Annotated in this window: 50 protein-coding genes (2 of these 50 running past the window's edge); 24 read left to right on the top strand and 26 right to left on the bottom strand. The window is 71.5% G+C overall.

Annotated features, from left to right (window positions below):
- The 4 genes in view from mgt to ACFU8W_RS17275 are tightly spaced (at most 54 nt apart) and all read right to left on the bottom strand, a layout consistent with a single transcriptional unit that may run on beyond the window.
- Positions 1-1,067, bottom strand: the 5' portion of a protein-coding gene (mgt, locus tag ACFU8W_RS17290; protein ID WP_384037481.1) for a macrolide-inactivating glycosyltransferase. 124 nt of this gene lie to the left of the window's left edge; the window shows 1,067 of its 1,191 coding nt (coding positions 1-1,067); the start codon lies at positions 1,065-1,067; its stop codon lies off the left edge, out of view.
- Positions 1,068-1,121: 54 nt separating this feature from the next.
- Entirely contained in the window at positions 1,122-2,429 is a 1,308-nt protein-coding gene (locus ACFU8W_RS17285) for an ABC transporter substrate-binding protein (protein ID WP_384037478.1), read from the bottom strand.
- Positions 2,429-3,268, bottom strand: coding sequence for a carbohydrate ABC transporter permease (locus tag ACFU8W_RS17280; RefSeq protein ID WP_384037475.1), 840 nt, complete (start codon positions 3,266-3,268; stop codon positions 2,429-2,431). The genes ACFU8W_RS17285 and ACFU8W_RS17280 overlap by 1 nt, the downstream gene beginning before the upstream one ends.
- Positions 3,265-4,224, bottom strand: coding sequence for a carbohydrate ABC transporter permease (locus tag ACFU8W_RS17275; RefSeq protein ID WP_384037473.1), 960 nt, complete (start codon positions 4,222-4,224; stop codon positions 3,265-3,267). Before ACFU8W_RS17275 ends, ACFU8W_RS17280 begins: the two co-directional genes overlap by 4 nt.
- Before the next feature lie 126 nt (positions 4,225-4,350).
- Here ACFU8W_RS17275 and ACFU8W_RS17270 point away from each other — a divergent pair, with 126 nt between their 5' ends.
- From ACFU8W_RS17270 to ACFU8W_RS17255, 4 genes are all read left to right on the top strand, one after another.
- Positions 4,351-5,217 (top strand): phosphotransferase enzyme family protein, encoded by an 867-nt coding sequence (locus tag ACFU8W_RS17270; protein WP_384037470.1) that lies wholly within the window; start codon positions 4,351-4,353, stop codon positions 5,215-5,217.
- 258 nt (positions 5,218-5,475) lie between these two features.
- Entirely contained in the window at positions 5,476-5,733 is a 258-nt protein-coding gene (locus ACFU8W_RS17265; protein WP_384037467.1) for a hypothetical protein, read from the top strand.
- 153 nt (positions 5,734-5,886) lie between these two features.
- On the top strand, positions 5,887-8,181 hold the full coding sequence (locus tag ACFU8W_RS17260) for an Ig-like domain-containing protein (RefSeq protein ID WP_384037464.1): 2,295 nt from the start codon (positions 5,887-5,889) through the stop codon (positions 8,179-8,181).
- A gap of 1 nt (position 8,182) precedes the next feature.
- Positions 8,183-8,632 carry a hypothetical protein gene (locus ACFU8W_RS17255; protein WP_384037460.1) on the top strand — a complete coding sequence of 150 codons (450 nt, stop codon included), beginning with the start codon at positions 8,183-8,185 and terminating at the stop codon, positions 8,630-8,632.
- A 411-nt stretch (positions 8,633-9,043) separates the two neighbouring features.
- On the opposite strand, the gene ACFU8W_RS17250 is transcribed toward ACFU8W_RS17255, so the two are convergent.
- Entirely contained in the window at positions 9,044-9,772 is a 729-nt protein-coding gene (locus tag ACFU8W_RS17250; RefSeq protein WP_345514028.1) for a 3'-5' exonuclease, read from the bottom strand.
- Positions 9,773-9,877: 105 nt separating this feature from the next.
- Positions 9,878-11,110 carry an SAV2148 family HEPN domain-containing protein gene (locus tag ACFU8W_RS17245; protein WP_345514030.1) on the bottom strand — a complete coding sequence of 411 codons (1,233 nt, stop codon included), beginning with the start codon at positions 11,108-11,110 and terminating at the stop codon, positions 9,878-9,880.
- A 540-nt stretch (positions 11,111-11,650) separates the two neighbouring features.
- Between ACFU8W_RS17245 and glgX the strand changes: the two genes are divergently transcribed.
- Positions 11,651-13,804 carry a glycogen debranching protein GlgX gene (gene glgX / locus ACFU8W_RS17240; protein WP_384037456.1) on the top strand — a complete coding sequence of 718 codons (2,154 nt, stop codon included), beginning with the start codon at positions 11,651-11,653 and terminating at the stop codon, positions 13,802-13,804.
- Positions 13,805-13,901: 97 nt separating this feature from the next.
- Positions 13,902-16,277, top strand: coding sequence for a malto-oligosyltrehalose synthase (treY, locus tag ACFU8W_RS17235; protein ID WP_384037453.1), 2,376 nt, complete (start codon positions 13,902-13,904; stop codon positions 16,275-16,277).
- A gap of 39 nt (positions 16,278-16,316) precedes the next feature.
- On the opposite strand, the gene ACFU8W_RS17230 is transcribed toward treY, so the two are convergent.
- On the bottom strand, positions 16,317-17,366 hold the full coding sequence (locus ACFU8W_RS17230) for a cytochrome P450 (RefSeq protein ID WP_384037451.1): 1,050 nt from the start codon (positions 17,364-17,366) through the stop codon (positions 16,317-16,319).
- Positions 17,367-17,555: 189 nt separating this feature from the next.
- Entirely contained in the window at positions 17,556-18,149 is a 594-nt protein-coding gene (locus ACFU8W_RS17225) for a DUF1707 and FHA domain-containing protein (protein WP_384037448.1), read from the bottom strand.
- 182 nt (positions 18,150-18,331) lie between these two features.
- On the opposite strand from ACFU8W_RS17225, the gene ACFU8W_RS17220 reads away from it, so the two are divergent.
- Positions 18,332-19,285, top strand: coding sequence for a GNAT family N-acetyltransferase (locus tag ACFU8W_RS17220; protein ID WP_384037445.1), 954 nt, complete (start codon positions 18,332-18,334; stop codon positions 19,283-19,285).
- Positions 19,286-19,499: 214 nt separating this feature from the next.
- Positions 19,500-20,411, top strand: a complete 912-nt coding sequence (locus ACFU8W_RS17215) for a GNAT family N-acetyltransferase (protein ID WP_384037443.1) — start codon at positions 19,500-19,502, stop codon at positions 20,409-20,411.
- Here the strand turns inward: ACFU8W_RS17215 and ACFU8W_RS17210 are convergent.
- Positions 20,383-21,513 carry an alpha-L-fucosidase gene (locus ACFU8W_RS17210; RefSeq protein ID WP_384037441.1) on the bottom strand — a complete coding sequence of 377 codons (1,131 nt, stop codon included), beginning with the start codon at positions 21,511-21,513 and terminating at the stop codon, positions 20,383-20,385. The two genes, ACFU8W_RS17215 and ACFU8W_RS17210, sit on opposite strands and share 29 nt — an antisense overlap.
- Positions 21,514-21,622: 109 nt before the next feature.
- Between ACFU8W_RS17210 and ACFU8W_RS17205 the strand changes: the two genes are divergently transcribed.
- Positions 21,623-22,849 carry an MFS transporter gene (locus ACFU8W_RS17205; RefSeq protein ID WP_384037438.1) on the top strand — a complete coding sequence of 409 codons (1,227 nt, stop codon included), beginning with the start codon at positions 21,623-21,625 and terminating at the stop codon, positions 22,847-22,849.
- A gap of 5 nt (positions 22,850-22,854) precedes the next feature.
- Here the strand turns inward: ACFU8W_RS17205 and ACFU8W_RS17200 are convergent, their stop codons facing one another.
- Positions 22,855-24,225, bottom strand: a complete 1,371-nt coding sequence (locus tag ACFU8W_RS17200; protein WP_384037434.1) for a GH1 family beta-glucosidase — start codon at positions 24,223-24,225, stop codon at positions 22,855-22,857.
- 157 nt (positions 24,226-24,382) lie between these two features.
- Between ACFU8W_RS17200 and treZ the strand changes: the two genes are divergently transcribed.
- Positions 24,383-26,143 carry a malto-oligosyltrehalose trehalohydrolase gene (gene treZ / locus ACFU8W_RS17195; RefSeq protein ID WP_384037431.1) on the top strand — a complete coding sequence of 587 codons (1,761 nt, stop codon included), beginning with the start codon at positions 24,383-24,385 and terminating at the stop codon, positions 26,141-26,143.
- 123 nt (positions 26,144-26,266) lie between these two features.
- On the opposite strand, the gene ACFU8W_RS17190 is transcribed toward treZ, so the two are convergent.
- Together ACFU8W_RS17190 and ACFU8W_RS17185 are read right to left on the bottom strand one after the other, a co-directional pair.
- On the bottom strand, positions 26,267-27,394 hold the full coding sequence (locus ACFU8W_RS17190) for a M24 family metallopeptidase (RefSeq protein ID WP_384037428.1): 1,128 nt from the start codon (positions 27,392-27,394) through the stop codon (positions 26,267-26,269).
- A gap of 72 nt (positions 27,395-27,466) precedes the next feature.
- Complete coding sequence (locus ACFU8W_RS17185) at positions 27,467-28,102, bottom strand: nucleoside/nucleotide kinase family protein (RefSeq protein WP_384037425.1); 636 nt, start codon at positions 28,100-28,102, stop codon at positions 27,467-27,469.
- A gap of 91 nt (positions 28,103-28,193) precedes the next feature.
- Here ACFU8W_RS17185 and ACFU8W_RS17180 point away from each other — a divergent pair, with 91 nt between their 5' ends.
- Entirely contained in the window at positions 28,194-28,583 is a 390-nt protein-coding gene (locus ACFU8W_RS17180; protein WP_345514044.1) for a VOC family protein, read from the top strand.
- A gap of 31 nt (positions 28,584-28,614) precedes the next feature.
- On the opposite strand, the gene ACFU8W_RS17175 is transcribed toward ACFU8W_RS17180, so the two are convergent.
- The 3 genes from ACFU8W_RS17175 to ACFU8W_RS17165 form a co-directional block, all read right to left on the bottom strand.
- A complete protein-coding gene (locus ACFU8W_RS17175) occupies positions 28,615-29,193 on the bottom strand; it encodes a hypothetical protein (RefSeq protein WP_384037422.1) in 579 nt (192 codons plus the stop codon).
- Between the two features lie 116 nt (positions 29,194-29,309).
- Entirely contained in the window at positions 29,310-29,969 is a 660-nt protein-coding gene (locus tag ACFU8W_RS17170) for a LuxR C-terminal-related transcriptional regulator (RefSeq protein ID WP_384037419.1), read from the bottom strand.
- Positions 29,957-31,186, bottom strand: a complete 1,230-nt coding sequence (locus tag ACFU8W_RS17165) for a sensor histidine kinase (protein WP_384037416.1) — start codon at positions 31,184-31,186, stop codon at positions 29,957-29,959. Before ACFU8W_RS17165 ends, ACFU8W_RS17170 begins: the two co-directional genes overlap by 13 nt.
- Before the next feature lie 191 nt (positions 31,187-31,377).
- Here ACFU8W_RS17165 and ACFU8W_RS17160 point away from each other — a divergent pair, with 191 nt between their 5' ends.
- The gene (locus ACFU8W_RS17160) at positions 31,378-32,070 is read left to right on the top strand and encodes an ABC transporter ATP-binding protein (RefSeq protein ID WP_384037819.1); all 693 of its coding nucleotides are present in this window, start codon (positions 31,378-31,380) and stop codon (positions 32,068-32,070) included.
- The gene (locus tag ACFU8W_RS17155; protein ID WP_384037413.1) at positions 32,067-34,661 is read left to right on the top strand and encodes an FtsX-like permease family protein; all 2,595 of its coding nucleotides are present in this window, start codon (positions 32,067-32,069) and stop codon (positions 34,659-34,661) included. Before ACFU8W_RS17160 ends, ACFU8W_RS17155 begins: the two co-directional genes overlap by 4 nt.
- Before the next feature lie 60 nt (positions 34,662-34,721).
- On the opposite strand, the gene ACFU8W_RS17150 is transcribed toward ACFU8W_RS17155, so the two are convergent.
- From ACFU8W_RS17150 to ACFU8W_RS17130, 5 genes are all read right to left on the bottom strand, one after another.
- Positions 34,722-35,630, bottom strand: a complete 909-nt coding sequence (locus ACFU8W_RS17150) for a LysR family transcriptional regulator (protein ID WP_384037410.1) — start codon at positions 35,628-35,630, stop codon at positions 34,722-34,724.
- Positions 35,631-35,691: 61 nt separating this feature from the next.
- Positions 35,692-36,885: a glycine C-acetyltransferase gene (locus ACFU8W_RS17145; RefSeq protein WP_358856443.1), complete on the bottom strand. Its 1,194-nt coding sequence runs from the start codon at positions 36,883-36,885 to the stop codon at positions 35,692-35,694.
- A gap of 41 nt (positions 36,886-36,926) precedes the next feature.
- Positions 36,927-37,955, bottom strand: coding sequence for an L-threonine 3-dehydrogenase (tdh, locus tag ACFU8W_RS17140; protein ID WP_384037406.1), 1,029 nt, complete (start codon positions 37,953-37,955; stop codon positions 36,927-36,929).
- Between the two features lie 280 nt (positions 37,956-38,235).
- Positions 38,236-39,108 carry an alpha/beta fold hydrolase gene (locus ACFU8W_RS17135; RefSeq protein ID WP_384037403.1) on the bottom strand — a complete coding sequence of 291 codons (873 nt, stop codon included), beginning with the start codon at positions 39,106-39,108 and terminating at the stop codon, positions 38,236-38,238.
- A 260-nt stretch (positions 39,109-39,368) separates the two neighbouring features.
- Positions 39,369-39,833, bottom strand: coding sequence for an ATP-binding protein (locus tag ACFU8W_RS17130; protein WP_384037401.1), 465 nt, complete (start codon positions 39,831-39,833; stop codon positions 39,369-39,371).
- A 150-nt stretch (positions 39,834-39,983) separates the two neighbouring features.
- Here ACFU8W_RS17130 and ACFU8W_RS17125 point away from each other — a divergent pair, with 150 nt between their 5' ends.
- From ACFU8W_RS17125 to ACFU8W_RS17095, 7 genes are all read left to right on the top strand, one after another.
- On the top strand, positions 39,984-40,838 hold the full coding sequence (locus tag ACFU8W_RS17125) for a helix-turn-helix transcriptional regulator (protein ID WP_345514054.1): 855 nt from the start codon (positions 39,984-39,986) through the stop codon (positions 40,836-40,838).
- Positions 40,835-41,020 carry a DUF397 domain-containing protein gene (locus ACFU8W_RS17120; protein WP_345514056.1) on the top strand — a complete coding sequence of 62 codons (186 nt, stop codon included), beginning with the start codon at positions 40,835-40,837 and terminating at the stop codon, positions 41,018-41,020. Before ACFU8W_RS17125 ends, ACFU8W_RS17120 begins: the two co-directional genes overlap by 4 nt.
- A gap of 266 nt (positions 41,021-41,286) precedes the next feature.
- The gene (locus tag ACFU8W_RS17115; RefSeq protein ID WP_384037816.1) at positions 41,287-43,704 is read left to right on the top strand and encodes a GTPase-associated protein 1-related protein; all 2,418 of its coding nucleotides are present in this window, start codon (positions 41,287-41,289) and stop codon (positions 43,702-43,704) included.
- A 321-nt stretch (positions 43,705-44,025) separates the two neighbouring features.
- Positions 44,026-44,793 carry an SDR family NAD(P)-dependent oxidoreductase gene (locus ACFU8W_RS17110; RefSeq protein ID WP_384037396.1) on the top strand — a complete coding sequence of 256 codons (768 nt, stop codon included), beginning with the start codon at positions 44,026-44,028 and terminating at the stop codon, positions 44,791-44,793.
- Positions 44,794-45,256: 463 nt separating this feature from the next.
- Positions 45,257-45,718, top strand: a complete 462-nt coding sequence (locus ACFU8W_RS17105) for a hypothetical protein (protein ID WP_384037393.1) — start codon at positions 45,257-45,259, stop codon at positions 45,716-45,718.
- A gap of 279 nt (positions 45,719-45,997) precedes the next feature.
- Positions 45,998-46,405: a YciI family protein gene (locus ACFU8W_RS17100; RefSeq protein WP_384037390.1), complete on the top strand. Its 408-nt coding sequence runs from the start codon at positions 45,998-46,000 to the stop codon at positions 46,403-46,405.
- Between the two features lie 8 nt (positions 46,406-46,413).
- Positions 46,414-47,559, top strand: coding sequence for an RNA polymerase sigma factor (locus tag ACFU8W_RS17095; RefSeq protein WP_384037813.1), 1,146 nt, complete (start codon positions 46,414-46,416; stop codon positions 47,557-47,559).
- 265 nt (positions 47,560-47,824) lie between these two features.
- On the opposite strand, the gene msrB is transcribed toward ACFU8W_RS17095, so the two are convergent.
- The 4 genes from msrB to ACFU8W_RS17075 all read right to left on the bottom strand — a co-directional run bounded on the left by msrB (position 47,825) and on the right by ACFU8W_RS17075 (position 51,045).
- On the bottom strand, positions 47,825-48,232 hold the full coding sequence (gene msrB, locus ACFU8W_RS17090; RefSeq protein ID WP_266980215.1) for a peptide-methionine (R)-S-oxide reductase MsrB: 408 nt from the start codon (positions 48,230-48,232) through the stop codon (positions 47,825-47,827).
- A 10-nt stretch (positions 48,233-48,242) separates the two neighbouring features.
- Positions 48,243-49,637 (bottom strand): UDP-N-acetylmuramate--L-alanine ligase, encoded by a 1,395-nt coding sequence (murC, locus tag ACFU8W_RS17085; protein WP_384037386.1) that lies wholly within the window; start codon positions 49,635-49,637, stop codon positions 48,243-48,245.
- 41 nt (positions 49,638-49,678) lie between these two features.
- Positions 49,679-50,131 carry an indole-3-glycerol phosphate synthase gene (locus ACFU8W_RS17080; RefSeq protein WP_384037383.1) on the bottom strand — a complete coding sequence of 151 codons (453 nt, stop codon included), beginning with the start codon at positions 50,129-50,131 and terminating at the stop codon, positions 49,679-49,681.
- Between the two features lie 149 nt (positions 50,132-50,280).
- Positions 50,281-51,045: a pyrimidine reductase family protein gene (locus ACFU8W_RS17075; protein WP_345514062.1), complete on the bottom strand. Its 765-nt coding sequence runs from the start codon at positions 51,043-51,045 to the stop codon at positions 50,281-50,283.
- A gap of 36 nt (positions 51,046-51,081) precedes the next feature.
- Between ACFU8W_RS17075 and zapE the strand changes: the two genes are divergently transcribed.
- From zapE to ACFU8W_RS17060, 3 genes are all read left to right on the top strand, one after another.
- Complete coding sequence (zapE, locus tag ACFU8W_RS17070) at positions 51,082-52,206, top strand: cell division protein ZapE (RefSeq protein ID WP_384037379.1); 1,125 nt, start codon at positions 51,082-51,084, stop codon at positions 52,204-52,206.
- Between the two features lie 40 nt (positions 52,207-52,246).
- Complete coding sequence (locus ACFU8W_RS17065; RefSeq protein ID WP_384037376.1) at positions 52,247-52,672, top strand: OsmC family protein; 426 nt, start codon at positions 52,247-52,249, stop codon at positions 52,670-52,672.
- Positions 52,673-52,821: 149 nt separating this feature from the next.
- Complete coding sequence (locus tag ACFU8W_RS17060) at positions 52,822-54,201, top strand: alkaline phosphatase PhoX (protein ID WP_384037373.1); 1,380 nt, start codon at positions 52,822-52,824, stop codon at positions 54,199-54,201.
- Positions 54,202-54,671: 470 nt separating this feature from the next.
- Here ACFU8W_RS17060 and ACFU8W_RS17055 read toward each other — a convergent pair whose 3' ends face one another.
- Positions 54,672-54,863, bottom strand: a complete 192-nt coding sequence (locus tag ACFU8W_RS17055; RefSeq protein ID WP_376335767.1) for a hypothetical protein — start codon at positions 54,861-54,863, stop codon at positions 54,672-54,674.
- A gap of 157 nt (positions 54,864-55,020) precedes the next feature.
- On the bottom strand, positions 55,021-55,698 hold the full coding sequence (locus ACFU8W_RS17050; protein WP_326792857.1) for an AIM24 family protein: 678 nt from the start codon (positions 55,696-55,698) through the stop codon (positions 55,021-55,023).
- A gap of 72 nt (positions 55,699-55,770) precedes the next feature.
- Here ACFU8W_RS17050 and ACFU8W_RS17045 point away from each other — a divergent pair, with 72 nt between their 5' ends.
- Positions 55,771-56,430 carry the 5' portion of a peptidyl-tRNA hydrolase gene (locus tag ACFU8W_RS17045; RefSeq protein WP_384037369.1) on the top strand. 90 nt of this gene lie beyond the right edge of the window, so 660 of the gene's 750 nt are visible here — the first part of the coding sequence; the start codon lies at positions 55,771-55,773; its stop codon lies beyond the right edge, outside the window.

The following is a 56,430-nucleotide window of genomic DNA, read 5'->3' as shown; positions in this document are numbered from 1 at the left end:
GCGGTGCGCAGCGCCTGCGGCGTCACCTCGTCCCTCGGCAGATGACGGGCGACGCCCAGCGCCTGCAGCATGTCGGCGTTGCCGAACTGATCGACCGCCTGCGGGACGGCGACCATCGGGGTGCCGGTGGCGAGCCCCTCCTGACTGCCGCCCGCACCCGCGTGGGTGATGAAGGCGTCCGCCTGCTTGAGCACGGAGAGCTGCGGCACCCAGGAGCGCACCTCCACATTCGCGGGTACGTCCCCGAGTTCGGCGACGTCGACGAACGCACCGATCTGGAGCACGACATGCCAGCCGGGCAGGTCACCGAACGCCTCGATGCAGTCGCGGTAGAAGCTGGGCTGCTGGGTGAAGGCCGAGCCGAGCGACACCAGCAGCACCTTCTCGGCATCCGCGGGCCGCTGCCACTCCCCCTGGTCGGCGCGGTCGCCCAGGCAGGCACCGACGAAGGTGTGGACCTCGCGGTCCACCCTGTCCGCGTTCGGCTGGAGCACCTCGGGGATCAGGACGACCGAGCGGCGCGGTCGGCCGACGAACGGATCGGGATGCTGGTCGATGCCGTTTTCCGCAAGCCAGTCCGCGAACCGCTTGCGGTACGCCCGCCCGCGTTTACTGCGCATCAGTTCGGCGGTCATCGGCTCGCCGACCTCCTCCTCGTATCCGTCCCAGGCGACCAGGTTGGGCGAGAGGGAGACCGCGGGCACGCCCCAGCGGTGGGCGAGGACGCGGGCCGGGTAGGAGGTGATGTCGTGCAGGACGAGGTCCGGCTCGTCCCCGTCGAAGGCCTTGACGAGTTGGGGCAGCGCCTGGACGGCGTCGTCGAGGAACGGCTCCAGGTGGTCGATCGGCTCGGTGCCCCAGTCCTCCGGTGAGGTGGGCAGGACCGAGGTGTAGAGCACCGGTTCGGCTCCGGTGGCGGCGACCTTCTCGGCGAAGGACGGCGGGATGGCATAACTGACGCGGTGCCCACGGCCGACGAGTTCCCGGATGACTTCGAGGCTCGGGTTCACGTGTCCGTGGGCGGCGATGGAGAACATGGCGATGTGGGCACGCCGGATATCCGTCATACCCACACCATAGACGAGACGAGACGTCTCGTGCAGCCAGGATTTCTTTTCCTGTCAGCGCTGATAGCGCGCCAGGACCCGGTTCCCGTCGTCGACCAGACGTTTCCTCAGTTCGTCCCGTCCGATCGCCCCGCTGTAGTACTCCTGGAGTGCGGGCGTGGCGACCTTGTCCTTCCACTCGGGGTAGCCGCGCACCGACTGGGCGGGCGCCGGACGCAGCCCCTTCGCGAGTGCGGCGCCGGTCGCCCAGCCGTTCTCGGCCGTGTGCAGAGCCGGGTCCGCGAGCGCCGCCGTGCCGGTCGGGAGCATCCAGTCCCCCTGCGCCAGGCGCACCATGTTCTCCGGGCGCAGCAGGAAGTCGATGAACTCCACGGCCGCCTTCTTGTGCGGGCTTGCCTCGGCGACGGAAAGGGTCTGCGGGCTCACACCCTGGGCGAGCCCGTCGCTGCCCGCAGGTGCGGGCAGCACGGTCCACTCGAAGCCCTTCGGGGCCTGCTCGACAACCTGCTGACGGTACGAGAAGCCCAGCGGGGCCATCGCGTACCTGCCGCCGAACAGCCCCGGGAGGGTGTCGGAGCCTCCCATGCCGAGCGTGGTGCGGGCGGCGCTGTGGTCGGTGTTGACCTGGTCGCGGATGGTGCCGGGCATGATCTCGTCGCCCTCGTCGAGACGGATGGTCACCTTGCCGTCGTCGCCGCGGTGGAAGAGCCGGCCGCCGCTGGAGACCCCGAGGTTGAGGGTGACGGAGACCGGTTCCCGGAGCGGCCAGGCGACTCCGTACGCCGCCTTCCCTTCCCCCTTGCCTGTCAGTTCTTTGGTGACCTGCCGGAATTCGTCCCAGCTCCAGGGCTTCTCGGGGCTCGGGATCCGGACCCCGGAGGCCTTGAGGATCTTGGTGTTGGCGATCAGGACCCGGGGTTCCTGGAGGAACGGCACCCCGTAGACACCGTCGCCGAACGTTGCGGTCTGCCAGCTCTGCTGCGGGATGTCGGCGGCCAGCCGGCTGGGGAGCAGTGTGCGCAGGTCGGCGAGATAGCCGCCGTACGCGAAGTCGGCGAGATCGTCGGAGGCGTCATGGATGACATCCGGCGCCTCGTCGCCCTCGAAGGAGGTGAGCAGCTGGTCGTGCACGCTGTCCCAGCTGCCCTGGACGTACTCGACCTGGACGTCGGGGTGGGCCCGGTTCCACTCCTCGACCAGCTGCTTGTTGGCGTCGACGGACTCCTTCTGCCAGGCCAGCGACTGGAAGCGGAGCTTGATCTTCCCGCTGTTGTCCGTTCCGCCGCCGGCACCGCTGCAGCCGGTGAGGAGCAGAGCGAGTGCGGTGGCCGCGGCGGCCGCGGTACGCACGAGTGCCCGCATCAGCTCTTCACCGCCCCGGCGAGCATGCCCCCGGTGATCCGGCGCTGGATGATCGCGAAGAGGACCAAGGAGGGCAGGGTGGCGAGAAACGCGGCGGCGGCGAGCGGCCCGAGCTCGGCCGCGCCCTCCGCGCCGAGGAAGTGGGTGAGTACGACCGGCAAGGTCTGCTTCTCCGGTGTCTTGAGCAGGACGAGCGCGAAGAAGAACTCGTTCCATGCGGTGATGAACGCGAAGAGTGCGGTGGCGACGATGCCGGGGGCCAGCAGCGGGACGGTGACCGAGACGAGCGTCCGCAGTCTTCCGGCGCCGTCGACCGAGGCGGCCTCCTCGAGTTCGGGCGGTACGGCGCGGACGTACCCGACCAGCATCCACAGCGCGAACGGCAGCGCCCAGACGACGTACACCGTGATCAGCCCCCAGAGAGTGTTGATCAGATGCAGATTCTTGAGGATCAGGAAGAGCGGAATGATCAGCAGGACGAAGGGGAACGCCTGGCTGACGACGACCCAGCCGGTGGCGGCCGCCGTGAACCCGGTGCGCCGCCGGGCCATCACATAGGCCATGGGCGTGGCGACGACGACGGCGATCAGAGCGGCGCAGACCGCGGCGACCAGCGAGTTGGCGGCGGCCTGCAGCAGGGGCTGCTCGTCGAAGGCCTGCCGGAAGTTGTCCAGGGTCGGATGCTCCGGGATCCAGGTGGGGTGCAGGGAACCCAGTTCGCGCGCCGGCTTGAAGGCGGTGGAGATCAGCCAGAGAAACGGGAACGCGAGGAAGACGAGGTAGCCCAGGAGCGCGACGTACTGTCCCGCGCGGGCGGATCTGCCGGTCCGGAGACTCACTGGTCATCCCCTCCCCTGAGCCGGCCCGCGAGGTGGACGGCGAGGACCACGGAGATCACCGCGACCATCACACAGCCCATCGCCGCGGCGTAGCCGAACTGGCCGTAGCGGAAGGCTTCCTCGTACGCGAAGAGCATCGGCAGCCGGGTCCGGCCACCGGGACCGCCGTTGGTCAGGACGTAGACCAGGGCGAAGGAATTGAAGTTCCAGATGAAACTGAGCGCGGTGATCGAGAGCGCGACCGGCCTGAGAGCCGGCCAGGTGACGGTACGGAACCTGCGCCAGGCACCCGCGCCGTCCAGGGCGGCCGCCTCGTGGAGTTCGTGCGGGGTGTTCTGGAGCCCGGCCAGAAGGGCGACGGTGGTCTGCGGCATGCCCGCCCAGATGCCGACGACGATCACGGCGGGCAGCGCGGTGGCGAGTCCGGTCAGCCAGTCCCGGCCGTCGCCGAGCCCGAGATCGCGGATGGTCTCGTTGAGGACGCCCGCATCCGGGTTGTAGACCAGTCGCCACATGATGCCGACGACCACTTCGGGCATGGCCCACGGGATGATCGCGAGGGCCCGCGCCAGCCAGCGCATCCGCAGGTTCTGGTTGAGCAGGAGGGCGAGGCCGAGGGCCAGGACGAACTGTGGGACGGTGACGCCGACCGCCCAGACGAGGCCGATCCGGAACGAGTCCCAGAAGAGGGCGTCGTGGAGCAGGTCCTGGAAGTTGAGCCCGCCGACCCACTGGGTGGAACGGGTACGGCCGGACTGGGCGTCGGTGAACGCCAACGCGATGCCGTAGAGCAGCGGGCCGACGCTCAGGACCAGGATCGGGATCAGGGCAGGCAGTACAAGGAACCACGTGCCGGAGTGCCGGTTGATCCGCGGGGCTGTTCCACCGCGCCTGGACTCCGGGCTCCCGGGCGGGCCATGCCGCCCGGACTGTATCGTTGCATTCGCTAACGTCATGAATTCGACCCCCTTGCGTCATTGGATCGTTTTCACCCGGATCTGGCCGCTCAGGTGGCCCCCGCCATGGTGCTGACGGGTCGTCGGTTCGTCAAGGCCGCCTGCACAGATGCGAAAATTGGATCCATGAACGAAAAGCGTGCGCGCGAGGTGCTGACCGCTGCCGGACTGTCCGACGGCGCGGAGCTGCTCGCGCTGGGTGAGAACGCGGTGTTCGCCGTCGGAGACCTGGTGGTCAAGGTCGGCCGGAACGCCGTGCAGAACCCGGAACTGCTGGCCCGGGCCGAGCGCGAGGTGGCCGTCGCGGAGTGGCTGGCCGGATCGTCGGTCCCCGCGGTGCGGGCGGCCGAGCCGAAGGCGCGGCTGGTCGAGGGGCACCCGGTGACGGTCTGGCACCGGCTCCCCGACGCGGTACGTGCTGCCCAGCCGCGGGATCTGGCGCAGCTGCTCACCCTGGTCCACGCACTGCCCGCCCCGGAGGGCTTCACGCTGCCGCGGCGTGAGCTGCTCGGCGGGGTGGAACGGTGGCTCCGGCTCGCGGGCGACGCGATCGATCCGGCCGACGCACAGTATCTGCGGGAACGGCGGGACGGATTCGCGGCGGCGGCTGCGGCACTGGTACCGCATCTGGTGCCGGGGCCGATCCACGGAGACGCGCTGCCGCGCAATGTCCATGTCGGTCCGGACGGGCCGGTGCTGGTGGACCTGGAGACGTTCTCCACGGATCTGCGCGAGCACGATCTGGTGGTCCTGGCTCTGTCCCGGGACCGGTACGGGCTGGCGGCGGAGGCGTACGACGGGTTCACGGAGGCCTACGGGTGGGACGTCCGTGAGTGGGACGGCTGTGCGGTGTTGCGGGGGGCCCGGGAAACGGCGAGTTGCGCGTGGGTCGCACAGCATGCGCCGGGGAATCCGGCGGCGCTGGCGGAGTTCCGACGCAGGGTCGCGTCCTTGCGCGACGAGGCCCCCGAGGTGCGGTGGTATCCGTTCTAGGGCGTGTGTCGGAAGTCCCGCCGTCCGCCCGCAGGGCGGGCCCGGCGGCGTCCGGTGCGTGCGATCGCAAGGCGGAGGGTCGTCCTCGTACTGGACGTACTCGGGCGAGCCCGACAACGCAGCGAGCGTGCGTGCCGGGCGTCGCCGGGCAGGCGGGACTTCCGACACACGCCCTAGTGCCCCTCCCGGCAGGCTTTGCCCCGTCGCACCGCCCGGCACGCCCGCTCGCGCCTGGCGGTGAGGAGTCTGCTGTCGGTAATGGCCGAAGTGGTCGGTCAGCAAAATCTCGTTGGGGTCCTCAAGGCCGACAGTGATGCGTTCCTGAACGCGGCGGCCCGGGAACGGGTTGCCGGACTCTGTCGTGTGCGGCAGGAGGAGTGGCGTCGGGCCCTGCCGGCCCGGGAGCAGGAAGAGCCGCAGGGCCAGTACGGAGGGACGCCTGCTGCGTTGCCCGGACTGCGTCGCAGCGCGGACCGGGCAGGCTGTATCAACCCGCTTCGGCATGCCCAAGCCTGAGCATGCGTCAGGGAACCGACGGCTTGCCCGGGCGGGGCTGCAGAACGGCGTCGTGGTCGAACTCCTCGACGGCACCTGGTACCTGCACGTACGGGCCAAGGACCGGCCGGCAACTGGTCGTCCACCGCCGCGCATCTGCCGTTCAAGGTCGACATGACGCTGCCGCCGAGCCCCCTGATCAGCTCGTCCACCCACCCGGACCAGACGGGCGCGTACAGGAGCGGCTCCTTCAGCGCCACCTGGACCGCGCCGTCCGGCGCCTCCGCCGGGTACAGCATCGTCGTCGACGACACCGCCGACACCGTGCCCGACAGCACGGCCGAGACGACCGGCACCTCGTACACCACGACCCGCACGGAGGGCACCTGGTACCTCCACGTACGCGGCATCGACGGCAACGGCACGGGCTGGGCGACCTCGCACTACCGCTTCACCGTCGACACCACCGCGCCCGGCGCGCCGGCCGTGACCTCCGCGGCCTACCCGTCGGACGCCTGGGCCGGCGGCGCGCAGGTGACGGGGACGTTCACGCTGACACCCGACGGCGCCGACACCAGGAGCCTGACGTACAAGGTCGACGGCGGCGCCGCGCAGACCGTCACCACCACCGGCGGTCCCGTCGAGCTACCGATCACCCCGGCGACGGAGGGCAGCCACCAGCTCACCGTCACCGCGACCGACCGGGCCGGCAACGTCTCGGCCGAGACCAAGCGCGCCTTCCACGTCGGACGGGCGGCCGTGACCGCGCCCGCCAACGGCGAAGTGCTCATCGGCTCGGTCGACCTCGCGGTCAGCGCCCCGGCCTCGCTGACGGACGTCACCTTCCTCCAGCGGGCCTCGGCCGCCGACCCGTGGCAGATCGTCCCGGCCTCCCAGGTCACCCGTGCCGACGGCTCGGCCGTGACCTGGCCGGTGCCGCTCACCGGCGGCTCGGCGCCGAAGCTGCTGTGGGACACCTCGTCCCTGTCCGGCAGCGGCAGCCTGCAGATCGGCGCCCGCTTCGGCGGCGCATACGCCCCGCCGGCGGCCGAACCCGTCTCGGTGGTCGTCGACCGCGTCGAGGTCATCGACGGCGGCCTGGGCGACGACATGCAGGAGTCCGGGCCCGCCCATGCCTACGCCCTGGAGCAGGCCGCGGCCCGCGCGGCCGAGGACCCCGACGCCTTCGCCCCGCCCTACATCGACCCGACGACGGGCGAACTGGTCGCGCCGGTCGTCGAATCGGCCTCCGCCGACGAGGCGTCCGCCCCGATCCAGGTGACGCAGGCCCCCGCGGACGAGGGCAGCGGTCTGCCCGCCGAGGACACGGAGGAGGGCACCAAGCCCGACGCCACGTCCACCGAGGCGGAGACTCCGACGCCGCCCGCCGACGGGTCCGTGGAGACCACCGGCGAGGAGTCGTTCGAGATGCCCGAGGACACCACGGAGACCACTCCCGCGCCTGACGGGCCGACCGTCACCGAGCAAGTCGCCCCGCGCGCCGAGGTGGTGGAGCACAGCGTCACCGCGCTGGAGTCCGTGCGTGACGAGGTCCTCCAGCTGTCGGAGGCGGAACTGCCCGGCGTGAGCGGACTGCGCATCGCGTTCGTGGACGCGGCGGAGAACCGTGTCGTCGTGGAGACCGAGACGGCCGCCTCGGCACTGGTCACTGCCCTGGGCGAGCGGTACGGCACCGACACCGTCGCCGTGAGCCTCACGCCCGGCGCCGACATGATGGAACCCCAGGCGAACCGCCAGAACGACACCTCGCCCTACTACGGCGGGTCGCGCATCAAGTCGTGGCTGACCACCAGCTCGGCGAGCTGGTGCACGGCGGGATTCTCCTGGCGGTACAGCGGCAAGTGGTACATGGTGACCGCGGGTCATTGCACCAGCGGCAACGGGGCCATCACGAACCCCAGCGAGAGCGACTACATCGGCCCCGTCGTCCGGGACAACTGGAAGAACGGGTACGGCTCCGTGAAGCTCTCCGGCCAGAGCTACTACTCGGGTGACCTTTCGCTCTACCGCGTCAACAGCGACAGCGCCGCGACGCCCCGGATCTACAAGGGCGGCAAGACGTCCAGCTCGTCACGGCTCGTCCACGGATACTGGCGGCGCTGGGCGCAGAGCGGCGACAAGGTCTGCACGGGCGGAATGATGACCGGCGAGTTGTGCGGATGGAAGGTGACCGCGACCCAGGCGACCATCCACTACTCCGGCGGAACCACCGCCAAGAACATGGTCGTCGCCAAGAAGACGTCCGGATCCTGCACCATCAAGGGCGACTCCGGCGCCCCGGTGTACACCGTCGACAGCAGCGGACAGGCGTACGCCAAGGGCATCCTGTCCGGCGGCGGTGGCGGCGGAAGCGACAACAGCGGTGGGCTCCTCGACCCCTGCTGGCTGTACTTCACCGACATCGGGCTGGCCAACAGCGCCTTCCCCGGAACGGTAGCGTGGTACTGACATGCGCCGAGCCCTTCTCACACCGCTGCTGGCGGCGGCCCTGACCGGATGCTCGCTCCTCGGTCAGGACACACCGTGCACCAAGGCCGACGCGGACTCGCAGGTCTCCGCCGTGTGGCGGCCCGCCGACTTCGGCGGCCGGGACGCGGCGAGGATCCGGCTGTGCGTGGACGGCACCTGCGAGGAGCGGACGTCGGGCAGTCCCGACGACCCGTTCGCGTCGCTGTCGGTCCGGCTCCCCGACGACATCGGTGCGTCCACCGTGCCGGTGCGGCTCACCGTGACGTCCGCGAAGAGCGGCGACACGGTCGTCGAAGACAGCACCCGGGCCAGGCTGACGGAGCAGCACCCCAACGGCACGTCGTGTCCGCCCGTCGTCTGGACGGCGACGTTCCGTGCCCACCCCGACAAGGGCCTCACCTCACCCGAGGGCATGAAGCTCCAGGGCTGAGCCGGCCTACGCAAGCGCCCGTCCCACCGGCACCACCGGAGGGACGGGCGCTTCGCGCAGTTAGGGACCAGCCGTGGGCGTGCATGGTCTCGGGTTCCCCCTCCTCGAACAGCTTGGTCAGCGCCTTGGGGGCGCGGTCGGGGTCGCGGCGCGGGCGGTGGGCAATCACAGGCCGGGGGGCCAAGCATCCAGCACCACCTGCAGAACGCGAGTTGTCCCGCATCGAGCCGGCAGCGGACCCCGCCGTGGCCCTTGGAGGGGTCGGGTGGGTGACGGGCTCGCATCGGTCCCGGTCACCCGGTGACCGGTCCGGCCTCGGACGCCGGACGGGCTCGGGTGTACGGACGGGTTTCCGTGTGCGGACGGGCTTGATCGGTGCGGGCGCGCTCGCCCTGGCCCCGAGGCATGCGTTCAGGTGGTGACCTGGGCCGGTTCGCGTACGGGCCAGTGGGGGTCGATCACCGCGTCCGCGGTGCCCTTGCGGCGCAGGAAGGACTGGAACTCGGCTGCCCAGTCCGCGTACCACGTGATCTGACGCTCGTGGAGTTCGCCCGCCGTCAGGGCGGCGACCGAGCCGTGGCGTGCGGCTATCGCATACGCCACCCGTACCGCCGCCAGCGCGTCCGCGCCCGCGTCATGCGCACCGCCGTGCACCACCCCGTATTCGACGCAGACCGCCTCCAGCGTCCGCTTGCCCTTGCGGTAGCGGTCGACCGCCCGGTCGATCGTGTACGGGTCGACGACCGGACCGATCCCGGCACCGCCGAGCCGGTCGCTCAGGGACGGCAGCCCGTGCCGGCGCAACTCCGCCGTCAGCAGCGTCAGATCGAAGGCGGCGTTGTACGCGACGACCGGCACCCCCTGGCGCCAGTAGTCCGTGAGCGTCTCGGCGATCTCGTCCGCCACCTCGCGCACCGGCCGGCCCTCCGCCGCTGCCCGCTCGCTGCTGATGCCATGGATCGCCGAGGCCTGTGCGGGAATCCGGATCCCCGGATCCGCCAGCCAGGTGCGCTGCCGCACCGGCTCCCCGTCCCTGCCTCCGACGCCGACGACCGCGGCCGTCACGATCCGGGCCTCCAGCGGCTCCGTGCCCGTCGTCTCCAGGTCGAAGCCGACCAGCGCCTCCCGGTGCCAGCTCATCCCGTACCTCCTTCGTGGTGCTCTCCCCCAGGTGATGACCACCCTGCCATGCACCACTGACAACGCGTACGACAGGTGACGCGTACGGCGGGCGGGGCGAGGGGCTCAGGAGACGGGCCGGGAGTCCGTCCACACGGACTCGAACTCCTCGCGGTACGTCTCGAAGAGCCCGTGCTCGTTGTCCTGCCCCGCCCGGACCACCGCCCGGCCCCCGCCTCGCAGCACCAGCACAGGCGCCTCCATGCCGCGTGCGCGCCGCAGATAGGGCTGGACGACGCCCACCGCGTCCGCCCCGTCGCCGTCCACCAGATAGGCCGTGAAGCGCGGCGTCTCGTCGAAGACGTGGATCTCGAACGCGCCCGGATCACGGAGTTTGGAGCGGACCCGGCGCATGTGGAGGATGTTCATCTCCACCGACCGGCTCAGCTCGCCCTTCTTGAGCCCGAGTTCCCGCTCACGCCGCTTGACCGCGCTGCTCGCCGGGTTGATGAACAGCAGCCGGATCCGGCAGCCCGATTCGGCGAGCCGGACCAGCCGGCGGCCGGAGAAGTTCTGCACCAGCAGATTGAGGCCGATGCCGATCGCGTCGAGGCGGCGCGAACCGCCGAACAGGTCCTCGGCGGGCAGCTGGCGCTGCAGCCGGACCCGGTCGGAGTGGACGGAGACCACATCCGCGTACCGGTCGCCGACCAGTTCCTCGACGGCGTCGACCGGCAGCCGGTCCGCGGACGGCACCGCGGCGCCGCTGCCCAGGATCTCCAGGAGACGCGCCGAGGCGCGCTCGGCCTGGGCGAGGACCGCCTCGTTCAGCGCACGGTTGCGGGAGACGACATTGCGGGCGACCTCAAGTTCGTCGAGTGCCAGTTCGACATCGCGCCGGTCGTCGAAGTACGGCTCGAAGCAGGGCCAGTGCTGGATCATCAGCTCCCGCAGCTGCGGGAGCGTGAGGAAGCTGAGAACGTTGTCGTCGGCCGGATCGAGCAGATAGCCCTTGCGGCGGGAGACCTCGCGCACGGCGACGGCGCGCTGCACCCATTCCTGTCCGGCGGGTCCCGCGGCGGCCACCACCCAGTCCTCGCCGTGCACCGGCTCGTAGATCGGCCGCAGTACCGCGGCGACCACGGACCGCAGCCGCTGTTCCACGAGATTCAGCCAAATATAGGCGCGTCCGGCCCGCTGGGCCCGGGTCCGGACCTCGCTCCAGGCGTCCGCACCCCAGCCCAGCTCGGCGCCGATCTCCATGGGCTGCGCAAGCGATACCGCCCCGGGCGGGGCGTCGACGGATTCCCCCTCGTGACCTGGGTCACCCGGGGGCAGCTCGAACCCTCCCGAGCTCAACCGCGCACCGCCTTCCGCTCCCCCACCAACGATCAAGGAAGGGTACTCCGGGAGCGGGAGCCGGTGCAGCAGGATGGACAGGCTCCTTTCTCAACTCCCCGAGGTGTCAGGCGCGTTCCCTGCGGCGAGATCTGCCGTAGTGAGCTGATTCATAGCGATTGAGCACCCCGTCGGGGCCGCATTCCGGACGTGTGCCCCGGACAGGTTCTCGGATTCCGGTTCCGGGCGACACGGAGAGGCCCGATGTTGACCGGTCCGGCGGACGTGGCCGACCGGACCGTGCGACGTGCCGGCGCCCCTCCCGGCAAGCTCTGCCCCGTCGCGCCGTCCGGCACGCACGCTCGCCGTGTTGGCAAAAAGCCCTGGTGGCTCCGCTACAAGGACGCCGGCCGCCTTGCGATCGCACGCACCGGACGACGCTCCTCAGGGGCAGACGCTGCCGATCACGGCACTGGGTGCGGGGCACTCTTTCGGGGAAGATCTGGCCGGGTCGGCCCCAAGTGCCCCAGCACCCGGATCAGAAATGGAAGAGTCATATCTATGCAGGTCTGGCCGGGACAGGCGTATCCCCTCGGCGCCACGTACGACGGCGTCGGCACCAACTTCGCGGTCTTCTCCGAGGCCGCCAACCGAATCGAGTTGTGCCTGCTGCACGACGACGGTTCCGAGACGGCGGTGGAGCTGAGGGAGACCGATGCCTTCGTCCGCCATGCCTATCTGCCCGGGGTGATGCCCGGTCAGCGGTACGGATTCCGGGTGCACGGGCCGTACGAGCCGCAGCGCGGGGCCCGCTGCAACTCGGCGAAACTGCTCCTCGACCCGTACGCGCGGGCGGTCTCCGGGCAGATCCGGTGGGGCGAGGCGGTGTACGGCTATCCGTGGGGCCGGCCCGACGCGCGCAACGATCTGGACTCGGCGCCGCACACCATGAGCTCGGTGGTGGTCAACCCGTACTTCGACTGGGGCGACGACCGGCGCCCCCGTACGGACTACCACCGCACGGTGATCTACGAGGCCCATGTGAAGGGGCTGACGATGCTCCATCCGGGGCTGCCGAAGGAACTGCGCGGTACGTACGCGGCGCTGGCGCATCCGGAGGTCATCGCGCATCTGACGGAGCTCGGGGTCACGGCGATCGAGCTGATGCCGGTGCACCAGTTCGTCCAGGACCACCGGCTGGTGGACGCGGGACTCGCCAACTACTGGGGCTACAACACCATCGGTTTCTTCGCCCCGCACAACGCGTACGCCTCCCGCGGCGACCGCGGAGAGCAGGTGAGCGAGTTCAAGCAGGCCGTACGGGCCCTGCACCAGGCGGGCGTCGAGGTCATCCTCGACGTGGTCTACAACCACACCGCGGAGGGCAACCACCTGGGACCGACACTGTCGTTCCGGGGGCTCGACAACGCCTCGTACTACCGCCTCGCAGATGATCAGCAGTACTACATGGACACCACGGGGACCGGGAACTCGCTGCTGATGAGGTCCCCGCACGTGCTGCAGCTGATCATGGACTCGCTGCGGTACTGGGTGACCGAGATGCATGTGGACGGCTTCCGCTTCGATCTCGCGGCCACCCTGGCCCGGCAGTTCCACGAGGTGGACCGGCTGTCGTCCTTCTTCGACCTGGTGCAGCAGGACCCGGTGGTCAGCCAGGTGAAACTGATCGCCGAGCCGTGGGACGTGGGCGAGGGCGGCTATCAGGTGGGCAACTTCCCGCCCCTGTGGACCGAGTGGAACGGCAAGTACCGGGACACGGTCCGGGACCTGTGGCGGGGCGAACCGCGGACCCTCGCCGAGTTCGCGGGGCGCCTGACGGGATCCTCGGACCTGTACCAGGACGACGGCAGGCGTCCGCTCGCCTCGATCAACTTCGCCACCTGCCACGACGGCTTCACGCTGCACGACCTGGTCTCGTACAACGAGAAGCACAACGACGCGAACGGCGAGGACAACCAGGACGGCGAGAGCCACAACCGGTCGTGGAACTGCGGCGCGGAGGGCGAGACGGACCAGCCGGAGGTGGTGGAGCTGCGCGAGCGGCAGATGCGGAACTTCGTCGCCACGCTGATGCTGTCCCAGGGGGTGCCGATGCTGAGTCACGGCGACGAGTTCGCGCGGACGCAGCGGGGCAACAACAACGCGTACTGCCAGGACAGCGAGCTGTCGTGGGTGCACTGGCCGGAGCCTCGCAAAGCCGGTACGGGGGACGACGAGGGGGACGACCGGGAGTCCCGCAGCAGCCTGCTGGAATTCACCCGGGCGATGGTCTGGCTCCGCCGCGACCACCCGGTCTTCCGGCGCCGCCGGTTCTTCCACGGGCGGCCGGTGGAGGGCACGCACGACGAGCTGACGGACATCGCCTGGTTCACGCCCGAGGGCAGTGAGATGACACAGCGGGACTGGCAGGCGGCGCACGCCAAGGCACTGTCGGTCTTCCTGAACGGGCACGCCATCTCGGAGCCGGGCCCGCGGGGCGAGCGGATCTCCGACGACTCGTTCCTGCTGATGTTCAATGCGAGCGCCGACACGCTGGAATTCGCCGTTCCGGTGAACCATGGCCGGCAGTGGTCGGTGGTGGTCGACACGGCCCGCCCGGAGGGGGTGCAACCGGGAGCGGGTCCGAAGGTGTCCGCGGGCGACCGGGTGAAGCTGGTGGGGCGGAGCATGGCGGTGCTGCAGCGACCGGCGTAGTCGTCCGGGCAGCGCGCCCGGGGAGGCGACCCCTCGTCCGGATGGATCGGCCGGATGCAGTGTCACAGTCGGCTCCGGGCTGGGTACGTACGTTCGCATGACGCCCACCGCCACGTACCGGCTGCAGCTCCAGCCGGACTTCCCGTTCTCGGCCGCCGGACACGCGGTGCCGTATCTCGCCGCGCTCGGCGTCTCCCATCTGCACCTGTCGCCGGTCCTCGAAGCCGTGCCCGGCTCCAGACACGGCTACGACGTGGTCGACCACAGCCGTGTCCGGGCCGAGCTCGGTGGTGAGGAGGGGCTGCGGCAACTGGCGGCCACGGCGCGTGAGCACGGACTCGGGCTGGTGCTGGACATCGTGCCGAACCACATGGCCGCCGTCCCGCGCCACAACCGGGCCCTGTGGGAGGTCCTCCGCGAGGGCCCGGAATCGCCGTATGCCCGCTGGTTCGACATCGACTGGGCGGCGGGCGACGGGCGGGTGCTGCTGCCGGTGCTCGCCCGGCGGATCGGCGACGAGATGGAACGGTTCCAGGTGGACGGGGAGGTGCTGCGCCACGGCGAGCAGGAGTTCCCGCTCCGGGCCGGCACCGCCGGTCTTCCGCTGCCGAAGCTGCTGGACGCCCAGCACTACCGGCTCGGCTGGTGGCGGCTGGCCCGCACCGAGCAGAACTACCGGCGGTTCTTCACCATCTCGGACCTCATCGGGGTCCGGGTGGAGGACCCCGAGGTGTTCGCGGCCACCCACGGCAAGATCCTCGAACTGGTCCGGGACGGTGTCGTCGACGGACTGCGCATCGACCATCCCGACGGGCTCGCCGACCCTGCCGGCTATCTGGACCGGCTCGATGAGGCGACCGGCGGGCGGTGGACGGTCGTGGAGAAGATCCTCACCGGTACCGAGCCGCTCCCCGCGGGCTGGGCCGTCGCGGGGACGACGGGGTACGACGCGCTGCACCGGATCGACGGGCTGTTCACCGATCCGACGGGCGCCACCGAGCTGCTCGGCCGGTACCGGGAGTTCACCGGCCCGGCCGGGGACCGCGGCGGCTACTGGTCGACGACGGTCCGCCGGGCCGCGTACCGGGTGGTGACGCATGAACTGGCCGCGGAGACCGCGCTGCTGACCCGTCTCGCCGTACGCATCTGCGCCGAGGACCCCGCACTGCGCGACCACGCCCCGTGGGCGCTGCGCACCGCCATTGAGGAACTGCTCGTCCGCGTCCCGGTCTACCGCCCGTACGTCACGGCGGGCGGGCCCTGCAGCGAGGCGGCGGAGGCGGCGCTGCCGGACACGGCCGTACGGGACGCCAGGGCGTTGTTCTCCGTGCCGGAGGAGGCAACGGCCGTCGATGTGGTGCGGGACCTGGCGCTGGGGCGGCTCGGTGACGGGCCGGACCGGGCGGCCTTCTGCGCCCGGTTCGCGCAGACCGCGTCGGCGCTGCGGGCCAAGTCGGTCGAGGACACGGCCTTCTACCGGTACGTGCCGCTGATCTCGGCGACCGAGGTGGGCGGTGATCCCGGGTGCCCGACGGTGGCTCCGGAGGAGTTCCACGCCTTCTGCACCCGGCTGGCGCGCGACTGGCCCGCCACCGGCACCGCGCTGACCACGCACGACACCAAGCGCAGCGCGGATGTGCGGGCCCGGATCGCGGTCCTGTCGGAGTGTCCGCAGCAGTGGTCGGAGCTGCTGACGGAGCTGGCGCGGACGGCCCCGACGCCGGTCGCGCCCGATCCGCAGCTGGCCTGGCAGGCCTGGCAGACGGCGTTCGGCTGCGCGGGGCTGCCCGCCGATGAGCTGGCGGGCCGTCTGGAGCCCGCGCTGTTGAAAGCCGTACGGGAAGCGGGGCTGTTCACCAGCTGGACGGAGCCCGATCCGGTGTACGAGCGGGCGGTGTCGGACTTCGTCGCGGCCGGTCCCGCCGCCGGCACCGGGCCGGCACGGGAGGTGTTGCAGCGGTTCGCGGACTCCCTGGAACCCTTCACCCGGGCCAACGCGCTCGGCGCGGCCCTGCTGCAGCTGACCATGCCGGGGGTACCGGACCTGTACCAGGGGACGGAGCAGGAGTACGTGGCACTGGTCGACCCGGACAACCGGCAGCCGTTCCGCCGCCCGCCCGAGAAGGGTCCCGTCAGCGAGAAGGCGGCGCTCACGGTGGCGGCCCTGCGGATGCGGCGGAATCGGCCGGAGCTCTTCGGCGAGTCGGGGACGTACACCCCGCTGACCGCGCAGGGCCCGGCGGCCGCGCACTGTCTGGCCTTCTGCCGCTCCGGCGAGGTCGTCACGGCGGTGACCAGGCTGTCGCTGCGGCTGGCCGGGGCGGGCGGCTGGCGCGGGACGACGCTGGCGCTGCCGGGCGACGGTCCCTGGGAGGATCTGCTCACGCCGGGGCGGGAGTTCCCGGGCGGTCCGGTCGCGGTGGCCGACTTGTTCGCCGAACGACCGGTGGCGCTGCTCCGCGCCTGTCGTTGAACCCGGGGGCTGAGCAGTCCCGGTACCGAAGCCCGGCACTCAGCCGGGTCGTACGAGGAGGGTCCGCGGGCCGCGGGTGAGCAGTCCGGTACTGGACGGACGGAATCCGTCCGCCCAGCGGAGCCGGGGCATGGCGTCGAGCAGGGCACGCACCCCCAGTTCGGCCTCCAGCCGCCCGAGCAGGACGGCCGGACAGGACTCCGGTCCCCCGGTGGACCGGTCCTGGTCGGTCCGGAAGGGGTCGAAGAGATCGGGGGCGGCGTACCGCTCGGGGTCGCGGCCCGCCGCGCCGATCAGACAGGCGACGGGCGCCCCGGCGGGGAGTGTGCCGCCGCTGACCCGCACCTCGGCGACGGTGCGGCGCAGCACGACCTGCACGGGCGGGTCGCGGCGCAGCGACTCGGTCCAGGCGCGGTGGGCGAGGGTGGGTTCGATGCGCAGGGCGGCCAGGAGATCGGGGTCGTCCAGCAGATTGGCGAGGAAGGAGGCGAGCGCCGTCTCACGGAGGCCGGTCCGGCTGGTGCAGGGGGTGATGGGGGGACCGGGCGGCTGCGCCGGATCCGCGAAGGCGCCGGGGACGGCGGCGCCCACGGGCAGCCAGCGACAGAACTCCTCGACCAGATCGGCCTGTTGCCGCCCCGCGATGCGGCGCGCGAGGACGTAGGCGGTCCGTTCGACGCGCTCGGAGAGGTGACGGGGCGCGGCCGCCGCCGACCGCGCGATGTCCTGCGGCCGGGGCATGCAGCGCCTGCTGCCGTGGCAGAGCCCGCGCGGCGCGGGGCCACCGCGGGGCGCGCCGTCGTGCGGGAAGCCGGTGAACCGTGGGTCCGTGAGGGCGGTCGACACGTCGGCGTGCCTGCTGAGCAGCCAGGCGCCGAGGGGGGCGTCGTAGCTGAGCGGGTACTCCTCGCGCAGCACACGGTAGAGCCGGTACGGATCGTGCGCGGCGCCGGGCGCGAGCAGGCTGGGGCCGGTGCCGGGCCGAGCGGTCCTGTCGGTCCGGCCGGGACGCGCGGTCCGGGCGACGCGGCGACCGCGGTCCGGCGCGGAGATGGGCGGGGGTATGCCGTCGGGCGCGTCGGCCTGCATCCTTGCCCCCGGGTTCGGTGCGCCGCTGTGTGGCGCGGATGAACCAAGGGGACCACGACGCAGAGCTCGGCGCAGCGGAGACACCGCCGTTCGGGTGAGGGTGCCCGTCGCCCGCAGCAGCTCCGCGAACGCCGCCGCGGCCCCGTCAGCTCCGGCCGGGAGAGCATCGGGTGTGAACCACGCCCACGCTCAGGCCGGACTCCCGGGCAGCCCCGGCGCCCCGGGCGGCTTGAGTGCGGGCGCGGACAGCCGGAAGGTGATCCGGCCGAAGCTCACCTGGTCCCCGTCGCGCACCGACACCGCACCGGTCACCCGCTGCCCGTTCACACACGTGCCGTTGGTCGAGCCGAGGTCACGAAGGATCCAGCGGCCGCCCTGCACGGTGAGTTCGGCATGCTTGCGCGAGACGGTCTCATGGGTGAGCCGCAGCCCGTTCGCCGGATCGCGGCCGATGAACACGGGGTACGGGCTCGGGGCGGGCAGCAGCAGTTTCGGCAGCCGCTCGGCCTGCCAGGCCCTGCGTACCCGGGCCGGGAACCCGGACACCTCACCGACCACCCGGAACAGCCCCCGCGTCCAGCGGCCTTCGCTCCGCAGGTCGGCGGTGAGTGCCGCCAGCTCCTCCGGCCGGCGGGCGGCCAGGGCCAGTTCCATGCGCCGTACGAACGTGTCGTGGGAGAGCCTGCCCTGCGCGGCGCCTTCTCTGAGCACACCGAGAACACGGTCGCGCTGGGCATCGGAAACCCGCGCGGGATACGTGTGGAACTCGAAGGACGACGTCACAAGGTCGATTGTCGGGGCGACCGCCCCCGAGTGTCCAGAACAACCCCGCCTGCCGCCCGCCTGACCAGCGCGGAACGGACCGGCCGAATATTCGCGGTGGTGTCCGGAGAACGTTGTTACTGTCTGCCGCCGCGGGCCGTGCGGTGCTCACCGCACGGCGGACCGCGCCTCAAGGAGACTCTGTGACCGCTGTACCCCCGGCCCTGACTGTCCGTCCGCTCACCGGGCCGGACGAACTGGCCCTCTTCTGCCGTCTGTCGTACGTCCTCGACCACGAACTGGCCGACGACCTCGCGACGTGCCGCCGCCGCCCCGAGTGGATGTGGGTGGCGCTGCGCGGAGACCGGGTGGTCGCGCGCGTCGCCTGGTGGAGCCACGGCGGCGACATACCCCTCGCGCTCGACTTCTTCGACCTCGACGACACACTGCCCGAGCCCGAGCGCACCGAGACGGGTCTGCAATTGCTGCGGGCGGCAGCGGCGGCCGTCCTTCCCGCCGGGGTCCCGCGTCCCGAGTACGGCCGTTTCGTACCGCCGGACTGGCGCAAGGACCCGGTGGCCCGCGATCTCGTCGAGGCACGGATCCGGGTGATGGAGCGCACCGGTGCGCGCATGCTCGTCGAGCGGCTGCGCCTGGAGTGGCGGGCCGGTACACCGGTGCCCGCCGACAGCGGCCGACTGCGGTTCCGCCCGGTGACCGGGCGCGAGGATCTCCTCGCGCTGATGGCTCCGGTGATGGAGGGCACGCTCGACGCGCACGGCCAGGAGGACCTGGCGTCAGGGCTGTCCGCCCGCGAGGCGGCGGAGAAGCATTACGACGAGGAGCTCGGCGCGTACAGCACCCCGCGCGAGTGGTGGCGCATCGCCGAACTCCCGGGCGGCGAGCCGGTCGGGTTCGTGATCCCGGCCCGCAACAGCTACAACCCGATCATCGCGTACATCGGCGTGCTGCCCGCGCAGCGCGGTCACGGCTACATCGACGACCTGCTCACCGAGGGCACCCGGGTGCTCGCCGCGCAGGACGGGGTGGAGCGGATCCGGGCGGCGACGGACCTCGGCAATGTGCCGATGGCGAAGTCGTTCGCGCGCCTGGGGTACGTCAATTTCGAGCGCGCGTTCAACATGGTCTGGGACTGACGACCTGATCCAGTCCCTCTCGTGCACCAGGTCGTAATCCGGTGGACGGGCCACCGCAGGGCCGGTTACGGTGGCTACCCGCCCGAAGGCCGAGGAAGGAGGCGAGAACAGTGCGTACGTGTACCACTTCATTCCCGCGCTCCCGTCCCGTTCGCCGGGCGGTTTCGGTTTCGGTCTGACCGGGAGCGCATCGCTTCTTCCGGAGGACTCTTCCATGACCGATCTGGTCATTCGCGCGCTCACCGAGAGCGACGCACACCTTTTCCGCACCCTGCCCGAACCCGGTCTCGTCGGCCGCGCCGCCTTCGGGCACAGCTATGCCACTGTGCGCGAGGGTGGTGAGTACCGCCCCGAGTGGACCTGGATCGCCGAGCGCGACGGTGTCGTGGTGGCCAGGGCCGCCTGGTGGTCGGGGCCCGCGGACACCGCACCCGTGACGCTCAACTGGTTCGACTTCGCCGACGGCGAGGACGAGGCGGGCACCGAACTGCTGCGGCAGTCGCCGCTGTACGCCGAGTACGAGCTGATCATGCCCGCCGGCTGGCGGGACCGGCCCGACGTCGCGGCCGCCGCCGAGGCCAGGATCGCCGCCGCCCGCGCGGCCGGGATGAAGCCGCTGGTCGAGCGGTACCGGTACCTGTGGACGCCGGAGTGCGGACTGCCCGAGCGGCCCGGCCGGCTCACCTTCCGGCCGGAGCCGGACGACGCGGTGATCCTCGACGTGCTGCGCCGGGTCCACTCCGTCACGCTGGACGCGCACGCCCGCCGGGCCATCGAGGGGCCCGGCGGACTGGAGCAGGCGGCGCAGGAGGAGCTCGACTTCTTCCACTGGTGCCCTTCGCCGCGCTCCTGGTGGCAGCTGGCGTACACGCCCGAGGGCGAGGTGGCCGGACTCCATGTGCCCGCCCGTAACCCGGGCGGTCCGTGCATCGGCTTCATCGGGGTCGTACCCGAGCAGCGGGGCCACGGCTACGGGTACGACCTGCTCGTCGAGTGCACGCACTTCCTGGCCGCCGAGGGTGCCGAGTTCATCGCGGGCGCCACCGATCAGGGCAATGCGCCGATGGCGGCCGCGTTCGCCCGGGCCGGCCATCCGGTCACTCAGGAACGCATCCATCTGGTGTGAGGTTCGGGGTGAGCTCCGCCAGCCAGTCCAGGCGGAGCTGCTGCTCGGCGGGGATGGTCGCGTCCTCGCCGCACGGCCCCACATTGAGCAGCAGGTTGCCGCCCGCGGCCGCGGTCTCCGTGACCAGTGAGGTCAGCGCGGGACGGCTGAGGAAGGCGTCGGGCGAGGAGTTCCGGTTGTAGCCGAAGCTGTGGTCGATGCCCCGGGTGATCTCGTACGGGTCCGGGCCGGTGTAGCGGGCGAACTCCGGGGTGCGGAAGTCGTAGTACGGGGGCTTGCGCGGCACGAACCCCTCGCCCTGCGCGATCGTGCGGCGCTCCCACCGGTCGTACAGGGCCTTGGCGCCGGGCAGGGCGAGGGCGCGCCACATCGGCGCGTAGGGGAACAACCGGTCGTTGACGACGCCGTGCGGGACGGTGAAGCGGAAGTACTCGATGAGCCGCTGGACGTCGGTGCGCGAGCCGGGCCAGGCGATGTCGTTCCACAGGATGTCGGGCCGGTAGCGGCGTATCAGTTCGCGCATCTGCGCGTCGGCGTACGCGGGGTAGTCGCCGCGCGGCACGGCGGAGACGGTGTCCGCGCCGGTTCCGATGGGCCGGTCGTCGAAGGTCCAGTCGAGCCCGCCGGAGTAGTAGACGCCGAACCGCAGCCCTTCGGCCCGGACCGCTTCGGCGAACTCGCCGACGACGTCTCGGGTGGTGTGCCAGCCGGTGCGGTGCGGGTTGCGGACCTCGGAGGGCCACAGGCAGAACCCGTCGTGGTGCTTGGTGACGAGGACGGCGTAGCGGGCGCCGGCAGCACGGAAACTGCGGGCCCAGGCCGCGGGGTCCCAGCCGTCCAGACCGTCGTTGAAGTCGTTGCCGAAGTCGGTGTACGGCCGGGTGCCGTAGGTCGCCCGGTGGTGGGCGGAGACGGGGCTGCCGGGGAAGCGGAGCGCGTTCTCGTACCACTCGGCGTACGAGGTCCAGCCGAGTGGCGTCCGGCGGGCGGCCAGGGGCAGCTCGTCGGCGGGAACGTACGGCGGGGCCCAGCCCGGTACGGACGCGGGTGTCCAGTGCACAAAGATCCCCAGCTGGGCCTGGGACCACCATGAAGCAACCATGGCGCGAAGTATTGATCATTGAGGGGGTCGTTCGTAAGATCCGGGCACCCCCGGGCCTGATCCGAAGGAAAGGCCCTGCGGGTATCACCGAGCTGATGGCGAGCGGCCGATGACCGTGGACGACACCCGCACGGAACCGCGGACCCGGGTGGGCGGCGGCTGGATCAGTGGTCTGGTGCTGGCCAACCTGGGCCTGTACATGGCCTTCCTCACCCCGATCCAGGTGCTGCTCGCCGAGCAGATCGACGATCTGACCTCGTCCGGCAAGGAGGTCGCGCTCGGCTGGGCGACCGGCGTCGGGGCGCTGGTCGCCGTGGTCGCCAACCCGCTCGCGGGTGCGCTGTCCGACCGGACGGGCGGGCGGTTCGGCCGCCGCCGCCCGTGGATCCTGGGTGGTGCGCTGGTCGGCGCGGCCGGTCTGGTGGTGACGGCGGCGCAGACGACGGTGGTCGGGGTGGCACTCGGCTGGTGTCTGGCGCAGCTGGGGCTGAACGCGATGCTGGCGGGCACGAACGCGGTGGTGCCGGACCAGGTGCCGGTGCGGCAGCGGGCGGCGGTGTCGGGGTACATCGGGATACCGCAGACGCTGGGGCTGGTTCTCGGGGTGCTCCTGGTGTCGGTGGTGGTGACCGGGATCGGCGCCGGATATCTGCTGCTGGCGGGGCTGGTGGTGCTGTGCACGCTTCCGTTCGTCCTGCTGACCCGGGATCCGGGTCCGGCGGGAGCTCCGATGGCCGCGGTACGGCTGAAGGACTTTCTTGTGAGTCCGCGGCTGCATCCGGACTTCGGCTGGGCGTGGCTGACCCGGTTCCTGGTCCAGCTGGGCAATGCGATCGGCACCCTCTATCTGCTGTATTTCCTGAAGGACGCGGTGCACTACCCGGACCCGGACCTGGGTGTGCTGTACCTGACGCTGCTGTACACCGGCGGTGTGGTGGTGACGGCGGTGGCGGGCGGGATCGTCTCGGACCGGCTGGGCAAGCGGAAGATGATGGTCAGTGCGTGTTCGATGGTGATGGCGGCCGGGTCGCTGCTGCTGACGTTCTGGCACACCTGGCCGGTGGCGATGGGCGCGGCCGTGCTGCTCGGGCTGGGCTACGGGATCTATGTGGCGGTCGACCAGGCGCTGATCACCCAGGTCCTGCCGGCGGCCGAGGACCGGGCGAAGGACCTGGGAGTCATCAACATCGCCAACTCCGCGCCCCAGGTTCTCGGTCCGGCGCTGGCCGCGCCGATCGTGGCGTACGCGGGGGGCTATGCGGGGCTGTATCTGGCGTCCACCGCGGTGACGGCGGTGGGCGGAGTGCTGGTGTGGCGGATCCGATCGGTCGGCTGATCCGGTCAGTCGGCTGAGTCCGCGGTGCCGGCCGCCTTCTGGCTGCGGATGACGTCGCGGTACCAGGCGTACGACTGCTTGGGCGTCCGGCGCAGCGTCTCGTAGTCGATGTGGACGAGTCCGAAGCGCTTGCTGGTCCCCTCGATCCACTCGATGTTGTCGGTCAGCGACCAGGTGAAGTACCCCCGGACGTCGACGCCTTGGCCGATCGCGGTGTGCAGCGCGCCCAGGTGCCCCTCGATGAAGGCGATCCGGCGGGTGTCGGTGACGGCCTCGTCGACGGCGCAGCCGTTCTCGGTGATGTAGAGCGGTGGAAGCCGGTCGCCGTAGCGGTCACGCAGCTGGACGAGGGTCTCGCGCAGTCCGTCGGGGACGACGGGCCAGCCGAAGTCGGTCGTCTCGTACCCCTCGATCTCCCGTATGCCGAAGGGGAGTTCGGCGGGCATCTCGAATCCGGAGAAGGTGTCGAGGGCCTCCGCCCTGGGGGCGCCGACGAGGGTGGGGTTGTAGTAATTGACCCCGTACCAGTCGAGCGGCGTGGAGATCGTCCGGAGGTCGTCCTCGACGGATCCCGGCATCAGCGCCGCGACGTTCTCGTCGGGGTAGCGCCCGGCGAGGATCGGATCGGCGAACATCCAGTTGGTGATGGTGTCGTACAACTCGGCGCCGAGACGGTCCTCTTCGGATTCGCCCGCGGTCCAGACGGGAGTGTGCGAGACGGCGATGCCGATGTTGGTGGCACCCGCGGCCCGGAGCGCGCGGACGCCGAGCCCGTGGGCGAGGAGCTGGTGGTGGGCGGCGGGCAGGGCGTCGAAGAGGAGGGTGCGCCCGGGGGCGTGCTCGCCGAGTGCGTAGCCGAGCATGGTGACTTCGGCGGGTTCGTTGATCGTGATCCACATGGGTACGCGGTCGGCGAGCCGCTCGGCGACGATCCCCGCGTACTCGGCGAAACGGTAGGCGGTGTCCCGGTTGAGCCAGCCGCCCGCCTCGTCGAGCGGCAGCGGGGTGTCCCAGTGGTAAAGGGTGGGGGCCGGGGCGATGCCGTGGGCGCAGAGCTCGTCGACGAGCCGGTCGTAGAAGTCGAGCCCGGCCGGGTTGACGGGTCCGCTTCCGCCCGGCACCACGCGCGGCCAGCTGACGGAGAAGCGGAAGGCGTCGGCGCCGAGGCCGGCCAGCAGGGCGACGTCCTCGCGGTAGTGCTCGTGGAAGCCGGTGCCGCGGGTGGTGTCGGTGCCGTCCTTGATCCGTCCCGGCTGGGCGGCGAAGGCGTCCCAGCCCGATGGGCCCTTGCCGTCGGTATCGGCTGCTCCTTCGGTCTGGAAGGCGGAGGCGGAGGCTCCCCAGAGGAATCCCGGCGGGAACGTCGGCACGGTCATCTCGGCCTCCAGCAGCCGTACGAATGAGCAGAACCTGGCAGGGCAATGATCAGAACCAGACCTTAATCGCCAGTAACGGGCTCGATCCAGTGTCGTGGGCCGGTGATCCCTACTTCTGCCGACCATGGGGCCGGAACGAGGAGACGAGGAGCAACGCATGCTGTTCGAGGTATGGGCACCGGAGGCGGATTCGGTCGGTCTGCGGCTGGCGGGTGAGCTGCGGGCGATGGTGCGCGACCCGGCACGGACGGGCTGGTGGACGACCGAGGCGGAGGCCGCGGACGGGGACCGGTACGGCTTCGTCCTCGACGACGGCCCCGTGCTGCCGGATCCGCGCTCACGCCGCCAGCCGGACGGCCCGGACGGCGAGAGCGCCGTCGTCGACCAGGAGACGTACGCCTGGCGCACCGAGTGGGCGGGCAGAGGGCTCCCGGGCGCCGTCCTGTACGAGCTGCACGTCGGCACGTACACCGAGGAGGGCACCTTCGACGCCGCCGCGGCGCGGCTGCCGCACCTCGCCGAGCTGGGCGTCACCCATGTGTCGCTGATGCCCGTCTGCCCGTTCCCCGGCACGCACGGGTGGGGTTACGAAGGGGTGTCACTGTGGGCCGTGCACGAACCGTACGGCGGCCCCGAGGGACTTAAGCGCTTTGTCGACACGGCACACGGGCTCGGTCTTGCGGTGGTCCTCGACGTGGTCCACAACCACCTGGGACCGTCCGGCAACTACCTGCCCGCCTTCGGCCCGTACTTCACCGAGACCCACCACACGCCGTGGGGCGCCGCGGTCAACCTCGACGCCGCGGGATCGGACGAGGTCCGCGCGTATCTGCTGGGCAGCGCGCTCGGCTGGCTGCGCGACTACCGGCTCGACGGACTGCGGCTCGACGCGGTCCACGCCCTCGCCGACACCCGGGCACTGACCTTCCTGGAGGAGCTGTCCACGGCGGTCGACGCGCTCTCCGCGGAGCTCGGCCGTCCGCTGCCGCTGATCGCGGAGTCGGACCGCTGCGACCCGCGCACGACAACGCCGCGGGCGGCGGGCGGCATCGGGCTGCACGCCCAGTGGAACGACGACTTCCACCACGCCCTGCACACGGCGCTGACCGGCGAGTCCCAGGGCTACTACGCCGATTTCGCCGCCGCCCCGCTGACCGCCCTGGCCAAGACGGTGACGAGCGCCTTCTTCCACGACGGCACATATTCCAGCTTCCGCGGCCGCGCCCACGGCCGCCCCGTCGACATCGTCCGCACCGCGGCCACCCGCTTCGTCGGCTATGCGCAGACCCATGACCAGATCGGCAACCGGGCACTCGGCGACCGGCTCTCCGCCTCCCTCTCCCCCGGGCTGCTGGCCTGCGCGGCGGCGCTCGTGCTGACCGGCCCGTTCACCCCGATGCTGTTCATGGGCGAGGAGTGGGGCGCCCGAACCCCCTGGCAGTTCTTCACCGACCACACCGACCCGGCGCTCGCGGAAGCGGTACGCAGCGGCAGGCGTCGGGAGTTCGCGGCGCACGGCTGGGCGGCGGAGGACATCCCGGACCCTCAGGACCCGGCCACCCGCGACCGCTCCTGTCTGGACTGGACCGAACGGGAACGCGAGCCGCACGCCCGCATCCAGGCCTGGTACCGCGAACTGATCGCACTGCGCCGCGCCATGCCCGACCTGTCCGACCCGGATCTGGCATCGGTGAAGACGGCCTTCGACGAGCAGGCGCGCTGGCTGGCCTATCGCAGGGGCGATCTGCGGATCGCGGTCAACCTCGACGAGAAGCCGGCCACGATCCCGCTCGGCGTCGGGCGGAACCGGAACAGCGGGGGCAGGGTGCTGGCCGCCTGGGAACCGGTGGAGACGCCGGGCGCGGACGGGCTGCTGCATCTGCCGCCCGAGTCGTGCGTGGTGCTCGCCGACGACTGAGGGGCCGCGGAAGCGGGTGGCACCCTCGTCGACACCTTCGGAGGGTGCCCGACCGGTGCCGCACGACGTGCGGCACCGCCTCCGCGACCGGGAGCCGGGGGCTGAACGCCCCTCCCGGTCCGGCTATTCGACGATCGCCAGCTCGCGTGCGGTGGTGTTGAGCCGACGCCCGCCGTCCTCCGTGACGGTCACGATGTCCTCGATACGGACGCCGAACCGGCCCGGCAGATAGATGCCGGGCTCCACGGAGAAGCACATCCCGGGCACCAGCGGCTGCTCCTCGCCCTCGATCATGTACGGGGGCTCATGGGTGGTGACGCCGATGCCGTGGCCGGTCCGGTGGATGAAGCGCTCGCCGTAGCCGAACTCGGTGATGACGGCGCGGGCCGCCCGGTCGATCTCCTGGCAGGCGACCCCGGGCCGGACCGCGCGGCAGCCGGCCTCCTGCGCCTCCCGCACGATGTCGTGCACCCGCTGCTCCTCGGCGCTGGGTTCGCCGACATGGACCGTGCGCGAGGTGTCGGAGCCGTAGCCGTGCTTGAGGCCGCCGAAGTCCAGCACGACCATGTCGCCGCGCTCGATGGTGCGGTCGCCCGCCTCGTGGTGCGGGTTGGCGCCGTTGGGCCCGGAGCCGACGACCGTGAAGTCGACCTGCGAGTGCCCGAACTGCTTGAGCAGCGCGGCGAGATCGGCGGCGACGTCGGTCTCCCTGCGGCCGGAGAAGCGGACCTTCAGGATCTCCTCGTACGTGGCGTCGGCTGCGGCCCCCGCTGCCGCGAGACGCTCCAGCTCGGCGGCGTCCTTGACCGCCCGCAGCATCGGCAGGGCCTCGGTGAGGGAGACGTACGAGGTGCCGGGGAGGAAATTCTGCAGCCCCAGCAGGTGCATCGCCCAGGCGTTGTCGCTGATTCCGAACCGGCCGTCCGCGTCGAGCAGCGGGGCGGTCACGGCGTACGGGTCCTTGCCGTCCGTCCAGTCGCGCAGGGTCAGAGCCGGGGAGCCGACGGCCTCCTCGGCGTCCGGTGCCTCCAGAGTGGGGACGACGAGGACCGGGTCCTGGCCCGCCTTGAGGACGAGGAGGGTGAGGCGTTCGGTGTTCACGGGGTGGTAGCCGGTGAGGTGGACGAGGTCCGGGCCCGGTGCGACGAGGACACCCGCGAGCCCCGCCTCGGCGGCGGACTCGGCGGCCCGCTCCATCCTCGCCCGGTAGTCATCGGCGGTGAACGGCACGGGCTGGTCGGGGCTGGACATGCGGAACCTCCTGGCGATGCGACACGGCATACAGCATCCTGCCCGGCGGCGGCAGTCGGCGCGAGTGGGGGGTCAGGACGTCGGGCGCAGCCGTACGACGAGGTCGGCGCGGTCCCGGCCGCGGTCGACGAGCCGGGCATTGGTTTCGTCGGACCCGGCCACCCAGCGCTCCGCGTACGGCCGGGGCTTGCCGAACCGCACATGGCGGTCGACGAGCCTGCGCACCCGCACGTCCGGGTCGAGGTCCAGGAACCAGACCTCGTCGAGCAGCCCCCGCACCGGCGCCCAGGGGCCGTCGTCATGGAGCAGGTAATTGCCTTCGGTCACGACGAGCGGGATGTGCGGTGACACGGGAACGGACCCGGCGATCGGCTCCTCCAGGGTGCGGTCGAAGGCGGGAGCGTAGACGGGCCCCTCCTCCCCGGGCGTGCGCAGGCGTCTGAGCAGGGCTGCGTACCCGGCGGCGTCGAACGTGTCGGGAGCGCCCTTGCGGCCGGCCCTGCCCAGCCGGTCCAGCTCGGCCCGGGCCAGGTGGAAGCCGTCCATCGGGACGAGGACGGCGAGCCCGGCCAGCGCCTCGACGAGCTGGGCGGCGAGGGTGGACTTCCCGGCTCCGGGCGGCCCCGCGATGCCGAGTATGCGGCGATGTCCGGGGGTGGCGAGCCGACGGGCGCGGGCCGACAGTTCGCCGACGTCACTCAGGTGCATGCGGGGCATTGTCCCGGCAGGGGAGGCGCACTCGGTAGTGTTACGTATAACTCTGCCGTATGGCCCAGCTCCGCACCCCCGAGGAACCGCCATGTCCCACATCGCCCTGGTCACTCTGGTCGTCCGCGACTACGACGAGGCCCTCTCCTTCTACACGGACGCCCTCGGCTTCGAACTCGTCGAGGACACCGACCGCGGGGACGGATCCCGCTGGGTCGTCGTCCGCCCGCGCGGCGCCGCGGCGGGTACGGGACTGCTGCTGGCCCGCGCCAAGGACGAGGGCCAGAGGGCTTCCGTCGGCGCGCAGACCGGCGGCCGGGTCGGCTTCTTCCTGCACACCGAGGACTTCGCGGCCGACCACGCACGGATGCTGGCGGCCGGAGTGCGCTTCCTGGAGGAGCCGCGCCACGAACCGTACGGCTCGGTCGCGGTCTTCGAGGACCTGTACGGCAACCGCTGGGACCTGCTCCAGCCCGCGTGAACCGCGGGTCTCCCGCCTCGCGTGAGCGTTGTCAGTGGCCGCTGTTACGTTCAGTGACATGACCGACCGTGCCCTCCAGCTGTTGCGGAACAACCGCGAGCTGGCCGAACTGGCCGCGTTCCCCTTCGACTTCGACCTCGGTCGCGCCGATCACGTGGAGCACGTGGTGCTGGCGTCCGGCGCGGCCCTGACCCCCATAGCGGGGAGCGACACGGGCGGCACCTATTTCGTGTGCGGGGATCCGGATGCGGACGGGCCGGTGCTGTACGCGTCGTCGGACGGCACGGCAGGCCTGATCGGCGGCAGCGTGGACGAGGCGCTGGAGATGCTGACCGGACTGCCGGGCTGGCGCGACTACGTGTCGCTGACGCCCGGCGACGGGGAGGAGCGGCTGCTCGCCGCTGTCGCCGGGACCGAGGAGGACATCCGTGACACCTTCGCCCCGGAGATCGATGCACAACGGGCGGAACTGCGGTCCGCACTGGATCTGCCGGAGCGCTCCGCCGTCGAGCTGATCCGGCGGCTGCACCGCTGTCTGCTGCGGACCGAGCCGGACTTTCTGCTGCTGAACGGGGAGGAGCTGCTGGCGTACCGGCAACTTTGCCGACATCCTGGGCCGCCGCTGCGGGAGACGGTCCTGGAGCCGGACCGAGCGGACCTGGAGCTGCTGACGGCGCGTCACATTGAGCGGCCGGGTGCGAAGGACCGGGCGGCCGGGCAGGGTGTTCAGCGGTTCGCCCGGCCCTCCAGGTACGCGAGTACGGCGAGCACCCGCCGGTGCACCGTGCCGTCGTCCGGTTCCAGACCGAGCTTGGCGAAGATCGAGCCGATGTGCTTGCTCACCGCCCTCTCCGTGACGACCAGTTCGGCGGCGATGGTGCCGTTCGCCTTGCCCTGGGCCATCAGTTCCAGCACCTCGCGTTCGCGCGGGGTGAGGCTCCGCAGCGGTTCGGCGGACGACCTGCGGGTCAGCAGCTGGGTCACGACCTCCGGGTCGAGGGCCGTGCCACCTGCCGCCACCCGGTCGAGGGCTTCCAGGAACTGGTCGACCCGGCCCACCCGGTCCTTGAGGAGGTAGCCGATGCCCTGGGCGCCCTGGGCAAGCAGCTCGGCGGCGTAGGTCTCCTCGACGTACTGGGACAGGACGAGGATCGGCAGCTCGGGCAGCTCCGCGCGGGCTGCGACGGCGGCGCGCAGGCCCTCGTCCCGGAACGTCGGCGGCAGCCGTACGTCGAGGACTGCGGCGTCCGGCCGGTGCTTCAGCAGGGCGGGAAGGATCTCGGGCCCGGTGGCCGCGTCGGCCACCACCTCGTGGCCCGAACCGGTGAGCAGCAGGATCAGGCCCTCCCGCAGCAAGGCGTTGTCCTCGGCGATCACGATCCGCACGGCAGCTCCACTTCGATGTCCGTCGGCCCTCCGGTGGGGCTGCTGATGCGGGTCGTGCCGTCCAGTGCGGCGACCCGCCGCCTGATCCCCAGCAGGCCGCTGCCGGCGCGTTCGTCCGCGCCGCCGTGTCCATCGTCCCCGACGACCACGCGCAAGGTGTCGGGGCCCCTGCCGATCCGGACGGTGGCGGCCGTCGCGCCACTGTGCTTGCTGATGTTGGTGAGCGCCTCGGCGACCACGAAGTACGCGGCCGCCTCGATGGCGGCCGGGAGCCGCCGCCCGTCCTCGACACCGTCGAGGTCCGCGGTGACGGGGACGGCGGCATCGGCGGCCAGAGCCCGTACCGCACCCGCCAGTCCGCGGTCCGTCAGCACGGGCGGATGGATGCCGCGGACCACGTGTCGCAGCTCCGCGAGGGCTGCCTCCGCGCCGTCGTGGGCCTCGTCGAGGCGGAGCCGGGCGGCGGCGGGGTCACGGTCGAGGAGCTGCTTGGCGAGCCCGATGCGCATCGACAGGGCGACGATCCTGGCCTGGGCGCCGTCGTGCAGATCCCTTTCGATGCGGCGCAGTTCGGCGCCGTGCGCCTCGACGGCACCGGCCCGGCTCTCCGTCAGCTGCGCGATCCGGTCGGCGAGTTCGGCGGAGTGCGACGAGGTCAGCAGCGAACGGGACCAGCTCGCCGCCAGATCCGCGAGCACGGGGTGCCAGCGCAGCACCCAGCCCTGCCGCTCGGGAACCGGTGTGCCGTACTCGTCGGCGGTGCGCCGGTCCAGGGCGTGGACGACGGTCAGTGCGGCCCCGTCCACGAGGAGCCCGATCGGCCACAGGATCATGGTGAGGTAGCCGAGTCCGTTGCCGACGAGGGCCTGGACCGGCAGCCAGAGCGCGTCACGCCAGGTCGCGGGGTCGGTGAGGACCCGCCGGACCCGCTCGGACAGCTCCCCGCCGTCCAGCGGAAGATACTGCGCCGGGCGGAACGGCACGCCGAGCCGCGCAGCGGACCGGCGGCGCTCGAAGTCCGTGAAGCGCCGCAGCAGTTTGGCGGCCTCCGGCAGGGCGGGCAGCCCGATGATCACGGCGGCGAACATCAGGACGGCGACCACCAGGAACGCGCACACATAGGCGAGCAGTGCCACCGGAATGCCGATGAACAGATAGCGCGAGGCATCCCACGAACGCCGGATGGCGACCGTCAGGGGGGCGGGATCGGTGCTCATGTCAGGTCACGTTACGGGGGTCCGCCCGACTGCGGAGTGGCGCCTGCCCCCGGCTCGTGGTGGAGCTGGCTGCACCCCCGTTCCGGGAGCCCGCACTCTCCCCCGCAGCTCTGCTCGCTCCTAGCGTTTATGCAGGTCAGACGATATGCAAGCAGCAACGGAGGTATCCAACGGTGGACACGGTCACGGCAATGCGGGCGACCGCGCTGAGCCTGGAGTCGGTGAGCCGGCGCTACGGGCGGCGCGGCCGCGCTCCGGAGGCGGTGGCGCTCGACGCGGTCAGTTGCGCCGTCCCGGCCGGAAGCTTCACCGCGGTGGTCGGCCCTTCCGGGTCCGGCAAGAGCACGTTCCTGCAGTGCGCGGCGGGGCTGGACCGTCCGACCTCGGGAACCGTACGGATCGGTGGCACCGACCTGGGATCGCTGAGCGAGGCGGCACTGACCCGGCTCCGCCGGGACCGGGTGGGCTTCGTCTTCCAGTCGCACGCACTGAACCTGGTGCCGTCGCTGTCCATCGAGGAGAACGTCGTGCTGCCGCTGGTGCTCGCGGGAGCGGATCCGGCCGATACCGGGGTGCTGGCCCGCGGGCAGGATCTGCTGGCCCGCGTGGGTCTTGCGGGGCGCGGGGCGGAGAGTCCGACCACGCTCTCGGGCGGCCAGCAACAGCGGGTCGCGGTGGCCCGCGCGCTGGTGACCGAACCCGCGGTGATCTTCGCGGACGAGCCGACGGCGTCCCTGGACCCGGAGTCGGCGGCGCTGGTCCTCGGTCTGCTCCGGGACGCGGTCCGGATCGACGGCCGTACGGTCGTCATGGTCACCCATGATCCGGTGGCGGCGAGCTGGGCGGACACCGTGCTGACGATGGACGGCGGGCGGCTGCGATGAGCACGAGGATCCGGAAGGCGGAGACCGTGCGGGCGCGATCCGGGGGGCGGCGCGCGTCGGCGTTCCTGGCCAGGCGCTCGCTGACGGCGCACCGGCGGGCCTGGGCCGCGGTGTTCGCGGCGACGGCGGCCACGGCGGCGCTGATCGGCGCGTTCGCGCTGGTGCTCGGCTCGCTGCTGCTGGCGCAGCCGCCGGTGGAGCGGTACGCGGGCGCGGACGCGGTGGTGGCGGCCGACCAGAAGGTGTCGTACACGGCGAAGCCGTGGGGCAGTGAGCCGATGACGGTGACGGCATATCTGTCGGAACGGGCCCGGCTTGACCGGTCCGTGGTGGCGAAGGCCGCGGCGGCCGACGGGGTCGCGAAGGCGGTCGCGGACGACTCGGTGCCGCTGACGCTGGGCGGTGGCGCCGGTGCGGTCGGCCGTTCCTGGCCGTCGGCGGTGCTCACTCCGTACGAGCTGACCTCCGGCCGGGCGCCGCGGAGTGCGGACGAGGTGGTCGTCGACCGGGCGCTGGCACCCGCCGGGGCCGAGGTCGGCTCGACCGTGCAACTCCAGGCGGAAGGCGCCGCGCGCCCGTACACCGTCAGCGGTGTCGCGGAGGCGGGCAACCGGGGCGAGGGCGCCCCCGCCGTCTTCTTCACCGAAGCGCGGCTGACCGCTCTGGCGGGGCACCCCGGCACGGTCGACGCGGTCGGGATCGTCGCGCGGGACGGCGTCTCCTCGGACGCGCTGCGGGACTCGTTGGGCGACGCGTTGCCCGACCGTACGGACACCGGGCGCGGCATCCGGGTCCTCATCGGCTCCGCACGCGGAGAGGCCGAGCACCTGGACGCGCTGGGCGGTCGCGGTGATCTGCTGGCGCTGCTCGGCTCGATCGCGGGCACGGTCCTCATGGTGGCGCTTCTCGTTCTTTCCACGACCGTCTCCCAGGCGGTCCACCAGCGCTCCGGTGAGCTGGCGCTGCTGCGGGCGGTCGGCGCGACGCCTCGGCAGCTCAGGTCGGCGGTCGGCCGGGAGGTGAGCCGGGTGGCCGGTGCGGCGGTGGTGCTGGGCGGTGCCGGGGCCGTACCGCTGGGGCTGCTGATGCGGTCGCTGCTGACGACGGATCCGCTGCCGCTGCCCGCGCCGCTGTGGCTGCCGCTCGCGGCAGCCGTGGCCGCCGCGGTGTTCGTCGCCGGGGCCGCACGTCCGGTCTCGCTGCTCGCCGCCCGGTCGATCACGGGGATGCGGCCCGCCGCCGCGCTGAGTTCGGCGCGCGCCCCCGAGCCGGGTGAGCCGGGCCGACTGCGGACCGGTGCGGGCATGCTGCTGGTCGTGGGCGGGGTCGGTTCGGCGGTCGCGGCAATGGCGCAGGGCGGTCAGGCGGCCGCTGTGGCCGCGTCGGGTGCGGCGACGTCGCTGGTCATCGCGGTGGCGCTGCTCGGGCCGTGGATCGCGCGGGCGGCGACGCGGGTGCTGGGTGCGCCGCTGCGGCGTGCGGGCGGTGTCTCCGGGTTCCTGGCGGCGAAGTCGGCCGCCGCGCACAACCGGCGGCTGGGCGCGGCGATCACACCGATGGTGCTGGTGGTCGCGTTCGTCTGCGTCCAGCTGACAGCGGGGGCGACGCTGGAACGGGCCGCCGACCGGCAGGCGGAGGCCGCACTGCGGGCGGACCTGGTGGTGACGGCTCCTGCGGGGCTGCCCGCGGACGCGGCGGCTGCGGTGCGCCGGGCGCCGGGGGTGGCGGCTGCGACAGGTGTGCTGCGGTCGTCGGTCCTGCTCGCGCACCACGAGATGGGTGATCCGAAGCTGGACCGCTACCCGGTGCTGGGTGTGACGGCCGGCGAGCTGTCCGGCACGGTCGATCCGGGCGTCGCATCGGGTGACCTGACCGCCCTGACGGGGCGCTCCACCGTCGCGGTCGGCAGGGACCGGGCGGACGAGCTCGGCGTCGGCGTCGGCGACCGGGTGCGGCTGCGGCTGCGGCTCGGCGACGGTACGGAGACGGGGCTGCGGGTGGTGGCGGTGTACGAACGGGCCCTGGGGCTCGGCGAGTTCATGCTGCCGCGCGAGGCGCTGACCGGGCATGTGTCGGCGGCGCGCGATGCCCGCATCCTGGTCCGCTCGGAGGCCGGGTCGGCTGCGGCCTCGGTACGCCGCGCGGTCGCCCCGTACGCCGGTGCGCAGGTCCGGGCCGCGACGGCGGACGACGTACGGATCGCGCCGCCCTCGTCGGAGGAGGACGACGCGCTGATCGTCATCGGGGTCGGGGTGATCGGCGGGTTCGCGCTGCTGGCGGTGGTGAGCACGCTGACCCTGATCACGGTGGGCCGCCGACGGGAGTTCCGCCTGCTGCGGCTGGTGGGGGCGGGGCGCAGGCAGGTGACGCGGATGCTGTTCCTGGAGACGGGGCTGGTGGCCGTGGCGGGCCTGACGATCGGCACGGCGGTGGCGGCTGTCCCTCTGACGGCGTTCGCGGTGTCGGCGGCGGGGACGGTGCCGTACCTGGATCCGGTGCGGTACGGCGTGCTCGCGGGGGCGGTGCTGATGGCTGCGGCGGCGGGCGTGGTGATCCCGGGGACGTCCGGTGGCCGCGTCAGGAGGCGGTGAGGGTGCGGTGGGCGGCCGGGGGCCGCTGTGTCCTCAGGCGCTGGACGGACGGAAGCATGTCTACAGCACCCGCCCCGCCGCGGCCTGCAACGCGTCGAGCACCGGACGGATCAGGGGATGCCCCTCCGCCCCCTGCCGTACCGCGGCGAACACCCGCCGGGTCGGTGCGCTGCCCTCCACCGGGCGTACCACCACCCCCGCGAGTTCCATTCCCCGCAGCGCCGACCTCGGCACCAGTGCCACCCCGGCCCCCGCTCCGGCGAGTGCCACCACCGCGCGGAAGTCGTCCGAGGAGTGCTCCAGTCTCGGCTGGAAGCCGGCGAATTCGCAGGAGAGCACGACCACGTCGTGGCACGGGTTGCCGGGGTACGGGCCGATCCACGGGTCCTTCTCCAGGTCCGCGATGGCCACCTGGTCCTGGCCGGCCAGCCGGTGCCCCACCGGCAGCACGGCGTCGAACGGCTCCGAGTACAGCGGCACCCGGGTCAGCCGCCGGTCGTCCTCGCCGGGCGCGCCCCGGTATTCGACGGCGACCGCCACATCGACCTGCCGGTCGAGCACCATCGGCACGCTCGCGTCGCCCTCCGCGTCCTGCACCCGGACCCGGATGCCGGGCGCGGCCAGTGTCAGGTCGGCGATGGCGGGGGCGAGCACGAGCCCGATGCCGGTGGCGAACGCGGCGACCGTGACCGTACCGGCGTCTCCCGCCCCGTACGCGGCAAGCTCCGCCTCGGCCCGCTCCAGCTGGGCCAGCACCGCATTGGTGTGGGTCAGCAGGATCTCGCCGGCCGGGGTGAGCCGTACGCCGCGGGCGCTGCGGTCGACCAGCCGGTGGCCGGTCTCCTGTTCCAGGGCGGCGAGCTGCTGGGAGACGGCGGACGGCGTCAGATAGAGCGCGGCGGCTGCCGCAGTCACGGTGCGGTGGTCGGCCACCGCACGGAGAATACGCAGCCGCCGTGCATCGATCATGTGATCCATTGTCCCAGGCCCCGAGGGGTGTACGGGACCTGGGACCGCCCCGCTCGTGGAGCTACTCGCCGAGCGCGGCCCGCGCCTCGACGAACGCGTCCACCGCACGGTTCACGTCGTCCGTGGAGTGCGCGGCCGACAGCTGCACGCGGATGCGCGCCGCGCCCTGGGGGACGACCGGGTACGAGAACCCGATCACGTACACACCGCGCTCCAGGAGCAGCTCCGCCATCCGGCCTGCCTTCGCCGCGTCCCCGATCATCACGGGGGCGATGGCGTGGTCGCCGGGCAGGATGTCGAAGCCTTCCTCGGTCATCCGGTTGCGGAAGAGCGCGGTGTTGGCGGCCAGCCGCTCGCGCAGGTCACCGGCGGACTCCAGCAGGTCGATGACCTTGAGCGAGGCCGCCGCGATGACCGGGGCGAGGGAGTTGGAGAAGAGGTACGGACGGGACCGCTGGCGCAGCAGTGCGACGATCTCGGCACGGGCCGCGACGTAGCCGCCGGAGGCACCGCCGAGGGCCTTGCCGAGCGTTCCGGTGATGATGTCGACGCGGTCCATGACGTCGTGCAGTTCGGGCGTACCGCGGCCGCCGGGGCCCACGAAGCCGACGGCGTGCGAGTCGTCGACCATGACCATGGCGTCGTAGCGGTCGGCCAGGTCGCAGATCTCGCGGAGCGGGGCGACGTACCCGTCCATGGAGAACACGCCGTCGGTGACGATGAGCCGGCGCCGCGCCCCGGACGCCTCCTTGAGCTGCTGCTCCAGGTCGTCCATGTCGCGGTTGGCGTAGCGGAACCGCTTGGCCTTGGAGAGGCGGATGCCGTCGATGATGGAGGCGTGGTTGAGGGCGTCGGAGATGACCGCGTCCTCCGGGCCGAGGACGGTCTCGAACACGCCGCCGTTGGCGTCGAAGCAGGAGGAGTAGAGGATCGTGTCCTCCTGGCCGAGGAACGACGAGAGCCGCTGCTCCAGCTCCTTGTGGACCTCCTGCGTGCCGCAGATGAAGCGGACCGAGGCCATCCCGTAGCCCCAGCGGTCCAGCGCCTCGTGGGCGGCGCTGATCACCTCGGGGTGGTCGGCGAGGCCCAGGTAGTTGTTGGCGCAGAAGTTGAGCACCTCACCGGGGCGGCCACCGGCGGTGACGGCGACGGACGCGGATTGCGGGGTGCCGATCACGCGCTCGGGCTTGTGGAGCCCGGCGGCCTTGATCTCGTCGAGGGTCGTGCGCATGTCGTCGCGTACGGAGTCGAACATGAGGGGTGTCTCCTGGTGTGTACGGGCCGGTACGAGGTCGGTCAGACGGTCCAGTCGAGGATGACCTTGCCGCCGAGTCCGCTCGCCGCGTCGTCGAAGGCCGCCTCGAAGTCGCGGTAGCCGTACCGTCCGGTGACGACGGGGGCGAGGTCGAGGCCGCCCTCCAGCAGGACGGACATGGCGTACCAGGTCTCGTACATCTCGCGGCCGTAGATGCCCTTGATCGTGATCATCGAGGTGACGATGCGGGACCAGTCGACGGCGAACTCCTCGGACGGCAGTCCGAGCATGGCGATCCGTCCGCCGTGCGTCATGTTCGCGATCATGTCGCGCATGGCCTCGGGGCGGCCGGACATCTCCAGGCCGATGTCGAAGCCCTCGCGCAGGCCGAGGTGGCGCTGGCCGTCGGCGATGGTCTCCTCGGCGACGTTGAGGGCGAGGCTGGCGCCGACCTTCCGGGCGAGTTCGAGCCGGGCCTCGCTGACGTCGGTGATGACGACGTTGCGGGCACCCGCGTGCTTGGCGACGGCCGCGGCCATGATGCCGATCGGGCCGGCGCCGGTGATCAGGACGTCCTCGCCGACCAGCGGGAAGGACAGCGCGGTGTGCACGGCGTTGCCGAACGGGTCGAAGATCGCGGCGATGTCGAGGTCGACGGGGACCCGGTGCACCCACACGTTGGAGGCGGGCAGCGCGACGTACTCGGCGAACGCCCCGTCCCGGCCGACGCCGAGCCCGAGGGTGGAGCGGCAGAGGTGGCGGCGTCCGGCCAGACAGTTGCGGCACTTCCCGCAGACCAGGTGGCCTTCGCCGCTGACCAGGTCGCCGACGGTGATGTCGACGACGTCGGCTCCGATCGCGGCGACCTCGCCGACGAACTCGTGGCCGAGGACGAGCGGCGTCTTGACGGCCTGCTGCGCCCAGCCGTCGTAGTTGCGGATGTGCAGGTCGGTTCCGCAGATGCCGGTGCGGAGGACCTTGATCAGCACGTCCGCGGGGCCGATCTCCGGCTCGGGAACGTCCATCAGCCAGAGTCCGGGCTCGGCCTTCTGCTTCACGAGTGCCTTCACGGCTGCGGCTCCCTGTACATGGTGCGAGGTGAACGCCCCGGGCCGGGGGCAGCCTCGAAGGGAGCCTGCGGCCCGGGGAAGATTGAGAGGGGACGGCATGGAGGCAGCACGCACGGTGACCGGCTGCCGCGCACCATCCTCCGCCGTCACGGAGAAATCTGCCGTACCCCGCGCCCCAGGTCCATCGAGGTTTTCTTAAGCGCAGCCGCAGCTCCGCTTCATGCCCGCCCCGCGCGGAAGGGGCCGGCCACCCTTCGGTACGGGCGACACGCCCGCCCGTTCAGAGTTTCCGCAGGAACGTCCGAATGGCGGAGGCAAGCCGCCGAGGCTGATCCTCCGGTATGAGTGTGTAACTGTCGGCGATCTCCACCAGCTCCCCCTTGGGCAGCAGTTCGGCGAGCCGGCGACCGTGCGCCGGCGGCATGACCTTGTCCTCGGCCGCCCAGGCGACCAGCGCCGGCCGGTCGAACTCGCGCAAATTCTCGCTCCATCGGACGAGTTCGGCCTTCGGTGGCACCCCGAGAACGTACTTCCGCAGGTCGCGACGGATCTCCGGATCGGTCCACAGCGGCCGGAACCACGCGTCCATCACCTCGTGCGGCACCGGCCGCTTGCTCATCCGGCCCCAGGTCATCGGCAGCCGTCGCATCGGCTTCAGCTTCAGCAGGGTGAAGGCCATGTTCAGGCCGCCGGGCATCTTGGCCGAGGCGTGGAGATTGGAGCCGGGCAGTCCGGGCGGGAAGTTGTCGAACGCCTCGCAGGAGGTGATGACGAGCTTCCCGATCCGCTGATCACGGCCGTCGGCGACGAGGGCCTGTGCCCCGCCCCAGTCGTTCATCACCAGGGTGACGTCGGTGAGGTCGAGCGCGTCGAGGAACTCCGCGACCAGCCGGGCCACGCCGAGGACCGACAGGTCTGCGTCCGGCTTCATGGGTCGGCGGTGGCCGCCGAGCGGCAGGGTCGGGACAACACACCGGTAGTCGGAGCGCAGATCGGCGACGACGTGCCGCCACAGCGAACCGTCCATGGCGACGCCGTGCAGCAGGACGACGACGGGGCCGTCCCCGCCGCTGTCCTGGTACTCCACCGGCCCTGCGGAGAGCTGGACTTCGGAGACGGGTGGCGGCGGGGCCGCGTGGGCGTGTTCGGTCACGGGGCGTGCACTCTCCTCGGTTGCCTGCGGGCAGGGGCGGTGCGCAGACCTGACCCTATGCCGACACGTTCACAGCTCGCCCGTGTGCCGGTCCGGGTCGAAGGGTCCGGGCAGGTGCAACACGGCCCCGAACGGGTGCGGGCCGTCCACCCGCATGTACCCCGGACGCCCGGGCTCAGCGAACGGAGTCACGCTCGGAAAAGCCCGCGTAGCCTCGGCACGCTCGCGCGGCCCTGCAGGGGGTGACAGCAGGCAGCTGGTCAGTAGAGCAGGTCCAGCTCGGCACGGACGGTCTTCCCCGGCGGCACGCGATCCACCACCGCCCACCGGTCGGCCAGCGCCTCCACCAGGATCAGCCCGTGCCCGCTGCCGGAACCGGGCGGCGGCGCCACCAGCTCCCCCGGCCCCGGCGGGCGCCGCTCACCCCGGGCGTCCGTGACCTCGATCCGCAGAACACCGAGGGCGCGCCGGTCACCCGGAGCATGGACGAGCCTCAACTCGAAGTCCCGGCCCGGCACCCGGCCGTGCGTCACGGCGTTCGCCGCCAGCTCGGCGACGATCAGCGCAGTCGTCTCGGACGCGTCACCGCCGTAGGGGATGCCCCACTCGTTCAGCTGGTGCAGAGCAAGCTGCCGGGCGAGCCGGGCTCCTCGGGGCGTGGAACTGAATCGCTGCACGAACACACGCACGGTGAACGGCGCTTGCGGGGACGCGAGTGCTTCCATGCGCCCACCGTGACGGCCGGGAGGGCGGTCCCACCAGGTCAGAAACTCGTACGCTGAGTCAGCGTACGAGTACGGAGTGCGGACGGTACGCGTGACAGTCCGTGACCATGGGCACGTTGCGGACAGGTGGGGCACGGGAGGTGGCCGGACATGACGGACGGCGCGGGTGGCACAGGCGGCACGACGGGCGCGGACGGGGAGCCGGAGCCCTCGGACACCCTGAAGGCGTTCGGCGAGGTGGTCAAGGTCTTCCGCAAACGGGCGCGGCTCACGCAGGAGGAGTTCGCCCCGAGGGTGCGGTACTCGGTGCCGACGGTCGCCTCGATCGAACAGGGCCGCCGGTTCCCACCGCCCGCGTTCGTGGACCGGGCGGAAGAGGTGCTGGACGCGTTCGGCGTGATCAGGGCTGCGGCGAAGCACTTGTCGCGGCGGCGGGGGCTGGCGAAGTGGTTCCGCCATTGGGCGCAGCTCGAGGCGGAGGCGGCCAGCCTGTACACGTACGAGTGCCGGTTGATTCCGGGCCTGTTGCAGACCGAGGCATACGCAAGGGCACTGTTCAGGGACCAACTTCCACCGCTGGGCGATGAACAGATCGAGGCTCGGATGGTTGCCCGGGTCGAACGAATGGCGCTGCTGACGGAGCGGCCGAACACCGCGTACAGCTTCATCCTCGAAGAGCACCTGTTCCTGCGCCGTGCAGGCGGAGCCGAGGTCACCCGAGAGCTCATCAACCACATTTTCCTGCTGGCTCAACTCCGCAACATCGAGGTTCAGATCATGCCGCTCGAGCAGGAGCGTCACGCGGGACTGCACGGACCTATGCAGCTCTTGGAGACCCCGGAACACAAGTGGTTCGGCTATGGCGAGGGACAGGAGAGCGGCCACTTCCATACCGACCCAGCAGTCGTCAGCACGCTCCAGATGCGATATGCCAGGATGCGTTCACAGGCTCTCTCCCTGGAGGACTCCATGAGCCTGTTGGAGCGGATGCGAGGAGCAGCATGAGCACCACAGACCTGGCCTGGTTCAAGAGCAGCTACAGCAGCGGGTCGGGCGACTCCTGCGTAGAGGTGGCCACCTCCCCCGACACCGTCCACGTCCGGGACTCCAAGGTCGAAGAGGGCCCTCGGCTCACCCTCTCCCCCGCCGCCTGGACCGGCTTCGTCGCGTACGCCGTCCAGCGCTGATCACGTACCGGAGTTGAGGGCGCCCGTCGGGCGCCGACGCGAGCGATGCCGCTGGGCCGAACACCCCCGCTGGAGTTGCTGAGATCACGTTTCGGCAGCGTGCCTGCGGCACCGCCGCACCTTGATAGCGTCGCTCCCACGATTGCGGACCGCTCCCCGCCGGGGTCGTCGCCGTGCCCGTACAACCGGCCTCTGACGACGGCCGACGAGGGCGGGGCGTGCTGACGCACGGGGACCTACGCGGCAAGGACGAAGAGGGCCGACGCATGAGCCTCGCGCAGTTGCACTACACCTCTGCCTCTGCGGGTGACGACGGGGTCGGCGCACGGTTCACCGCGGTCGGTGGCGGCATACCCACGCCGGTGCTGACCGAGGCGGAGAACCTGCTCGGTTACGAGCCTCCGGCCGAGGCTCCGTATCGTCCGACGAACGCCGAACTCCGTTCCTTTCCCGAGACGTTCAGTTTCAGCGCGCTGTCCGACGGCAGCCATCTGCTCAGCCGCACCGTGGCCCTCGGGGGTTCCGGCGCCGGTCACTTCCACGCGCATGCGGTGCATCTGCCGGCCGGCACGCGCCTGCCGGGCGACGCGCTCCCGATCACGGCGTGGCGGTCGCCGAGCTGGGCATCGACCACGCCGGACGGCGGCACACCGGACCGCATATCCGCCCTGCCCGCCTCCGCCGCCTTCGGGCAGGAGGCGCTCAACGACTTCGCGGTCTCCCGCAGCCCCTGGCTCGCGACGGTCTTCGCCGATCTGCGCCGCGTGAGCGAGAAACCGTCGTCGGCGCAGCTCGTCCTTGTGGAGCGGCAGAGCGCGGACGTGGCCCGGTGGATCGCGCTGGCCGGAGCCGTGCTCCCGCCGGAGCACGCCCAGCGTCTGACGTTCACCACGTACACCCGCCGCCCGGCGCACTCAGCGCACCAGGTCATCGGCGTACTGCCGGACGACGCACACGAGCTGACCGATCCCGGCTATCGCGTACACACGTGCGCCGGTCACGCTCCTGAGAGTCCGGTGGACGACGCCTGGGCGGAGACCGTCGCCCGGGTCTGGCGCAGCCGCGCACCGGAACTGTTCCGGGCAGCGGCCGCGCTGCCGGGCGAACCCTTCGCCGCCGGCCCACTCGCCTTCACCGCACTGCACGCGGGCATCACGCTCGGTCCCAACGGGCGGTCCGCAGCGGCTGATTGGGCCGCCCAGCGACCGTACGCGCTGGACGAACAGCAGATGCACCGGCTGACCACCGCGCTCACGGCGCCGGCCGACGACCGTACCGCCTCCGAATCGGCGTCCGTGGCCGGGCTGCTGGCAGCGCTCGAAGGACGTGCCCCTGCCACCACCACGGCACCGCTCGCCGCACTGCTGGTGACGGAGGCGGTACGGCGCAACGACGCCGCCCTGGCACTCCCGCCGCGCTCGGCGTTCGCCGACCCCGCCGCGGTGAAGGAGCTGGTCGACGTGCTCGGCCCGGACCTGCTCGCCGAGCTGACCTCGGAAGCGACGGAATCCACGGGTGGAGCGACCATCGGACGCCACGTGCAGTTGCTCCGGATCGCCCGGCTGCTCGACATGGATCTCACGGACCAACTCCCCTCGGTTGCACGGCACATGGCACAGACCTTGCTCGCAGCTCCGGCGCCGGCCGGCGCACCGGCGCTGCTCGACCTCCTGGACGAACAGTTCGACGTCCGCACGGCGCTCCTCGGCGAACTCGATCAACTTGCCCTGGGCGCGCCCTCCGCCGTCGAGGACCTCCTCACTCGCGTCGCCCTCCCATTCACCGGCGCGCAGGCACTGCCACATCTGCGGATGTGCGCCGAAGCGCCCCGCGCGAAGGAGCAGAGCTCCGACCGCATCATGGCGCTGCACACGGTGCTGCGCGCCGCCGGGTTCTCGCCGTTCGCGGAGCCGCTGGTCCTGCGCACCGCCGTCGGGCTGATCTGGGGCGACGCCACCCCGACGGCGGGCGAGGCACGGCTCCTGCTCGGCGAGTCCGGCTCGGACTCGCACCGGACGGCCGGTACGTGGTCCCAGCTCGTCGATGCGGCACTCCACGCGCCCTCCGACGACGAGGAGGCGGCGGAACTCGCCCACGATCTGCTGCGCTGCTTCCCTCAGGAGATCGGCGCACGGGTCCGCGGCGCTCTTCAGCTACTGGAGTTCGCCCGCGACGTCAGGTCCGGTGAGTCGGCGCCCGGCTGGCCCGACCGTGCCAGGGCTCTGCGCGCCCGCGCCGAACCGGTGGAGCCCACTGTGCTGGAGCACGCCTACGGCGCCCTTGCCCACAGCCTGCTCGCGCAGGACCGGCCCGACGCGGAGCTGTACGCGTTCGTGCACAGCGACGACGCGGACCTGATCGCCGCCTACGGCCGGGCAGCCCGCCGCGGCGACATTCTGGCCCGGCTGCGCTCCGACCCGGCATACGTGGCCGACTGTTTCACTGTCTGGAGCGCCCACCCGCACGCGGGCCGGGCCTGGAACGAGACCCGGGCCGCACTGCTGGATGAGGTACTGCGTCCGGTGGTGCGAGGGCTCTCCGGCAGCGAGGTGACGGCAGTGGAGAAGGCTGTCGAGTACGCGGGGAGCAGCCGCACGGCGGAGGCATTCAGAGCCTGGAACAGGCCGGGCACGTTCGGCAGGCGGCTGGGAAACCGGCTGGCGGCACGGGTGCGGCGGTCCTAGTACTCCAGCAGCACACTGCTGCCTGACCATCAGCACAGCCCGTTCGCCTGCGAGTTGACCCACCGGCCGGGCGGCCGCGCACACGTACCCGCCCCACCCCCGCGGACGAGCAACGACGCGCCACAGATCACGCACTGCAGCTGCCGTGTCAGTGCGAGCGCTTCCAGCGCCACACGCCCAGGGCCGCGGCGAGACGCCGGCCTGCCGATCACGATAAGGGAGCTTCCCATGATGGTGGGCCGTCCGGCGTGGCACGGCCGATCGTGAAGGCCCGGGCCAATTCGGTTGGCAGCAGCGCTCCCATGTCGTGAACTTGAGCCCATGACACACACAACTCAGGTACGAGGTACAGCCATTGTCACTGGCGCAGCACGCGGCATCGGTGCCGCGGTGGCCCGGCAGCTGGCCCGCGACGGCCTGGCGGTCGGTGTGATCGACCTGGACGAGGCGGACTGCGCGGGCACCGTGCAGGCCATCAAGGACGACGGCGGGTCCGCGACGGCGGTCGCCGCCGACATCGCGGACGAAGCGGCGGTGACCGCCGCCGTCGCCCGGGTCGCCACCGAGCTGGGTCCGCCGACCGTGCTGGTCAACAACGCGGGCGTCGGCCCCCGTGCCGACCTCGTGGAGATGACCACGGAGCAGTGGGACACGGTCCTGGGGATCAATCTGCGCGGCCCGTTCCTCGTCACCCGGGCTGTCGCCCCGCACATGATCGCGGCCGGGTGGGGGCGGATCGTCACCATGTCGAGCATCTCCGCGGTCGGTGACGCCGCCCGTGTCGACTACGGCAGCGCGAAGGCGGGTCTGCTCGGCTTCACCAAGTCGCTCGCCCTGCAGCTCGGCCGGCACGGCATCACCGCCAACGCGATCGCCCCGGGCTTCGTGGTGAGCGACATGACCAGGACCTCGGCCCGTCGGCTGGGCCTCGGCTTCGAGGAGTTCCAGCGCAACGCGGCGCAGTCCATTCCGGTCGGCAGAGTGGGTCAGCCGGAGGACATCGCCCATACGGCGTCCTACCTCGTGAGTCCCGGGGCGGGGTTCGTCTCCGGCCAGGTCATCTATGTGGCGGGCGGGCCGGTGGACTGAGCTTGTTGTTTCCCCTCCGGAGTTCTGTGACGTCGAACCCGGGCCGTCTGCCATCGAAGTGGGGACCGGCTGAGATGTTGTCGGGGTGTTCATGCTTCTGTGCGCAGCCAGGTGTTGCCTGCGCGGAGCCAGAGGAAACCGTCACGGCCTTGGCCGCAGCGCAGGACGACTCGACCGGGCGCCCGGAGCCGACGGCGGCTGGTTACTGCCGGCGGCGATCCAACGCAGCTCGCTCCTGGGGCAGGCCACCGGGGCCGAGAAGGTGGAGGCCCCTGCGGACCCGGCTTCAGCCTTGGTTCACGAGCCCTGGTTCAGGAGCCCTGGTTCACGCCTTCGGGCGGCGTCCGCCCCCGGCCGGGCAGGTGGCACGGGCCGCCCGGGACGCCGGGTACCGTGGAACCTGCCGATCTCGTGGACCTCCTTGCGGGCTGCGTGACCCCCCGTAGGAACAGATGAGGAACCGATGACGACGAACCGCGGACGCAAAGACGTCATCCGCGACCGGATGGCCGCCACCGGCGAGTCGTACAACGTCGCCGCCCGCAATCTGAAGGCGATGAAGGACATGGGCGCCACCCGTGACGCCGTCCTCACGCAGCGCTGGCGCCCGGCGGACTCACTCGACGTGCCGTGCCCCTGCGGCGGGACCTGCGAGCCCGGCGAGACGTGCGACCGCTGCCATGCCCGGCACCGGCACGTGGCCCGCTACCCCGGCAGCGTCACGGATGTGGAGACCTGGGCCGACCGGTACAACTGCATGGGGTGCTCGTCCTCGTACACACTGACCGTCGTCCTGCGCGGCCGCCCCTGGGGTGTCGCCGAGACGGTGGTCCAGGGCGGGGCGGCCGAGCCGGTGGTCAGGGCACGGGTGTTTCCCGGCGTCGCCCACCCGCTGCTGCGCCCCGAGACCCCCGAGGACGACTGACCGGCGGCGGGCGGACCCGCTCCCGCAGCCGTACCCCGCCTGTTCGGAGGGGTCAGCCCTCGTCCAGGACCAGGCGCGGAGAAATCGAGTCGATGCGGTACCGCTGCTCGGTCGGGGCCCGTGGGACGGGGTGAACGCGGCTCGCCGACTCGCAGCACCAAGGGCTGTCCCGTACGAGAGCCAAAAAAATCGGACGGCGATGTCGAGAACCCGTGACCGGCTCCGTCCCCGCGGTGAGCGTGACCACAATGGGTCGCACCGGCACCGAGGAGAAACACCATGGCCAAGTACTTGCTGCTCAAGCACTACCGAGGCGCCCCGACTGCGGTCAACGACGTGCCCATGGACCAGTGGACACCGGAGGAGATCTCGGCGCATGTGCAGTACATGAACGACTTCGCGGCCCGGCTCGAGAAGACCGGCGAGTTCGTCGACAGTCAGGCGCTCGCCCCCGGGGGGACGTTCGTCCGGTACGACGGTGAGGGGCGCCCGCCGGTCACCGACGGGCCGTTCGCCGAGACCAAGGACGTCATCGCCGGCTGGATGGTGATCGATGTCGACAGCTACGAGCGTGCCGTTGAGCTGGCCGGGGAGCTGTCGGCCGCCCCGGGTGCGGGCGGCAAGCCGATCCACGAGTGGCTGGAGCTGCGCCCGTTCCTGGGCGTGCACCCCACCGTCACGGAGTGACCTCCGAGGTGAACGAGGCCCTGCTGAGAAGCCTCACGCCGAGCGTGCTCGGGATCCTCGTCCGCCGCGGAGCCGACTTCGCGGCGGCCGAGGACGCCGTGCAGGACGCGCTGGTCGAGGCGGTCCGCGTCTGGCCGGTCGCTCCGCCGCGGGACCCAAAGGGCTGGCTGGTCACCGTGGCCTGGCGCCGGTTCCTCGACGCGACCCGGGCGGACGCCGCCCGCCGCCGGCGTGAGGACCTCGTCGACGAGGAGCCGGCGCCCGGGCCCGCGCCCGCGGCGGACGACACGCTCCAGCTCTACTTCCTGTGCGCCCACCCGTCACTGACGCCGTCGTCCGCGGTCGCGCTCACACTGCGCGCCGTCGGCGGACTGACCACCCGCCAGATCGCCCAGGCCTACCTGGTGCCCGAGGCGACCATGGCGCAGCGCATCAGCCGTGCCAAGCGCACCGTCTCCGGCGTGCGGTTCGACCGGCCCGGCAACGTCGCCACCGTGCTGCGCGTCCTCTACCTGGTCTTCAACGAGGGCTACTCCGGCGACGTCGACCTCGCCGCCGAGTCCATCCGGCTCACCCGGCAGCTCGCGGCCGCGATCGACCACCCCGAGGTGGCGGGGCTGCTCGCCCTCATGCTGCTCCACCACGCCCGGCGCGCCACCCGGACCGCGCCCGACGGCAGCCTGGTGCCGCTCGCCGAGCAGGACCGCGGCCGGTGGGACACCGAATCGATCGCCGAGGGCGTCGACATCCTGCAGGCGGCCCTCGCCCGCGACCGGCTGGGCGAGTTCCAGGCCCAGGCCGCCATCGCGGCGCTCCACGCCGACGCGCCCACCGCCGAGGAGACCGACTGGGTGCAGATCGTCGAGTGGTACGACGAGCTCGCGCGCCTGACCGACAGCCCGGTCGTCCGGCTCAACCGCGCAGTGGCCGTCGGCGAGGCCGACGGACCGCGCGCCGGGCTGGCGGCGCTCGCGGCGCTGGACGACTCACTGCCCCGCCACGCCGCAGTGGCGGCGTACCTCCACGAGCGCGACGGCGACCTGGCGACGGCGGCACGGCTGTACGCCGAGGCGGCCCACAAGGCACCCAACCTCGCCGAGCGCGATTACCTGACGCGCCAGGCCGCCCGGCTCAACGCCCGCCGGGCTCGCTGACGGGTCACGCTCGTCACGCTCGGATTTTCCCGCGGCCACGTGGCCGGAGCGGTCGCCTCACAGTGAGTAGCCAGGTCGAGACCGGTCGCTACCCGGCCGGTCTTCGTGGGCCCCGCGACGTCCGGCACGGCACCTCGCCGCGTTGTCCTCAGTCGCCCATGCGCGCCCCGTACGAGGACGCTCCTCCACCCTGCGATGCACCGCACCGGACGCCGCAGGCCGCTCCACGAAGATCGACCGGACAGGACGCGGGTCTCCGGGTCCCCTAGCCCTCGTCCGGTGCCAGGCGCAGCGAGATCGAGTTGATGCAGTACCGCTGGTCGGTCGGCGTGGGGTAGCCCTCGCCCTCGAAGACATGGCCCAGGTGCGAGCCGCAGCGGGCGCAGCGGACCTCGGTGCGGACCATGCCGTGGCTGCGGTCCTGGATCAGTTCGACCGCGTCGGTGTCCTTCGGGTCGTAGAAGGACGGCCAGCCGCAGTGCGACTCGAACTTCGTGTCCGAGCGGAACAGCTCGGCGCCACAGGCCCGGCAGGAGTAGACGCCGGCCGTCTTGGTGTCGGTGTACTCACCGACGAAAGCCGGTTCGGTGCCGGCCTGGCGCAGGACCGCGTACTCGGCGGGCGTCAGCTCCGCGCGCCATTCCTCGTCCGGCTTCTCGATGTCGTACGACACGGTGGCTCCCTCAGCTCGACAGGTGGTCCAGGATCTGCGGGCCGAGGTCTGTGACGTCGCCCGCCCCCATGGTGAGAACCAGGTCCCCGGGCTTCGCCATTCCCGCGATGACCTCGGGGACCGCCGCCTTGTCGTGGACGGCGGTGACATCGGCGCCGGCCGCCTTCGCCGCGTCGATGATCAGGGCGCTGGTGATGCCCGGGATCGGGTCCTCGCGGGCCGGGTAGATGTCCAGGACCACGGAGGCGTCGGCGAGGGCGAGGGCCTGGCCCATCTCCGTACCGAGCTCCTGGGTGCGGGAGAAGAGGTGGGGCTGGAAGACGACCAGGAGGCGCGAGTCGGCGGCGGCGCCGCGCATCGCTTCGAGGTCGGCGGTCATCTCGGTCGGGTGGTGTGCGTACGAGTCGATGACCTGGACTCCCGCCGCCTCGCCCTTGAGCTGGAGGCGGCGCTTGACGCCGGTGTACGTGCCGAGGGCGGAGGCCAGGTTGTGGGCCGGGATGCCCAGCGCGACACCGGCGACGAGAGCGGCGACCGCGTTGAGGGCGTAGTGGCGGCCGGGGACGGACACCGTGAAGGTGAGGTACCTGCCGTTCAGGACGACCGTGACTTCGCTGGTCAGACCGCGCGGAGTGACCTTGTGGACCCGTACGTCGGCCGTCTCGGACTCGCCGTACGTGACGATGTTGAGCGACGCCAGGTCGCGTACCCGCCGCGTCAGCTCGACCGCGCCGGACTGGTCGGCGGAGACGACCAGGGTGCCGCCGGGGACGATCTTCCCGACGAACGTCTCGAAGGAGTCGTAGATCTCCTCCATCGAGGCGTAATTCGCGTGGTGGTCCAGCTCGGCGTTGAGGACGATCGCGACCTCGGGGTCGTACTTCTGGAAGCTGCGGTCGCTCTCGTCGGCCTCGGCGACGAAGATGTCGCCCTCACCGTGCCTGGCGTTCGTGCCGGGGCCCGCGAGGTCGCCCCCGATGGCGTACGACGGGTCGAGGCCCAGCTCGGACAGGGCGACGGCCAGCATCGACGTGGTGGTCGTCTTGCCGTGGGTACCCGCGACGGCGATCGCGCGCAGGCCCCGCATCAGCGAGGCGAGCGCGTCGGAGCGGTGCACGACGGGGATCGACAGCTCGGCGGCGCGCACCAGCTCCGGGTTGTCGGCGCGGATGGCGCTGGAGACGATCACGCAGGACGCGTCGTCCGCCAGATGGGCGGCGGCGTGCCCGATGTGGACGGTCGCCCCCAGCGCCCGCAGTGCCTCCGCCGTGCCGGACTCCTTGGCGTCGCTGCCCGCGACCTTCGCGCCGCGCCGGGCGAGGATCTGTGCGATGCCCGACATCCCGGCGCCGCCGATGCCGATGAAGTGCGGCCGTTCCATGGCGGCAGGAATACCGGGTGCCATACGTGTGTCTCCCCAGAAGTCGTTGTGAGTGGCCCCCCAGCCTATTCGCTGTGCGCGAAGAGCTTGAGCACCGGTACGCCGACCTTGTGCCGGGCTCGGGAGGCCCAGTCGCGGTGGAAGAACTCCTCCACGTAGTGCGGGGCGGTCAGCACGATGACCTCGTCCGCCCCCGCCTCGTCGACGACGGACTTCAGCTTGTCCAGGGGGCGGTCCTCGACCACCTGTCCGACGGCCTCCGAGCCCGCCTGACGCAGGGCGGCGAGCGATACCTCGAGTGCCAGTTCGGCGGGTTGCCTGGCGTCCTTGCCCTCCGGCTCCTCGAGCTCGCGGGCGGCTTCCTTCAGCTCGCCGATCGCCACGTCGTCGATGGCGCGCAGCAGTACGTCGGCCTGGTCTCCGCGTGGCTGCATCAGTACGACGAACGAGGTCTCTTCCTCCCCGTGCAGGGTGGTGACGAACTCGACGTCCTCGGAAGTAAGGGGCTTCTCGATCATCAAAACGCTGGTGAACACCTCGGGCGCCCTTCTGCCTCATCGACCCTCGACGGCCGTTGCTGAAACCATCCTTCCCCGTGCTCGCACGGGGTCTGCGTGAGTAATTGTGCCCACCGGAAGCTAACCGGAACGGGAAATTCCGCCGATGGTCAGATCCGACGGTACCGAGTGAAGAGGAACCCGGCCTCTTCCAGTATCGAAGCGAGGACGAATCGTTCCGGTACCGCCACCGAGGGGCCGCCCGTGATCCGCTGGGCGTCCCCGGCGGTCAGCATGGGCGAGAGGGTGAGACAGAGCTCGTCCAGCACCCCGGCGGCCACGAACTGACCGAGCAGCCGGGGCCCGCCCTCCGCCAGCTGCCGCCTCAGCCCACGGTCCGCGAGCTCCCGCACGACCCGGGTGGGGTCCACCCGGGCCCCCTCCCCCGCGATCACCACCTCGGCGCCCGCGCTCCGGGCCGCCGCGACCCGGTCCGGCGGCGCACCGGCCCCGGTGACCACGAGGGTCGGAACGAGCGGCGAGACGAAGAGCGGGAGCGAGAAATCCAGGTCCAGGCTCCCGCTGACGACGGCGATCGCCGGAGCGGGTCCCTGCCCGGCCGCCGCCCGCCGCGCGGCGAAGGCGTCCCGGGCCCTGGCGGGCCGGTACCCCTCCATCCGTACGGTCTCCGCACCCACCACGACCACATCGGCCAGCGCGCGCAGCGTGCCGAAGATCCGCATGTCCGTGTCGGACGAGATCGGCTGCGAGCGTCCGTCGTGCTGCGCGGCGCCGTCGAGTGTGGAGACCATGTTGGCGCGCAGCCAGGAGCCTTCACCTGCTGGGTACGCATAGGCGTCGGCGAGCTCGTCCAGACTCCACTCCCCTCCTTCGGCAGCCGGTGTCGGGTCGGTCACAGGGAAGAGGCGTCGCATCCGTGCAGTCTCGCATGGCGCTTAAGCTTGAGAGCTGTGTCGTCATCCACCGCCGTGCCGGGGCAGAGCCCCATAGCCGAAACGGCCCCGCTGTCCCTGTGCGCCCTTGAGCCGCACGTCCCCGCCGACCGCCTGGTCGCCGAGATGGTGCCGCCGCCGCGCTTCGACTCGGTGCGCTTCGACACGTACATCCCCGATCCCGACCAGCCCAGCCAGACCGACGCGGTGAAGGTTCTCGACGAGTTCGCGCACGGGCTCGGCGGGGCCCACGCGACGGGTGCGGGCAAGAAGGGGAGCGCGCGAAGCGGATCCTCGGAGGGGTGGTGGCGGTTCGGCAGGAAGGCGGCACCGGCCTCCGGTCCGCGCGGTGTCTATCTCGACGGCGGGTACGGCGTCGGCAAGACGCATCTCCTCGCCTCGCTCTGGCACGCCACACCCGCCGCTCCTTCGCTGAAGGCGTTCGGCACCTTCGTCGAGCTGACCAACCTGGTGGGCGCGCTGGGCTTCCAGCAGACCGTACAGACGCTCAGCGGGCACCGGCTCCTGTGCATCGACGAGTTCGAGCTCGACGACCCGGGTGACACCGTTCTCGTGTCGTCGCTGCTCAGCAGGCTGGTCGAGGCGGGGGTCGCACTCGCCGCCACCTCCAACACGCTGCCCGGCAAGCTCGGCGAGGGGCGCTTCGCCGCAGCCGACTTCCTGCGGGAGATCCAGGGGCTGTCCTCGCACTTCCGGCCGCTGCGGATCGACGGCGAGGACTACCGGCACCGCGGACTGCCCGAGGCACCGGCGCCGTACTCCGACGAGCAGGTCACGAGGGCCGCGTACGCCACCGAGGGCGCCAGCCTGGACGACTTCCCGTCGCTGCTCGACCATCTCGCCCGCGTCCATCCGAGCCGGTACGGCGCGCTGACGGACGGCATCCGCGCGGTCTGCCTCACCGACGTGCAGCCGGTGCCGGACCAGTCGACGGCACTGCGGCTCGTGGTGCTCGCCGACCGGCTGTACGACCGGGAGATACCGGTGCTCGCCTCCGGACTCCCGTTCGACCGTCTGTTCAGCGACGAGATGCTGAACGGGGGGTACCGGAAGAAGTACTTCCGGGCGATCTCCCGCCTGACGGCGCTGGCGCGCGACGCAAAGGGACTGGTGGCGCAGTAGGTTCGGGTGCGGTAACTCCACCCATCCGAAGGGATCCAGCATGGCAACCACGCGTCAGGCACACACGGTCTGGGAAGGCAACCTCATCGAGGGCGAGGGCGTTGTCACCTTCGACTCCTCCGGCATCGGGGACTACGCGGTGTCGTGGCCGTCGCGCGCGGAGAAGGCGAACGGCAAGACCAGCCCGGAGGAGCTCATCGCGGCGGCGCACTCCAGCTGCTTCTCGATGGCCCTGTCCAACGGTCTGACCACGGCCGGCAACGCGCCGACCCGGCTGAACACCCAGGCCGAGGTCACTTTCCAGCCCGGCACCGGCATCACCGGCATCCACCTCACCGTGCAGGGCGAGGTGCCCGGTCTCGACGAGGCGGGCTTCATCAAGGCCGCCGAGGACGCCAAGACGAACTGCCCGGTCAGCCAGGCCCTCACGGGCACGACGATCACGCTGACCGCGTCGCTCGTCTGACCGCACGGGCGGCCCCGCAGGTGATCCCACGGGCCCCTGCGGACCCGTGACACACACGAGGCTCAGTGACCCGCGTGGTTCCCGCGCGACGAAACGCGTGGTACACACATGCGGGTCACTTCTCCTGTCCGCCAGCAGGGAGTTGCCTCATGTCATCAACCGCATCTCGACGACTCGCAACACGACGCCAGGTCCTGGCCGGCAGCGGTGCGACCGCTGTCTCGATCGCCTTCGCCGGGGCCTTCTCCGAACTCTTCGCGGGCACCGCGGCCGCCCGTGGCCACAGCGGCTACGGTCCACTGGTCCCCGACCCCGACGGTCTGCTCGATCTGCCGCAGGGGTTCCGCTACCGGGTTCTGTCCCGGGAGGGCGACCAGCTCCGCTCCGGCGAGGGCCGGGTCCCCAGCAACCACGACGGAATGGCGGCGTTCACCGGCCACCGAGGCCGCGTCCATCTCGTCCGCAACCACGAGAACCGGGCCACCGCGAAGATCCCGGTCCCGACCGTCGACGGCCTCACCTACGACCCGATGGGCAAGGGCGGCTGCACGGCGCTGGAGCTCGACAGCCGGGGCGCGGTCCTCGGTGAACGCGTGGCCATCGCCGGCACGGCGGTGAACTGCGCGGGCGGCCGGACCCCGTGGAACACCTGGCTGACCTGCGAGGAGACCGAGGACCGGGCCGGCACCAACGGCTACACCAAGGACCACGGCTTCATCTTCGAAGTGGACGGCGCCGACCCGCGCCGCACCGGAGCCGTGCCGCTCACCGCGATGGGCCGCTTCCAGCACGAGGCGATCGCGATCGATCCGAACAACGGGATCGTGTACGAGACGGAGGATGCCTTCGACAAGCCGTTCGGACTCTTCTACCGCTTCCTTCCGGAGAAACCGCTGGGCGGCACCGGCTCACTGCGGGCCGGCGGCGAACTGCAGGCCATGCGGGTGCCCGGTGTCCCCGACCTCTCCGTCATCCAGGAGACCGGTGCGACCTTCGACCGGATCGAGTGGGTCCCCGTACCGGATCCGCAGGCCGCCACAACGGCGATCCGGTTCCAGGACTTCGGCCCGAAGGGCATCACGCACGCCCAGAAGCTGGAGGGCTGCTACTGGGGCGGCTCGTCGGTCTACTTCGTCTCCAGCTTTGCGCAGAGTGCGGCAGGATCGGCGGCCGACCACTTCGGGCAGGTGTGGCGGTACGAGCCGAAGCGGCGCCGCCTCACGCTGGTGGTCGTCTTCGGTCCGGGTACGGACGTGCAGTTGCCCGGTGAGTCCCCCGACAACATCTGTCTGACGTCCGACGGCGGGCTGATGGTGTGCGAGGACGGCAACGGCGCCCAGCATGTGTTCGGCGTGACGCGGCACGGCGAGGTGTACGCGATGGCGCGCGGCCGGCAGAACATCGGAACCGCGGAGGATCCGGAGTGGGGCGAGTTCGCCGGGGTCACGTTCGCGCCGGACGGCGGGACGATGTTCGTGAACTGCTACAAACCGGGGACGACGTTCGCGGTGACGGGCCCTTGGCGCTGACGCGTTGAGCGATACGGGGGCGGTGCGGTCCGCCGCCCCCGTACCGACCGGGCCCCGGCCGCGGTGCGCAAGTGCGGCCGCTCGGCCGCGGTGACCTGGTACTTCCGTGCCACCTCCGGGTCGACGACGACGCCGGTCACCGCCAGGCCACTGCGTCCCGGCAGAGATCCTCGACGGTGACCGTGAGGGTGCCGCCGGCGCCGATGACGGTCTCGCCCGGCCGATCGGGATGCGCCCCCGCGGCGCGTGGGTCAGAGGCAGGACGTGGCCTCGGTCCTGGCGGGGCCGGTCCCGCACGACGTCCACGACCGGTGAGGTCCCAGAACCACTCGATGTCGCAGCCGCCCACGGTGATCACCACGCCGGAGGACTTCACCGCTTCGGTGGTGAGGACCGCGGGGTCCCGGCGCAGATGTCGATGCCGGCCTCGGCCACGCGGCGACGGCGGCCGGGTTCAAGAGGAGCTCAAGTCAGCCGGAGCAGGCCGTGCGCTGTGCCTCCTGCCATTCGCAGACCGGGCAGAGCGTGATGCCCTTGACCGACTCCGGGTACTCGGTCGGCTTCCGGCACAGCACGCATTCGGCGTACGGAGGACCGGAATCCACCGGCACGGGCCTCGTGTCGGGTGTCTCGCAGTACGGCTCGTCCAGGCGCTCGTCCATACCCAGGAGCCTACTCATCCGCGCAGTGAAGTGAGCCTGCGGACGACCGCCGCCACCGCGCAGGCCGCGACCGGGGTGCACGCGGACAGCTGGAGGTCGACCCCGCGCAGCACCCATGGTCCGCCGCGACCGTACCGTCGGCCCACTCCTGTCGGGTTCAGTTGGCCGACGCCTTCTCGGGCTTGAGCTCGCTGGGCCGGACGATCACGAACCCCTCGCCCTGCAGCATCAGTTGGACCGCCTCGCCGGAACCACCGCGGATCATCGAGCCGATGCTCTGCGAGCGGTGCAGCGAGGTGCTGAGCTGGGCGCTCCAGCCGACGACCGCGTCCGTGTCGACATACACCGGCTGCTGGGCCGTGACGGGGATCACGATCGGGTGGCCCTCGCAGATCAGGCCGAGCTTGCCGTAACCGCTGAAAACGCTGTTGAAGAGCCCGCCACCGGCTATCCCGGCGCCCTTCACCGTCTTGATCTCGTACGCGAGGGTGGGGTCGAAACAGAGGACGTTGCGGCCGTTGACGGTGAGGACGTCGCCCTGCTCCATGTCCACGATGAAGCAGTTGGCGGCCTCGTGCGCGAACCACGCCTCGCCCTGCCCGCGGACCGCCATCAGCGGCAGCCCCTCACCGGTGACGGCGCGCTTCAGCATGCCGCCGAGGCCCTGACCCTTGCGCTCGAACTGGAGATTGCCCCGGAAGGCGATCATCGATCCCTGGCGGGCGTGCATCTCGCCGTTGACGGCGTACTTGATGGATTTGGCGTTCTGCAGGGTCATCCCAGGGGCGGTTGCCGGCTGGACCATGTTCTCGCTGGAAAAGAGATCGCTCTTCATGCGGTGCATCCTCACCCGGACCGTTTCATTCCGCCAAGGAGCCGGGCCCGGGCGACTGGCAGACTGGGACGAGTGAGCAGCAACGACATTTCCGCACCCCAGTCCCCGTCCGGCGCCCCGGCCCCCTCGGACTCCCCGTTCCACTCCGAGCCGACCAGTCGCGACGAGGCACCGCAGTACGTGCTTCCGCTGGTGGTGCACATCGAGAAGACCGACCCCCCGGCCCGCACCGACGCGCTGCGGACCGCCGCCCGCGCCGTCCTCGTGATGCTCTCCGACGAGCGGTCGGTCGGCGAGGGCGAGTGGGCGCAGGTGATGCGCGACTGGCAGGACGCCCGGATCCGCAAGGTCGTGCGGCGGGCGCGCGGCGCGGAGTGGCGCAAGGCGTCCGCGCTGCCCGGCATCACGGTCACGGGCGAGAGCGCCGAGGTGCGGGTGTTCCCGCCGGTTCCGCTGGACGGCTGGCCGAAGGAGCTGGCGAAGCTCCAGGTGTCGGGGACGGACCTGGACGACCCCGAGCCGCCCGCCGCACCCGACCCGTCCGGCCCGGTGCTCTGGCTGAACCCGGATCTCGACATGTCCGCGGGCAAGGAGATGGCGCAGGCCGGGCACGGCGCACAGCTCGCCTGGTGGGAGCTGTCGGATACGGAGCGCAAGGAGTGGCGGGAGGCGGGCTTCCCGCTCTCCGTCGCCACCCCGGACGCCACCCTCTGGGCGGAACTCACCATGAGC

Origin of the sequence: Streptomyces sp. NPDC057565 (genome assembly GCF_042801455.1) — a bacterium.
Taxonomy (GTDB): domain Bacteria; phylum Actinomycetota; class Actinomycetes; order Streptomycetales; family Streptomycetaceae; genus Streptomyces; species Streptomyces yanii.
The sequence above is the reverse complement of the archived record's forward strand: the minus strand, read 5'-3'. Positions and strand labels throughout refer to the sequence as shown.

Excerpts from the sequence above, each read along its gene's own strand:
- ACFU8W_RS17125 (WP_345514054.1), top strand. The coding sequence starts at position 39,984 with ATGACGGACGGCGCGGGTGGCACAGGCGGCACGACGGGCGCGGACGGG.
- ACFU8W_RS17120 (WP_345514056.1), top strand. The coding sequence starts at position 40,835 with ATGAGCACCACAGACCTGGCCTGGTTCAAGAGCAGCTACAGCAGCGGG.
- ACFU8W_RS17205 (WP_384037438.1), top strand. The coding sequence starts at position 21,623 with ATGACCGTGGACGACACCCGCACGGAACCGCGGACCCGGGTGGGCGGC.
- ACFU8W_RS17065 (WP_384037376.1), top strand. The coding sequence starts at position 52,247 with ATGGCAACCACGCGTCAGGCACACACGGTCTGGGAAGGCAACCTCATC.
- glgX (WP_384037456.1), top strand. The coding sequence starts at position 11,651 with ATGCAGGTCTGGCCGGGACAGGCGTATCCCCTCGGCGCCACGTACGAC.
- ACFU8W_RS17160 (WP_384037819.1), top strand. The coding sequence starts at position 31,378 with ATGCGGGCGACCGCGCTGAGCCTGGAGTCGGTGAGCCGGCGCTACGGG.
- ACFU8W_RS17115 (WP_384037816.1), top strand. The coding sequence starts at position 41,287 with ATGAGCCTCGCGCAGTTGCACTACACCTCTGCCTCTGCGGGTGACGAC.
- ACFU8W_RS17055 (WP_376335767.1), bottom strand. The coding sequence starts at position 54,863 with ATGGACGAGCGCCTGGACGAGCCGTACTGCGAGACACCCGACACGAGG.
- ACFU8W_RS17105 (WP_384037393.1), top strand. The coding sequence starts at position 45,257 with ATGACGACGAACCGCGGACGCAAAGACGTCATCCGCGACCGGATGGCC.
- treY (WP_384037453.1), top strand. The coding sequence starts at position 13,902 with ATGACGCCCACCGCCACGTACCGGCTGCAGCTCCAGCCGGACTTCCCG.
- ACFU8W_RS17165 (WP_384037416.1), bottom strand. The coding sequence starts at position 31,186 with ATGAGCACCGATCCCGCCCCCCTGACGGTCGCCATCCGGCGTTCGTGG.
- ACFU8W_RS17255 (WP_384037460.1), top strand. The coding sequence starts at position 8,183 with ATGCGCCGAGCCCTTCTCACACCGCTGCTGGCGGCGGCCCTGACCGGA.
- ACFU8W_RS17270 (WP_384037470.1), top strand. The coding sequence starts at position 4,351 with ATGAACGAAAAGCGTGCGCGCGAGGTGCTGACCGCTGCCGGACTGTCC.
- ACFU8W_RS17230 (WP_384037451.1), bottom strand. The coding sequence starts at position 17,366 with ATGCAGGCCGACGCGCCCGACGGCATACCCCCGCCCATCTCCGCGCCG.
- ACFU8W_RS17200 (WP_384037434.1), bottom strand. The coding sequence starts at position 24,225 with ATGACCGTGCCGACGTTCCCGCCGGGATTCCTCTGGGGAGCCTCCGCC.
- murC (WP_384037386.1), bottom strand. The coding sequence starts at position 49,637 with ATGGCACCCGGTATTCCTGCCGCCATGGAACGGCCGCACTTCATCGGC.
- ACFU8W_RS17260 (WP_384037464.1), top strand. The coding sequence starts at position 5,887 with ATGACGCTGCCGCCGAGCCCCCTGATCAGCTCGTCCACCCACCCGGAC.
- ACFU8W_RS17185 (WP_384037425.1), bottom strand. The coding sequence starts at position 28,102 with ATGCACCTGAGTGACGTCGGCGAACTGTCGGCCCGCGCCCGTCGGCTC.
- ACFU8W_RS17075 (WP_345514062.1), bottom strand. The coding sequence starts at position 51,045 with ATGCGACGCCTCTTCCCTGTGACCGACCCGACACCGGCTGCCGAAGGA.
- ACFU8W_RS17215 (WP_384037443.1), top strand. The coding sequence starts at position 19,500 with ATGACCGATCTGGTCATTCGCGCGCTCACCGAGAGCGACGCACACCTT.
- ACFU8W_RS17265 (WP_384037467.1), top strand. The coding sequence starts at position 5,476 with ATGGCCGAAGTGGTCGGTCAGCAAAATCTCGTTGGGGTCCTCAAGGCC.
- ACFU8W_RS17080 (WP_384037383.1), bottom strand. The coding sequence starts at position 50,131 with ATGATCGAGAAGCCCCTTACTTCCGAGGACGTCGAGTTCGTCACCACC.
- ACFU8W_RS17210 (WP_384037441.1), bottom strand. The coding sequence starts at position 21,513 with ATGGTTGCTTCATGGTGGTCCCAGGCCCAGCTGGGGATCTTTGTGCAC.
- ACFU8W_RS17100 (WP_384037390.1), top strand. The coding sequence starts at position 45,998 with ATGGCCAAGTACTTGCTGCTCAAGCACTACCGAGGCGCCCCGACTGCG.
- ACFU8W_RS17145 (WP_358856443.1), bottom strand. The coding sequence starts at position 36,885 with ATGTTCGACTCCGTACGCGACGACATGCGCACGACCCTCGACGAGATC.
- ACFU8W_RS17175 (WP_384037422.1), bottom strand. The coding sequence starts at position 29,193 with ATGTCGGCAAAGTTGCCGGTACGCCAGCAGCTCCTCCCCGTTCAGCAG.
- ACFU8W_RS17150 (WP_384037410.1), bottom strand. The coding sequence starts at position 35,630 with ATGATCGATGCACGGCGGCTGCGTATTCTCCGTGCGGTGGCCGACCAC.
- treZ (WP_384037431.1), top strand. The coding sequence starts at position 24,383 with ATGCTGTTCGAGGTATGGGCACCGGAGGCGGATTCGGTCGGTCTGCGG.
- ACFU8W_RS17050 (WP_326792857.1), bottom strand. The coding sequence starts at position 55,698 with ATGAAGAGCGATCTCTTTTCCAGCGAGAACATGGTCCAGCCGGCAACC.
- ACFU8W_RS17285 (WP_384037478.1), bottom strand. The coding sequence starts at position 2,429 with ATGCGGGCACTCGTGCGTACCGCGGCCGCCGCGGCCACCGCACTCGCT.
- ACFU8W_RS17110 (WP_384037396.1), top strand. The coding sequence starts at position 44,026 with ATGACACACACAACTCAGGTACGAGGTACAGCCATTGTCACTGGCGCA.
- ACFU8W_RS17155 (WP_384037413.1), top strand. The coding sequence starts at position 32,067 with ATGAGCACGAGGATCCGGAAGGCGGAGACCGTGCGGGCGCGATCCGGG.
- ACFU8W_RS17250 (WP_345514028.1), bottom strand. The coding sequence starts at position 9,772 with ATGAGCTGGCACCGGGAGGCGCTGGTCGGCTTCGACCTGGAGACGACG.
- ACFU8W_RS17180 (WP_345514044.1), top strand. The coding sequence starts at position 28,194 with ATGTCCCACATCGCCCTGGTCACTCTGGTCGTCCGCGACTACGACGAG.
- ACFU8W_RS17190 (WP_384037428.1), bottom strand. The coding sequence starts at position 27,394 with ATGTCCAGCCCCGACCAGCCCGTGCCGTTCACCGCCGATGACTACCGG.
- ACFU8W_RS17130 (WP_384037401.1), bottom strand. The coding sequence starts at position 39,833 with ATGGAAGCACTCGCGTCCCCGCAAGCGCCGTTCACCGTGCGTGTGTTC.
- ACFU8W_RS17275 (WP_384037473.1), bottom strand. The coding sequence starts at position 4,224 with ATGACGTTAGCGAATGCAACGATACAGTCCGGGCGGCATGGCCCGCCC.
- ACFU8W_RS17060 (WP_384037373.1), top strand. The coding sequence starts at position 52,822 with ATGTCATCAACCGCATCTCGACGACTCGCAACACGACGCCAGGTCCTG.